Source organism: Mitsuaria chitosanitabida ATCC BAA-476 = NBRC 102408 (assembly GCF_001598255.1).
GTDB classification, from domain to species: Bacteria; Pseudomonadota; Gammaproteobacteria; order Burkholderiales; family Burkholderiaceae_C; genus Roseateles; species Roseateles chitosanitabidus.
Genome location: NZ_BCYP01000004.1, coordinates 1 through 56,824, shown reverse-complemented (window position 1 = coordinate 56,824; position 56,824 = coordinate 1). Strand labels below are relative to the sequence as shown.

Here is a 56,824-nt window from a genome sequence, read left to right as displayed (position 1 = left end):
GCGGCGGTCGCCGGGCCAGGGGCCGTACAGCGGCAGCGGCATGCGCACCGGCGTGACGTCGAGGTAGAGATTGACCACGGTGTAGTCCTCGGGACCGAGCTCGTCGGTGCTCCAGCCGATGCTGCCCGGCCCCTTGTAGAGACGGAACAGGAAGCCCAGGTCGGACAGCGTGTCGCCGGGCTTGGGCTCGGCCTCGAAGCTCAGGCCGCGGACCTCGGGCTGCACGCTGTCGATCAGGATGGACATCGCCGTCGAGATGGTCGAGTCGCCCAGCATGTCCGTGTAGAACTGCGGCAGCGTGTAGTAGGGCTTGTAGTCGGCCGCGCCAGGCTCCAGGCGTTGCCCGCGCAGCTTCAGCGCCGAGGGCGTCACCGCGCGCGTGGCCAGGTTCAGCTTGTCGCCGTGGTCGAGGTAGGTCAGCTTGGCGCCCTTGAGGTTGAACACGCCCAGCGAGCGGTCGCTGACGGCCTCGCCCAGGTCCACCAGCAGCGCGCCCTTGTGGCCCAGGATCTCGACCTCGTCGCCGCGGACCACGGCGGCGGAGTTCTCGTCCACGCCCAGGCCCAGCCGGTAACCCTTGGCCAGCATCAGCGGCACCATGCGGCCGAAGCGGCCTCGCTTGAGGAAGTGCTGGTCGACGAACAGCGACGGGCCGACGAAGCCCAGCCCCCGGTCGATCTGCTTGCCCTCCTCCCACTGGCCCTTGAGGATGCTGATGACGCTGGGCGCGTCGCGGAACATCACCGTGCTCATGATGGCCGCGCCGGCCGAGGTTCCCGCGACGACGCCGCCCTTGCGGTAGACCTCCCAGATCGCGTCCAGCATGGGCGTGCTGTGCCCGCCTGGATAGAGCACGTCGACGATGCGCTCCTGCGAGCCGCCGGTGAAGAACACGCCCTTGGCCGCGCGCACCTTGGCGATCAGCGCGGGATCGCGCACCACCTTGTTCAGGTCGACCCAGGAGAAGCGCGGCGCCACCGGCAGCGCCTCGGCCACCGCGCCGCGGCGCTGCAGCTGGTCGACGATCTGCCTGGCGCTGATCTCGGGGTCCTCGGCGGCGGTCCCGAAGACGACGAAGCGCGCGCCCTTGCCGCCCGCCAGCGCGACCAGGCGGTTCCAGACCTCGTCGTTGTCGGACTTGAGCGCGCCGCCGATGGCCATCGCGTGGCCTTTTATGGGGACATCGACCGGGGGGACAGGCGTTGCCTTCGGCGCAGGCGCGGGTGGGGACGCGGGCGGGGCCGCGACGGCCAGACCCGCGCAGCACAGCAGGACAGCGCCGATCAGGCGCGGAAGACAGCGGTCGATCATCGTGTGGGCTCCTGGCAGGCAGCGCTCGACGATAGCCTCCCCCTCCCGCCGGTGCTTGACCGTAAGTCACAGCCGGTTGCATCGTCGCCACCGCGCTCGGGGCGCACCCTGTAACGCGTGTGACGCCACTCTCCCTAGACTGGCCCGACAGAGCCATCGCCATCGGCCACAGGGAGTCCCGTCATGACCGTCCGCCATCGCGCCGCGCGCGCGTCCCGTGTCGTTCCCGGTCCCCGATCGAGGCCCGCCGCGACCGCGCCGCGGCCAGCCATCGCGCTCGCCTGCCTGATCGCCCTCGCCGGCCTGTCGATGCCGGCCCGCGCGCAGCAGGCGCCCCCGCCCGAGGGCGCGGCCTCCTCGCCCGACACCGCGCGACCGCAGCAGCTGCAGCGCGTGCAGGTGACCGGCTCGGCGATCAAGCGGCTGGCGGGCGAAGGCGCCCTGCCCGTGCAGACGCTGACCCGCAACGACATCGTCAAGGCCGGCGTGACCACGGCCGCCGAGCTGATGGCCACCGTCTCCGCGATGAGCAACGCGCTCACCGACGGCGTGAGCATCGGCACCGGCGGCTTCAAGGACCAGATGGGCTTCAACTCGGCCAACCTGCGCGGGCTGGGGACCTCGTCCACGCTGGTGCTGCTCAACGGCCGGCGCATGGCCAACTTCGCCTCTCCCGGCGACGACAACGGCGTCGACCTCAACAACATCCCCGCCGCCGCGATCGAGCGCGTCGAGGTGCTGCTGGATGGCGCCTCCGCGATCTACGGGACGGACGCGATCGGCGGCGTCGTCAACTTCATCACCCGCAAGGACTATCAGGGCCTGCAGCTCGACGTCTACGGCGGCGTCGCCGACGAGGGCGGCGCGAGCAAGCGCACCGCCTCCATCGCCGCCGGCCACGGCGACCTGGAGCGCGACGGCTTCAACCTGATGGGCGTGCTGGACTTCCAGCGCACCGGCTCGCTGCGCACCTCGCAGCGCAGATTCATCGACGACCTGCGCATTCCCGAGCGGCTGCCGCATCTGCTGTCCTCGGCCGGCTTCCCCGGCAACATCCGCTTGAGCAGCGACCAGTTCGACTATCTGTCCGACCCGGCCAACGGCTTCACGCTCAACGGGAAGACCATCAGCTCGCGCCAGATCAACCTCAGCGTCCCTCAGTGCCAGCCGCCGCACACGCTCTACCTGCCCGCGGGCATCGGCGGCGTGGACGGCTGCACCTACGACTACATGCGCGATCTGGAGCTCTATCCGAAGACGGACAAGGGCAGCTTCCTGGGCCGCGGCGTGTTCAAGCTCAACGACCAGCACCAGGCCTTCGTCGAGGCCTCGTACTCGCGCAGCAAGAGCTGGTACGTGGGCACCAGCAACCGCATCGACGCGGACCTGGACGTCTCGCTGATCCCGGCGCTGGCCGCGACGGGCCTGGGCGACGCGCTGCCCGACGATCGCCTCATCACCGTGCGCACCCGCATGCTCGAGGCCGGCCCGCGCGCCAGCGAGCTGATCAGCACCGGCAGCCGCGTGGTGGTCGGGATGAACGGCACGATCGGCGCCTGGGATTACGACTGGGGCTTCAATCACAGCCTGAACCGCGTGTCGGACCGGGACGTGCGCGGCTATCTGCCCTACGACGAGACACTGCGGGCCTATGCCGACGGGGTTCTCAATCCCTTCGGGCCGTCGAGCGCGGCGGGGCTGCAGTTCCTGCGGGACAACAACATCGACCAGGAGGTGCGGCACGCGCGAGGCACCATGGACAGCCTGGACCTGAAGGCCTCACGCCCGTTGATGAAGCTGGCGGGCGGCGACCTGGCCGTCGCCGTCGGCGCCGAGCTGCGGCGCGAGCAGGCCTCCTCCGGCGCGAGCGACCTGCTGATCTCGGACAACATCCTGGGCGATCGCAACCCGGGCGACGCGCAGTTCCGCGACCACTCGCGCAAGATCTGGGCGGCCTACGGGGAGCTGCTGGCGCCGCTCACCCAGGCGTGGGAGCTGCAGCTCGCGCTGCGCCATGACCACTATCAGAAGATCGGCTCGACGACGAATCCCAAGCTGGGCCTGCGCTACGCGCCGCTGCGGAACCTGACCTTCCGCGCGTCGGCGGGCACGGGCTTCCGGGCGCCCTCGCTGGACGACCTCTACCGCGCGATCAAGGTCGGCGAGACCGCCACCCTGCCCGATCCGGTCTGCATGAACGAGAACCACGACCTGGGCCTGTGCGCCAACAACTTCGAGACGCGGACCTACTCGAATCCGAACCTGAAGCCGGAGAGGTCGCGGCAGTTCTCGATCGGCGTGCTGTCGGATCCGACGCCGGAGCTCAGCGTCGGGCTCGACTACTGGTACATCGAGAAGCGCAACCTCATCAGCACGCTCGGCGACGACGTGATCCTGGGCAATCTCGACAAGTACGGCGCGCTGGTCCATCGCTACAACCAGGACCAGGGCCTGCCGGGCTGCGACTACGACCCGGAGGATTCGGACATCTGCTACATCGAGCTGCACAAGGAGAACCGGGGCAAGCAGAAGGCCTCGGGACTGGACCTCACCGTGCAGCTGCGCTCGCCGTCGTCGAGCTGGGGCCGATTCAGCGCCAAGCTGGTGGGCACGCTGACGCTGAGCTCGAAGAAGCAGACCGGGGACGGGGATCCCTACATCAGCAACCTCGGGCGCTTCGTCACCGACGGCGTGGTGCAGCGCTGGCGCCATCGCCTGAACCTGGACTGGGCACGCGGGGATTGGAGCGTCAACCTCGCCAACACCTTCTACAGCGGCTACGACGATCAGAACTCGGCCATCGACACGAACACCGGCTCGGTGGTGTCCAGGAACCGGGTGAAGGCCTACTCGCTGTGGGACCTGTCGGGGGGGTGGGACGCGACCTCGGCGCTCTCGCTCCGCGCCGGGTTGAAGAACCTGTTCAACACGGCCCCGCCGTTCTCGAACCAGGCCTACTTCTTCATCTCCGGCTATGACCCGAGCTACACGGATCCGCGGGGACGGTTCTTCTACCTGTCGGCGCAATACCGGTTCAAGTGAGCGCGCTCAAAGCAGAAGGCCCGCTTGCGCGGGCCTTCTGCCGTGGCGATGGTGATCAGTCCATCTTCCAGTGCATCACTTCGCCGCCGCGCAGCGGCTTGAGCTGGGCGGCCTCGCCGAAGGGGACGGACTCGGGCAGCGTCCAGTCGGTCTTGCGCAGGGTGATGCGCGTGGTGTTGCGCGGCAGTCCGTAGAAGTCCGCGCCATGGAAGCTGGCGAAGGCCTCGAGCTTGTCCAGCGCGCCGGCGGCCTCGAAGGCCTCGGCGTAGAGCTCGATCGCGGACAGCGCGGTGAAGCAGCCGGCGCCGCAGACCGAGTTCTCCTTCATCACCGAGGCGTGCGGCGCGCTGTCGGTGCCCAGGAAGAACTTGGGGCTGCCGGAGGTGGCGGCCTGGATCAGCGCCAGGCGGTGCTCCTCGCGCTTGAGCACCGGCAGGCAGTAGTAGTGCGGACGCAGCCCGCCCATGAAGATGGCGTTGCGGTTGTAGAGCAGATGCTGCGGCGTGACCGTCGCGCCGGTGAAGCGGTCGGCGTCGGTGACGTACTGGGCGGCTTCCCTGGTGGTGATGTGTTCGAAGACGACCTTCAGCTCGGGGAAGTCCTTGCGCAGCGGCGTCATCACGCGGTCGATGAAGAAGGCCTCGCGGTCGAAGACGTCGACGTCGCCATCGGTCACCTCGCCGTGCACCAGCAGCAGCAGGCCGGCCTTCTGCATGGCCTCCAGGGTCCGGTAGGTCTTGCGGATGTCGGTCACGCCGGCATCGCTGTTGGTCGTGGCGCCGGCCGGATACAGCTTCAGCGCGACGACGCCCGCGGCCTTCGCGGCGGCGATCTCGTCGGGCGTGGTGCGGTCGGTCAGGTAGAGCGTCATCAGCGGCTCGAAATCGACGCCGGCCGGGACGGCGGCGAGGATGCGCTGGCGATAGGCCTGGGCCTGCTCGGCCGTCGTGATCGGCGGCTTCAGGTTGGGCATCGCGATCGCACGGGCGAATTGGCGCGCGGTGTAGGGGACGACGCTCTGCAGCGCGGCGCCGTCGCGCAGGTGCACGTGCCAGTCGTCGGGACGGATCAGGTCAAGGATGTCGCTCATGGGGCGGGATTGTCGCACCGGGGCCGACGAGAGCAGGGGCGCTCGCCGGTGCCACTGGTGCCACTGGTGCCGAAGGTTTGGCCGGCGTCTCCGCCGACGCCCGCAGCGCGTTGAGCGCCCTCTGCGCATAGGACTGACCGATCTCCTCGACCGGAAGGAAGAGCTTCAACACCCCCGTCGTCAGCATGATCGCGACGACAAGCTTCAGGCCGTTGAGCTCTCCGCGCAGGCCGTCGATCTGTCCTTGCAGGCGACCGATGGCCGCGAGCATGTCCCCGCGAAGGACCTCCATGCGCCCGCCAAGGGTCGCCAGATCGGCTCGCAGCAGGTGCAGTAGCGCATCGTTCTTCGCATCGTGCTCAATGCGGGTCACGTGATCGGGTCGGGGCCTCGCCGCGACCTTCACGACGCGCGCCGCGCGACGCTTGTTGCGGCCATGCCAACGCTGGGTGTTGCTCATCTCCATCCACCTCCGGACCACTCGACCCTCGTGTCGCGAAGGTCAGCCGGCGGAATTCCGCACTTTCACCCTCGCCGATCGTGCGACTCGCCACACACTTCCCGTGCGGTTCCCATCGCGGGAACAGTCATTCTTCGCCGCCCGGTTCGCGACGTCACTGACTTGGAGAGGGCGTTCTGATCGTCGATTCGTGTGGTGAGGCAACACCTGTCCCCGCGGGGGATTGACGGCGAAAGCAAAAAGGCCCGCACCTTGCGGAGCGGGCCTTTCATCGCGACGCGCGCAGCGTCGGCGGATCGTCGATTCAGCGGATCAGTGCTGCAGGATCTTCGCCAGGAAGTCCTTGGCGCGCGGCGAGCGCTCTTCCGGCTTGCCGAAGAACTCGTCCTTGGTGCAGTCCTCGACGATCTTGCCGGCGTCCATGAAGATCACGCGGTTGCTGACCTTCTTGGCGAAGCCCATCTCGTGCGTCACGCACATCATGGTCATGCCTTCGTTGGCCAGCTGCACCATCACGTCCAGCACCTCGCCGACCATCTCGGGGTCCAGCGCGGAGGTCGGCTCGTCGAACAGCATCACGATGGGGTCCATCGACAGCGCGCGCGCGATCGCCACGCGCTGCTGCTGACCGCCCGACAGCTGGCCCGGGAACTTGTCCTTGTGGGCCATCAGACCGACGCGGTCCAGCATCTTCAGGCCGCGCGCCTTGGCGTCGTCCTGCTTGCGGCCCAGCACCTTGACCTGCGCCAGCGTCAGGTTCTCCGTCACCGACAGGTGGGGGAAGAGCTCGAAATGCTGGAACACCATGCCCACGCGCGAGCGCAGCTTGGGCAGGTTGGTCTTGGGGTCGGTCAGCGAGGTGCCGTCCACCACGATGTCGCCGGCCTGGATGGGTTCCAGCGCGTTGACCGTCTTGATCAGCGTGGACTTGCCCGAACCCGACGGGCCGCACACCACCACCACTTCGCCCTTCTTGATGGTCGTGGTGCAGTCGGTCAGGACCTGGAAGGGGCCGTACCACTTGGAAACGTTCTTGATGTCGATCATGGCTTGCAACCCCTCAGCGAATGATGGCGATCTTCTTCTGCAGCCGGCGGACCAGCATGGACAGCGAGAAGCAGATGACGAAGTAGACGGCGGCGGCGACCAGATAGGTCTCCATCGGCCGGTTGAAGTTCTTGCCCGCGACCTCGAAGCCCTTGAGCAGGTCATAGGCGCCGATCGCGTAGACCAGCGAGGTGTCCTGGAACAGCACGATGGTCTGCGTCAGCAGCACGGGCAGCATGTTGCGGAAGGCCTGCGGCAGCACCACCAGGCCCATGGTCTGGCGGTAGCTCATGCCCAGCGCGTAGCCCGCGAAGACCTGGCCCTTGGACACCGACTGGATGCCCGCGCGCATGATCTCCGAGTAGTACGTCGCCTCGAACAGCGTGAAGGTGATCAGCGCCGTCTTCTCCGCGCCCAGCGGGCCCGCGATGTACGGGATCAGCAGGAAGAACCACAGGATCACCATCACCAGCGGGATCGAGCGCAGCGTGTCGACGTAGATCGCCGCCGGCTTCTCCAGCCACCACTTGCCCGACAGGCGCATCAGCGCGAGCACCGTGCCCAGCAGGATGCCGCCGAGCATGGCCGAGAACGTCAGCTGGATCGAGAACCACAGGCCCTTGGCCACGAAGGCCGAGAGCACGTCCCAGGTCAGGAACGAGAAATCGAGCTGCATCATGTCACTTGGCCCCCAGGATGCCGGGCACGCGCACCCAGATCTCGATCAGCTTGGCCACGCGGTTGATCGCGTACGCCGAGATGAAGTACAGCAGCGTCACCGGCAGGAAGATCTGCACGAAGCTCGACTGCTCCGACGCCTGCTGCGCGAACTGCGCCAGGTCGGGAATGCTCACCGCGAAGGCCACCGCCGAGTTCTTGACGATGTTCATGCTCTCGCTGGTCAGCGGCGGAATGACGATGCGGAAGGCCATCGGCAGCAGCACGTGGCGATAGGTCTGCGGCAGCGTCAGGCCCAGCGCCTGGCCCGCGTAGCGCTGGCCCTTGGGCAGGGTCTGGATGCCGGCCTTGACCTGCTCGGCGATGCGCGCCGAGGTGAACAGGCCGATGGCGGTGATCACCAGCACCGCCGGGGGCACGCTGGCCAGCGCGGGGAACAGGCGCGGGATCACGTGGTACCAGATGAAGAGCTGGACGATCAGCGGGATGTTGCGGAAGAGCTCCGTCCACGCCTCGCCGAACATCGCGAGCTTCCTGTTCGGCACGGTCCGCAGCACGCCGATCAGCGAGCCGGCGACCAGCGCCACCAGCAGGCCCAGCACCGAGACGGTCATCGTCCAGCCCCAGGCGTGGACCATCGCGTCCAGGTAAGTCTCATAACCGGGGGCACCGAAACACTTCGGCGCGACCTCCTCGGTCACCATGTCTGTGCAGTACAGCTGCCAATCCCAACTTGCCATGGCGGGCTCCATCCATCAATGCAAAGGGCCGCCTCATGCGCCGCGGCCCCCGGTGCGCGAGGCCTCCACGAAGGGAGGCTTCGCGCGATCATGCGGCCTTTGCGACAAGGCGCCCCGCGGGGCGCCTTGCGCTCAGGTCATCGCGATCACTTCTTCGCGTATTCCTCGACCGGCTTGTCGTTCGGGTTCGCCCAAGCGTTCTTGGTCGCTTCCGTCGCCGGCAGGCCGACCTTGGTGTTGGTCGGGGGGATCGGCTGGATGAACCACTTGTCATACAGCTTGGCGATCTCGCCGGACTTCATCATCGCCTTGATGCTGTCGTCCACGGCCTTCTTGAAGGTCGGGTCGTCCTTGCGGATCATGATGGCGATCGGCTCGACCGACAGCACTTCGCCGACGATCTTGAAGTCCGCCGGGTTGCGCGACTTGGCGATGTTGCCGGCCAGGATCTGGCCGTCCATCACGAAGGCGTCGGCGCGGCCCGACTCGAGCAGCAGGAAGCTGTCGGCGTGGTCCTTGCCCAGGACTTCCTTGAAGTCGACGCCGTTGGCGCGCTCGTGCTTGCGCAGCAGCTGGACCGAGGTCGTGCCGGTGGTCGTCGCGACGGTCTTGCCGTTGAGCTGACCGATCGAGGTGATGCCGGAGTTGGCCTTCACCGCGATGCGCACTTCCTCGACGTAGGTCGTGACGGCGAAGGCCACGTCCTTGCCGCGGGTGGCGTTGTTGGTGGTGGAGCCGCACTCGATGTCCACGGTGCCGTTCTGCACCAGCGGCACGCGGTTCTGCGAGGTCACCGGCAGGTACTTGATGTCCAGCTTGGCCAGGCCCAGCTGCTTCTGCACATCGGCCAGCACGCGTTGGCAGATCTCGACGTGGTAACCCACGTACTTGCCATCGCCCAGCGTGTACGACAGCGCGCCCGAGGACTCGCGCACGCCCATGGTCACGCTGCCTGTGTCCTTGATCTTCTTGAGCGTGTCGGCTTGCGCCACGCCAACCAACGCCGCGCCAAGGGCCAGGACTAGCAATGCCTTCTTCATAGTTGCTCCTGCGTGTTCGGATTCAAAAGGGGATTCGAAGCGAATCCAAAGCGATTCGAGAGAGGTGCGAACGGGTAGCCGTTCAACCGGCGAAGCAGACCATGAGCGACTGCTTTGCTGGGTAGGGAGTATCACGCATCTCCGTCTGTTGCGCGGCTTACATATGCAGGTTTCATGCCCGATCGGAGTCAGCCTGAGTGAGGAAGCTCCAGAGCGCCTGCGCCACCGGTTTCACCCGTCGTGTCGCGCCCTGGCGCTCGCGGTACATGCGCAGCTCCATGTTGAGCTCGTACTGCCCGGGTTCGGCCGCGCGTACCAGGCGCCGCGCCTTGACTTCCTTCTTCACCGAGGAGGCGGGGAGGAAGGCCAGGCCATGACCCTCCATGGCCATGGCCTTGAGGCTCTCGGCCATGTCGGTCTCGAAGACCGATTCCAGGTTCAGCGGCTGGGCCGAGTCCTTGACGATGAGTTCCACCAATCGCCCGAGATAGGCCCCCGAGGCATAGCTCAAGAAGGGGATCTTGTGACCGGGGTGTCCGGAAATCCGGAACATCGGCGCGCCGGTTGTGTCAGCTTTCGCATAGGCGGCCAGCGTCTCGTGGCCGAGCGAGACCGATTCATAGCGCTCGGGGTCGAGCTGCAGTGGCTGGCTGGGGTGGTGGTAGACGACCAGCAGGTCGCAGTTGCCTTCGCTGAGTTGCAGCGTCGCGTCGTGCACGTTCAGCGCGTTGAGCCGGCACTTCACCTCGCCGAAGCGCTGGCGCAGCTCCATCAGCCAGTGCGGGAAGAAGCTGAACGAGAGCGAGTGCGGAACGGCGAACTCGATCATGTCCTGACCCGCCGACTGGTGGCTGCGCAGCATGTTGCGCGTGGCCTGCAGGTTGCCGAGCAGGTCCACGGCCTGGCCCAGCAGCGTCTCGCCGGCGGCGGTCAGCCGCGTCGGATAGGACGAGCGATCCACCAGGTCCACACCGGCCCAGGCCTCCAGCGCCTGGATGCGCCGCGAGAACGCCGGCTGCGTGACGTGCCGCAATTGAGCCGAGCGGGAGAAGCTGCGCGTCTCCGCCAGGCTCACGAAATCTTCAAGCCATTTGGTTTCCACGGGCCGGGAGTTTAGCCCTCGCGCCGCGGCCGGGGCACATCAGCCCTGCCCGCCGCGCGCGTCCGCGACCGCGACGTCGGGCTTGGCGTCGAGTGCGGAATCCCGCCCATCCTGCTGCAGCGCCCACATCTGCGCATAGCGCCCGCGGCGCGCGAGCAGCGCGCCATGCGTGCCGCGCTCGATGATCTGGCCCTGTTCCATCACCAGGATCTCGTGGGCGTCGACCACGGTGGAGAGCCGGTGCGCGATCACCAGCACCGTCTTGTCGCGCGCGGCGGCCTCGAGCTCGGCCTGGATGGCGCGCTCGTTGCGCGAGTCCAGCGCGGAAGTCGCCTCGTCGAAGATGAGCAGCGGCGGGTCCTTGAGCAGTGTGCGGGCGATCGCCACGCGCTGCTTCTCGCCGCCGGAGAGCTTGAGCCCGCGCTCGCCCACCATGGTCTGGTAGCCCTGCGGCAGGCTGAGGATGAAGTCGTGGATGTGGGCGGACTTCGCGGCGGCCTCGATCTCGTCGGTCGTCGCCTCGGGCCGGCCGTAGGCGATGTTGTAGGCGATGGTGTCGTTGAACAGCACCGTGTCCTGCGGGACGATGCCGATCGCCCGGCGCAGGCTGTGCTGCGTGACCTCGGACAGCGGCTGGCCGTCGATCTCGATGCGGCCGGTGCCCACGTCGTAGAAGCGGTACAGCAGGCGCGCCAGCGTGCTCTTGCCCGAGCCGCTCGGCCCCACGACCGCCACCTTCTTCCCCGCCGGGATCTCCAGGCTGACGCCCTTGAGGATGGGGCGCTGCGGCTCGTAGGCGAAATGCACGTCGTGGAAGCGCACCGCGGCACCGGCGACCCGCAGCTCGCGCGCGCCGGGCGCGTCGGCGACCTCGCGCTCGCGGGCGAGCAGCCCGAACATCTTGTCCAGGTCGGTCAGGCTCTGCTTGATCTCGCGGTAGATCACGCCCAGGAAGTTGAGCGGGATGTAGAGCTGGATCATGAAGGCGTTGATCATGACCAGGTCGCCCAGGCTCATGCGGCCGTCGACCACGCCCTGCGTGGCGCGCCACAGCATGGCCACCAGCGCGCTGGCGATGATCAGCTGCTGACCGCTGTTGAGCAGCGACAGCGTGCGCTGCGCCTTGAGCTGCGCGCGGCGCAGCTGCTCCAGGCTCTGGTCGTAGCGGGCGGCCTCGAAGTCCTCGTTGTTGAAGTACTTCACCGTCTCGTAGTTCAGCAGCGAGTCGATGGCCTTGCTGTGGGCCTTGGAGTCGAGCTCGTTGAGCTGGCGGCGGTACTTCGTGCGCCACTCGGTGACCATCACCGTGAAGCCGATGTAGAAGACCAGCGCCGCGCCGGTGATCCACGCGAACAGCGCGTCGAACTTCACCGCCAGCAGGCTCAGCACCAGCACCACCTCGACCAGCGTCGGGAAGATGCTGTAGAGCGAGTACGAGATCAGCGCCTGCACCGCGCGTGTGCCGCGCTCGATGTCACGGGTCATGCCGCCGGTCTGGCGCTCCAGGTGGAAGCGCAGGCTCAGGTCGTGCAGGTGGCGGAAGACCTCCAGCGAGATGCTGCGCGAGGCGCCCTCGGTGGCCTTGGCGAAGATCAGCTCGCGCAGCTCGGTGAAGAGCGAGGTGCACAGGCGCAGCGCGCCGTAGGCGATCAGCAGGCCCACCGGCACCACGAGCAGTGCCTGCGCGCTGCCGGCCGGGATGCCCAGGCTGTCGACCAGGCGCTTGAGCAGCAGCGGCACGCCGACGTTGGCCAGCTTGGCGCCGATCATGAAGGCGAGCGCGATGGCGACGCGCCAGCGATAGGTCCAGAAATAGGGGAGCAGGCGGGCGACGGTCTGCCAGTCGCCGCGTTTCTCGCCCGGCGCGGTGGAGGGATGGCCCGGCGAGGCGGACCCGGCAAGGGTGGAACGGCGCATGGATTCGAAGCGGGGTCGTGTGCTCTGGCGCGTGCTGGACGACAATGGCCGGCATTGTCACCGTTTGCCGATCATGAGCGACTCCACCGCCTCCAATCCCGCTTCGGCCGCCGCCGCCTCGGCCGCCACCACGCTGCCCACGACCACCTCCTCCACGCTCTCGCCCGAGACCATCGGTCCGCGCGAGCTGGTGATGCGCGTGATGCCGATGCCGGCCGATGCCAACGGCAACGGCGACATCTTCGGCGGCTGGATCATGGCGCAGGTCGACCTGGCCGGGTCGGTGCTGCCGCTGCGCATCTCGCGCGGCCGCGTCGCCACCGTGGCGGTGAACGAGTTCATCTTCAAGCAGCCGGTGTCCATCGGCGACCTGCTGAGCTTCTATGCCCAGGTCACCCGCATCGGCCGCACGTCGATCAGCGTGCATGTGGAGGTCTTCGCCGAGCGCAACCCGGCCAACCCGCATGTGGTGAAGGTGACCGAGGCCAACTTGACCTACGTGGCCATCGACCGCGAGGGCAAGCCGCGCGCGTTCGCGCAGCAGGCCTGACCGGTCCTGGCGGGCGCTGGCCGTGACGGTCCGGCGCCCCAGGAGCGTGCCGGACGGCGGTCCGTGGACAGGGTGTGCGACCAGGGTCAAGCCCACCAGGGTTTGTACGTAGATCCCGCAGACACCGCATTTTTGTGGGTGGGATACTGATTTGCTGCGCTCTCGTGCCAGCAGGCCGTGAGGGCAACCCGCATCGTCCCGGAGCTGTTACGCCATGCTGACCCCCTCTTCCTCCGCCACGCCGGTCGTGCCCGTGCCGTGGTACCGCCACCTTTACCTGCAGGTGATCGTGGCGATCGTGATCGGCATCCTGCTCGGCTACTTCGAGCCGAAGTTCGCCGTCACGCTGCAGCCGTTGGGCGACGCCTTCATCAAGCTCGTGAAGATGATCATCGCCCCGGTGATCTTCCTGACCATCGTGACCGGCATCGCGAGCATGACGCAGCTGAGCCGCGTGGGCCGGGTGTTCGGCAAGGCGATGGTGTACTTCCTGTTCTTCTCGACGCTGGCGCTGATCGTCGGCCTGATCGTGGCGAACGTGGTGCAGCCGGGCGCCGGCATGAACGTGAACGTCGCGGACCTGGACCAGAAGGAAGTCCACCGCTACGTCGAGAAGACGCATGACCTGACCCTGGTCGGCTTCCTGATGGACGTGATCCCGAAGTCGCTGATCGGCGCGCTGGCGGACGGCAACATCCTGCAGACGCTGTTCGTGGCGGTGCTGTTCGGCGTGTCGCTGGCGCTGGTGGGCGAGCGCGGCAAGCCGGTGCTGACCTTCTTCGAATCGCTGACCGCGCCCGTGTTCCGCATGGTGCACATCCTGATGAAGGCGGCCCCGATCGGCGCGCTCGGCGCGATGGCCTTCACCATCGGCAAGTACGGCGTGGCCGCGCTGCTCAACCTGGGCATGCTGGTGGGCAGCTTCTACCTGACCGCGCTGGCCTTCGTGCTGATCGTGCTGGGCGTGGTGGGCAAGCTGTGCGGCTTCTCGGTGATCAAGCTGATCCGCTACCTGAAGGCCGAGCTGCTGCTGGTGCTGGGCACTTCCTCGTCGGAGTCGGCGCTGCCGTCGCTGATGGAGAAGATGGAGAAGGCCGGCTGCGAGAAGACGGTGGTGGGCCTGGTCGTGCCGACGGGCTACTCGTTCAATCTGGACGGAACCAACATCTACATGACGCTGGCGGCGCTGTTCATCGCGCAGGCCACGAACACCGACCTGACGCTGGGTCACCAGATCACGCTGCTGCTGGTGGCGATGCTGAGCTCCAAGGGCGCGGCGGGCGTGACAGGCGCGGGCTTCATCACGCTGGCGGCGACGCTGTCGGTGGTGCCGGAGGTGCCGGTGGCCGGCATGGCGCTGATCCTGGGCGTGGACCGCTTCATGTCGGAGTGCCGCTCGCTGACCAACTTCATCGGCAACGCGGTCGCGACGATCGTGGTGTCGAAGTGGGAGAACGCGCTGGACCACGACGCACTGGACCGCGCGCTGTCGGGCCAGACCATCGATTCGGACGACCTGCCGGTGCGCAGCGCCAGTCCGGCCGAAACGGCCTGAGTCGCCGAGCGTCCACCAGCGCCCCGCGCGCTGATCGACTGAGACGGGCCCCGCGGGGCCCGTCGGCGTTTGCGCAGATCCCCATGCAAGAAGGGCGCCCCTCGGCGCCCTTCGTCTCCGCGATCTCGTCGCGCGCGCGGCCTGTCGGCCGCGCCCCTCAGAACTTCGAGAAGTCCGGCTGGCGCTTCTGGAAGAAGGCCTGGAAGGCTTCCATCGCTTCCGGGCTGCGCAGACGGGCGCTGAAGATCTCGGCCTCGGCCTGGATCTGTTCCAGCAGCTGGTCCTTGGTCGCGCGGCGCATCAGCTGCTTGCTCTCGCGCACGGCGCTCGGTGCCAGCTTGTTGAAGCGCTCGGCCGTGCGGCGCGCCTGCGCCACCACTTCGCCCGCCGGCAGCACCGCGTTGGCGATGCCGCATTCCACGGCCTGCTCGCCGGTGAAGGGGTCGCCCAGCAGGATCTTCTCGGCCGCACGGCGCGGGCCCATCAGGCGCGGCACCAGCAGGCTGGAGCCGAACTCGGGCACCAGGCCCAGGCTCACGAAGGGCATCGCCAGGCGCGCGTCGTCGGCCACGTAGACGAAGTCGCAGTGCAGCAGCAGCGTCGTGCCGATGCCGATCGCCGCGCCGTTCACCGCCGCCACGACGGGCTTGTCGCAATTGATCATCGCGCGCATGAACTGGAACACCGGCGCGTTCTCGTCCCGCGGCGGGCTGCCCATGAAGTCCTCGATGTCGTTGCCGGAGGTGAAGATCCCCGGCTGGCCCTGGATCAGCACCGCGCGCACCGCGTTGTCCGCGTTGGCGGCGACCAGCGCGTCGGCCATCTCCTGGTACATCGCGCGGGTCAGCGCGTTCTTCTTCTCGGGGCGTGCGATCTCGATGGTCTGCACGCCGTTCACGGTGGCGGTCTTGATGCTCATGGAGCGATCTCCTCGTTATGGATGACCGTGGGTCTCACGGTCGAATGGCCGCGATCATGCCAGCCACGCGCTCACCTGCGGCCACAGGCTGCGCTCGAAACGGTCGCGGAAGAATCCGAAATGGCCGATGCGGCGCTCGCCGACGTCCTTGGGCGCGATGCGGCGCAGCTCGGGCCGCGCGCCGGCGTAGAAGCCGTGCAGCGACTCGGTGTTGCGACGCGACATGAACTCGTCGTCGGTGAAGGCCAGGGACAGCATCGGCACCCGCAGCGCCGCGTACTGGCGCTTGAGGGCTTCGCCGCCCTCGCCCATCATGTACTCGCGATCGAGGCACCAGCGTCGCCATTGCGCCATCACGCCGCGCGGCAGGTCGCCGACCTTGCGCAGCTTGCGGCCCGGGAAGTAGCCGAAGAGCGGCAGCGCCAGGGGGACGATCACGTACCAGAGCCACCAGACGTAGCGGCGCAGGGCCAGCGAGTTCTCGCGCCAGTAGCCGCTGCCGCAGCCCACGGTCACGGCGCGGGAGACGCGGGACCGGTTGGGCAGCATGCCCAGGATCTGTCCGCCCAGGCTGTGGCCGAGCCAGTGGATCTCGCGGTCGTCGCCCAGCAGCTTGTCCAGGTGGGACAGGGCTGCGGCGGCGTCGTGCTCGGCCCAGGTGTGGATGTCGGCGTCGAGACCGCGCAGCGAGCGCTTCATGGCCTCGGGCCGGGAGGCGCCCATGCCGCGGTAGTCGAAGCTGAGCACCAGCCAGCCCTGTTGCGCCATCCAGCGCGCGAAGGCGGCGTAGTAGCGCTGCTCGACGCCCATCGCGGGAGCGATCAGCAGGCCCGCCTTGGCAGTGGCGGGGTCACCGTAGAGGTGACCCTGGAGCTCGAAGCCGTCATCCGTTTGGAAACTGATCATCGTGATCTCCAGAGCCCGAAGACCCTCACCCCTGCCCTCTCCCGCAAGCGGGAGAGGGAGCAAGAGCGCGCTTGGCCTTGTCGCGAGCATCCCGTCCTGCCACCTCTCCCGCTTGCGGGAGAACCCCGGTCCTGCCCCCTCTCCCGCTTGCGGGAGAGGGTTGGGGTGAGGGTCTTCGCGGTCGGTGTGCTTACAGCCGCTCGATGATGCCGGCGGCACCCTGGCCGGCGCCGACGCACATGGTGACCATGCCGTACTTCGCGCCCGTGCGACGCAGCCCATGAATCACCGACGCCGCGCGGATCGCGCCCGTCGCGCCCAGCGGGTGGCCCAAGGCGATCGCGCCGCCATTCGGGTTCACCTTCGAGCGGTCCAGCACGATGCCCTTGCTGTCCAGGTCGTTCAGCACGGCCAGCGACTGCGCCGCGAAGGCCTCGTTCAGCTCGATCCAGCCCAGGTCCTCGGCCTTGATGCCGGCCAGCTTCAGCGCGGCCGGAATCGCCTCGATCGGGCCGATGCCCATGATCTCCGGCGGCACGCCACGCACGGCGAAGGACACGAAACGCGCCAGCGGCGTCAGGCCGAAGCGCTTCACCGCGGCTTCCGACGCGACGATCAGCGCGCCCGCGCCGTCCGAGGTCTGCGAGCTGTTGCCCGCCGTGACGCTGCCCTTGGCGGCGAACACCGGCTTCAGCTTCGCCAGGCCTTCCATCGACGTGTCCTTGCGCGGACCTTCGTCGATGTCGACGATGCGCGACTTCACGATCACGCCGTCACCGTTCAGATCCGGCTGACGGTCCTTCAGCTCGAACGGGGTGATCTCGTCCTTGAAGAAGCCGCCTTCGATCGCGGCCAGCGCGCGGCGGTGCGATTCGAGCGCGAACTCGTCCTGCGCCTGACGCGAGACCTTCCACTTGTCGGCGACCTTCTCGGCCGTCAGACCCATGCCGTAGGCCAGGCCGATGTTCTCGTCGCGCTCGAAGATCGCGGGCGGGAACGAAGGCTTGTTGCCGCCCATCGGCACCATCGACATCGACTCCACGCCGCCGGCGATCATCACTTCGGATTCACCGACGCGGATGCGGTCCGCCGCCATCGCCAGGGCGGTGATGCCCGAGGCGCAGTAGCGGTTCACCGTCACGCCGCCGACCGTGTTCGGCAGGCCCGACAGGACCGCCGCCACGCGGGCGATGTTCATGCCCTGCTCCCCTTCCGGGAAGGAGCAGCCGATGATCGCGTCCTCGATGACCGACGGGTCCAGACCCGGGACCTGGGCCATCGCGGCCTGGATCACGCGGGACAGCATCTCGTCCGGACGGGTGTTCTTGAAGTAGCCCCGGCCCGACTTGCCGATCGGCAGACGGGTGGCGGCGCAGATGTAGGCGTCTTGAACTTGCTTGCTCATGATGTGTTCCTTGTGTGCCGCTCGGCTCAATTACGCACCGGCTTGCCGGTCTGCAGCATTCCCATGATTCGCTCTTGAGTCTTGGGGTGCTCCAGCAGCGAGCAGAAGTGCTTGCGCTCCAGCGACATCAGGTATTCCTCGGTCACCAGCGAGCCGGCTTCGACTTCACCGCCGCAGACCACGTCCGCGATCAGCGAGGCCAGATGGAAGTCGTGCGCGCTGATGAAGCCGCCGTCGCGCATGTTGGCCAGCGAGGACTTCACCGTGGCGATGCCCGAACGGCCCGCCACCGGGAACTTGGCGCGCAGCGGCGCGCGGTAGCCCGAGTCCGCCATCGCCTTGGCCTGCGCCGTGGCGACGAACAGCAGCTCGTCCTTGTTGGGGACGATGATGTCGCTGTCCAGCAGGTAGCCCAGCTTCTGCGCTTCCAGCGCGGAGGTCGCCACCTTGGCCATCGCGGCGTTGGTGAAGCCGTCCTTCAGGAAGGCGAAGATGTCCGCGTTGGCGTTGCCGGCCGCGGCCATTTCCGCCGCGCGACGCGCGATGTAGGTCAGACCGCCGCCGCCCGGGATCAGGCCCACGCCGACTTCGACGAGACCGACATAGGACTCCATGTGCGCGACACGGCGGGCGCAATGCACCGCCAGCTCGCAGCCGCCGCCCAGCGCCAGACCGCGCATCGCGGCCACGACCGGGACGTTGGCGTAGCGCACGCGCAGCATCATGTCCTGCAGCTTCTTCTCTTCCGGGGCGATGCCCTTGGCGCCCTTGGTCATGAAGACCGGCATCAGCGCTTCCAGGTTGGCGCCGGCGGAGAACACGTCGTCCGGCGACCAGATCACCAGGCCCTTGTACTTCGCTTCCGCGATCTCGACGGCCTTGAGGATGCCTTCGGTCACCGTCGGGCTGATCAGGTGCAGCTTGCAGTTGATCGAGGCGATCAGCACCTCGCCGTCGTTCGACCAGACGCGCACTTCCTCGTTCTTGAACTCCTCGGTGCCCGACTTCAGCGGCTCGACCGCGCCGTCGCCGACCAGCGACTCGGGGAAGGCCTGGCGCTCATAGACCGGCAGCTTGGCGCGCGGCTTGAACCTGCCTTCCTTGGCGCTCCAGGAACCGTCCTTCGAGTGCACGCCGCCGTTCTCGGCCACCGGACCTTCGAAGACCCAGGCGGGCAGCGGCGCCGACGACAGCGTCTTGCCTGCGTCGATGTCGGCCTTGACCCACTCGGCGACCTGCTTCCAGCCGGCGGCTTGCCACAGCTCGAACGGACCTTGCTGCGAGCCGAAGCCCCAGCGCATCGCGAAGTCGATCTCGCGCGCGGTGTCGGCGACGGTGTCCAGATGGACGGCGACGTAGTGGAAGGAGTCGCGCAGGATGGACCACAGGAACTGGGCCTGCGGGTTGGTCGATTCGCGCAGCAGCTTGATGCGGTCGGCGGGCTGCTTCTTCAGCATGCGCGCGACGATCTCCTCGGCCTTGCCGCCGCCGGCGACGTATTCACCGGTGGCGAAGTCCAGGCGCTGGATGTCCTTGCCGACCTTCTTGTAGAAGCCCGCGCCGGCCTTCTGGCCCAGCGCGCCCTTCTCGATCAGACCGGCCAGCACCTTGGGCGTGGCATAGGTCGAGTAGAAGGGGTCGTCCTTCAGGTTGTCCTGCATGGTCTTGACGACGTGGGCCATCGTGTCCAGGCCCACCACGTCCGCGGTGCGGAAGGTGCCCGACGAGGCGCGACCCAGCTTCTTGCCGGTCAGGTCGTCGACGACGTCCACGGACAGGCCGAACTTCTCGGCCTCGATCATCGTGGCCATCATGCCGGCGATGCCGACGCGGTTGGCGACGAAGTTGGGCGTGTCGTTGGCGCGCACGACGCCCTTGCCCACGGCCGTGGTCACGAAGCTCTCGAGCTGATCGATGACTTCAGGATTGGTGGTCGGGGTGTTGATCAGCTCGACCAGGTACATGTACCGGGGCGGGTTGAAGAAGTGGATGCCGCAGAAGCGCGGCTTGATCGACTCCGGCAGCACTTCCGACAGCTTGGTGATCGACAGGCCGGAGGTGTTGGACGCGACGATGGCGTGCGGCGCGACGAACGGAGCGATCTTGGTGTACAGATCCAGCTTCCAGTCCATGCGCTCTGCGATGGCCTCGATGATCAGGTCGCAGTCCTTGAGCAGCTCCAGGTGCTCCTCGTAGTTGGCCTGCTGGATCAGCGCGGCGTTCTCGGCCACGCCCAGCGGCGCCGGCTTGAGCTTCTTCAGACCGTCGACGGCCTTGGTGACGATGCCGTTCTTCGGGCCTTCCTTGGCGGGCAGGTCGAACAGCACGACCGGCACCTTCACGTTGACCAGATGGGCGGCGATCTGCGCGCCCATCACGCCGGCGCCGAGCACGGCGACCTTGCGAACTTGGAATCGACTCATGGTTTCTCCAATCAACATCACGCGGATGTAAGAACTCTTCGGTGGCCCGCCCGTCGCCGTGGCGGCGGGCCGGGGGGGGCGGCCTCGGGGGCCGCCGGATCGGTGATCACTCGACGCGGATCCAGGTCTGTGTACGACCCAGCAATGGCATGCCGATGAAACCGCGCACTTCCAGCTTCTTGCCGCCGTCGACGGGCTTCAGACGCACCCGGTAGACCTTGCCGTTGCTCGGGTCCAGGATGTCGCCACCGTCCCACAGCTCGGCGTCGCCGGTGTTCTTCTTGACGTTGCGGATGATGGTCATGCCGATGATGGGTTGACCCTTGCGATCGTCCTCGCAGTCGTCGCACTTGGCGGCCTGCTTGGTCGGATCGGTGATCTTCTCGATCTTGCCCATCAGCACGCCGCCGACCTCGCTGATGCGCACCGTCGAGCGCTCCTGCTTGGTGTCGTCGTCGATGGTCTTCCAGACGCCCACCGGCGAGGTGGCGGACTGGGCCAGTGCCAGGTTGGCGGACAGGCCGAGCCCCAGGGCGACGGCGGTGGCGAACAGCGGTTTCATCGTGTCTCTCTCCGATTTCTTGTGGACTGCTGCGGCGGCGCGGGACCGCGCGGGTGGGACGCGGACGCCTCGCTCGAGGAGGCGCCCGCGACGCTGTCTTTTTAGAACAGCGCCTCGTCCATTTCCATCAGCGGGCTCAGGCCGGTGCGCGCGGTGCGGATCAGGCTGGCCGTCTCGGGCAGCAGCTTGGCGAAGTAGAAGCGCGCGGTCGCCAGCTTGGCGGTGTAGAACGGATCGCCCGAATCCTTCTTCTCCAGCGCCAGCTTGGCCATGCGCGCCCACATGTAGGCGAAGCACAGGTGACCCACGACGCGCAGGTAGTCCACCGCGGCGGCGCCCACTTCATCGGGGTTCTGGAAGGCCTTCATGCCGATCTCGGTGGTCAGCTTGGTGACCTTGTCGCCGATGTCGGCCAGCGGATTGATGAACTCCTGCATCGCCTCGCTGGTGCCCTCTTCCTCGACGAACTCGGCGATCTTCTTGCCGAACTTCTTCAGCGTCGCGCCGTTGTTGCCCAGGATCTTGCGGCCCAGCAGGTCCAGCGACTGCACGGTGTTCGTGCCTTCGTAGGTCATGTTGATGCGTGAGTCGCGGACGAACTGCTCCATGCCCCACTCGTGGATGTAGCCGTGGCCGCCGTAGACCTGCATGCAGTGCGAGGTCGCGATCCAGGCGTTGTCCGAGATGAAGGCCTTGATGATGGGGGTCAGCAGGGCGACCTCGTCCTCGCAGGCCTTGGCCTCGTCGGCGTCGTCGCTGGCCAGCGCCTTGTCCAGCTGCAGCGCCACGTAGGCCGACAGCGCGCGGCCGCCCTCGGCGTAGGCGCGGGCGGTCAGCAGCATCTTGCGCACGTCCGGGTGGACGATGATCGGGTCGGCCGGCTTGTCCGGCGCCTTCGGGCCCGACAGCGCGCGCATCTGGATGCGGTCCTTGGCGTAGACGACGGCGTTCTGGTACGCCACTTCGGTCAGGCCCAGCGACTGGTTGCCGACGCCCAGGCGGGCGGCGTTCATCATCACGAACATGGCCTGCAGGCCCTTGTTGGGCTGGCCGACCAGCGTGCCGACGGCACCGTCGAGCACGATCTGCGCGGTGGCGTTCCCATGGATGCCCATCTTGTGTTCCAGGCCGCCGCAGTAGACCGGGTTGCGCTCGCCCAGCGAGCCGTCGGCCTTGACGTTGAACTTGGGCACGATGAACAGCGAGATGCCCTTGGAGCCGGCCGGGGCGTCCGGCAGGCGCGCCAGCACCAGGTGGACGATGTTCTCGGCCAGGTCGTGCTCGCCGGCGGAGATGAAGATCTTCTGGCCGGTGATCTTGTAGGTGCCGTCGCCTTGCGGCTCGGCCTTGGAGCGCAGCAGGCCCAGGTCGGTGCCGCAGTGCGGCTCGGTCAGGCACATGGTGCCGGTCCACACGCCGGAGGTCAGCTTGGGCAGGTAGGTGGCCTTCTGCTCGGGCGTGCCGTGGGCGTGCAGCGCCTCGTAGGCGCCGTGGCTCAGGCCGGGGTACATGGTCCAGGCCTGGTTGGCCGAGTTCATCATCTCGTACATGAACTGGTTGACCAGCACCGGCAGGCCCTGACCACCGTACTCCGGATCGCAGGACAGCGCGGGCCAGCCGCCCTCGACGTACTGGGCGTAGGCCTCCTTGAAGCCCTTGGGCGCCTTGACCTCGTGCGTGGTCTTGTCCAGCGTGCAACCCTCGAGGTCGCCCGACAGGTTGATCGGGGCCAGCACCTCGGAGGCGAACTTGCCGCCCTCTTCCAGGACCGCGTTGATGGTGTCCTCATCGACCTCGGCGTGCGCCGGCAGCAGCTTCAGCTCGTCGACCGCGTGCAGCAGCTCGTGGAGCACGAACTTCATGTCGCGCAGGGGCGGGTTGTACTGAGGCATGAGGAACTCCTGATGGTGGTTCTATGGGTGAAGGGGAAAGACCTGACCCCGCTCAGGCGCGCTTGCGTCCGGCGGGGGTCGCCGCGGCGGCGGCGGAGGTTTTGGGTTGCCGCGTCTCGGCGTCGGCCTTGCGGCCGGCCGGCGTGGCGAAACTGTCGAGGATGCGCTCCAGGCCCGTGCGGGCCCGGGCCAGCGCGCCGGGACTGCGCAGGAAGCGCGCGTCGTGATGCAGCGACAGGATCAGCCCGTGCATCTCGAACAGGACCTGGTCCGGATCGGCTTCCGGCACGAGGTGGCCGACTTCCTGCGCCAGCAGGATGGCCTTGCGGATCGCGGCATGCCAGTCGCGCACCATGGCGACCAGCGCGTCGCGCACCGGGCCGGGCCGGTCGTCGAATTCGACCGCGCCGCTGATGTAGATGCAGCCCGAGTCCACTTCGACCGAGGTGCGGTGCACCCAGCGCTCGAACAGCGCGCGCAGGCGCGGCAGGCCGCGCGGCTGGCGGATCGCGCTGAAGAAGACTTCCTCTTCGAACTTGGCGTGATACTCGCGCACCACGGCGATCTGCAGTTCCTCGCGCGAGCCGAAATGCGCGAACACTCCGGACTTGCTCATCTTGGTCACGTCGGCGAGCGCGCCGATGGACAGGCCTTCCAGCCCCATGTGCGAGGCCAGGCCCAGCGCGGCGTCGAGGATGGCGGCGCGGGTCTGCTGGCCCTTCTGCAACGAACGCGTGCCCCGACGGGCGGACGCGGACGCGGGGGCTGGCTTGTTGGCGGTGATGGCGGTGCTGGACACGATGCCCGGAATAATAAAACGAACGGTCGTTCTATTTTGCAGAAGTCCGGACCGGAAACGCAATCCTTGACCACCCTTTTTTAGTGGTGAAGACCTAAATCCGGTGGACCCGCGCCGGTTGTCCGGCGCGGCATCCGACCGGGAACACGGCGGCCTGCGCGGATTTCAAGGGTTAACCCGAACATGCGGATCGCCCCTTCTCGGCGACCCTGGCAGGCCGTGTGCCCCGTTCGCGTCGAGCCGGTCCAGTGACCTTCGGCGCCAGGGGGCCGGAGGGCGCCGGCATAGACTGGTGCAAACAGGGAGCCAGAAGAATGCACAAGCCATCGAATGGCGTCGTTCGGGTTCTGGTGTGCCGGGTGCAGTCCCGGCTGTGCGGCCTGCCGCTGGACGCCGTGGAGGAGACGCTGCGTCCGCAACCGCTGCGTCCGTTGAAGGCGGCGGTGGTCCACGTCCAGGGCCTGGCGCGCATCCGCGGCGACTGGGTGCCGGTGGTCGACCTGGCCGGGTTGCTCGGCATGACCGCCGCGCCGGTGCGCCGCTATGTCGTCGTGCGCGCCGGTGGCCGCCGCGTCGCGCTGGCCGTCGCCGAGGTAATGGGCCTGCACACGCTGACCGACGACATCGTCTCCACCCTGCCCCCGCTGCTCCAGGACCGCGCGCACGCGGCCGTCGCGGCGCTGGCCGAACGCGACGACGAGCTGGTCGCGGTGCTCGACCACGCCCGCCTGCTCCCCGACGACTGGCTCGCCGCGCTGCCCGCCGACGCGACCGCGACGACCGGGGCGACCGACACCCCCGAACCTTCCGCCACCGCCGGAGCCGCCTCGTGAGCCGCGCGGCGCCGGCCGATCCCGCGCTGCTGCCGCGCCTGCGCGCCGTGCTGGCGTCGCGGCTGGGACTGCAGTTCGACGACCGCCAGGACGATTGGCTGACGGCCGCGCTGACCCGCGTGGCGGGCACGACCGGGCCGGAGCGCTTCCTCGCCCAGATGGAAGTCGCCCCCACGCGCGAGCGCCTCGACGCCCTGGCGGCGGAGCTGACCGTCGGCGAGACCTTCTTCTTCCGTCACCCCGAGCAGCTGGACGCGCTGCGCTTCGACCTGCTGCCGCGCATGACGCGGCGCGCGCTGTCAGACGCCGCGCTGACCGGTGCGGCGCCGCAGCGCCTGCGGGTGCTCTCGGCAGGCTGCGCGTCGGGCGAGGAGGCCTACACGCTGGCGATCACGCTTCAGCGCGCGGGCCTGCAGGTGCAGGGGCTGGACTGGGAGGTGCTGGCCATCGACCTGAACCCGGCCGCGCTCGCGCGGGGCCTCGCCGCCCGCTACGGCGAATGGAGCCTGCGCGCGACGCCGGCCGAGTTGCGCGACCTGTGGTTCCGCCGCGTCGACAAGGCCGATGTGAACGAGGCGGACGGGGACAGCCGGGGCGGCCGCGGCTGGACGCCGATCCCGGGCATCCGCGAGCGGGTGCGCTTCGAGCAACGCCACCTTGGGCTGCCCGACGCCGGGTTCTGGACGCCGGCGCGCTTCGACGTCATCTTCTGCCGCAACGTGCTGATGTACCTGGAGCCCGCCGCGCTGCGACAGGCGATCCGCAACCTGACCGGTGCCCTGGCTCCCGGCGGGGTGCTGTTCGTCGGCCACGCCGAGACCCTGCGCGGGCACACCGACGCGCTGAGCCTGCGCCAGGCGCAAGGCTGCTTCTTCTACGAGCGCGAAGCCGCCGGCGTGGCGCGGCGCACCGAGCGGCCGGACGGCCAGCAGCGCCCGATCGTCGGCGCCCCGGGCGCCTCGCCCGAGGCCGGCGAGGAGACCGCGCTCGGCCTGGACCGCTGCCTGCCGCCGTCCTGGCCCTTTCCCTGGACCAGTGCCTCGGCCGCGCCCGGCGTGGCCCGCTCCGCGAGCGAGACCCGCGGCGCGCCGGCCGCCCCCGACTTGCAACGCGCGGACGCCTCCGGCCGCGATGGCGATCAGGCCCTGCTGGACGAAGCGCTGCGCCTGGTCGAGGCCGGCCTGATTGACGACGGCCTGCGCGCCTGCGCGCGGCTGAGCTCGCCCGAGCTCCCGTCCGCCCTGCAGGCCGAGGTGCTCTACCTCCAGGCCTTGGCGATGGAGGAGCGCGGCCAGCTGCCGTCGGCGGAATGGCACCACCAGCGCGCCGCGGCCAAGGACGCGGGCTTCGCGATGCCGCATCTGCGCCTGGGGCTGATGGCGCGCCGCCGCGGCGAGATCGTCGCCGCGCACCGCGAGTTGCGCCGGGCGCTGGCCTTGCTCGACGACGAGAGCGCCGCCCGGCTGCGCCGCTTCGGCGGCGGCTTCGAGCGGGATGACCTGCGGCGCCTGTGCCGCGACGAGATCGGAGAGGCCCACGCATGACGGAAGAGATCCGCCGCCAACTGCGCGATTGGCGCGAGACCTTCGATCGCGGCTTCGCCGAGCCGCGGCGTCATCGCGCCGACGACGCCACCTTCGACGTGCTGGGCATACGGATTGCCGGGGCCGCGTTCGCCCTGGACTTGGCCGATCTGGCCGGACTGCTGCCCGCGATGCCTCCCGTGCCCTACCCCGCCACCGCGCCCGGCCTGCTCGGACTGATCGGCCATCAGGGTCAGGTGTTGCCGCTGTATGACCTGCAGACCCTGATCGGCCACGGCGCCGCCCCCGCCGTCCACTGGTGGGCCGTCGCCCGCGCGGCGCCGCTGGCGCTGGCCTTCGAGGGCTTCGAGGGCCAGTGGCGCATCGCCGCCAGCGAGCGCCTGCAGCAGAGCGACGCCGCCGGCACCGGCTGGGCGGTGCGCTGCGGCGGCGCGCTGCGCCCGCTGATCGCGCTGGACGACGTGATCGCCACGGTCACCGGCCGGCTGGCGACAACGTCCGGCCTCGACGAGACAACGACCGCCGATCCGATCGGCTCATGACAGGGAGAACGCACATGTGGACCTTCGGCAGAAAGTTGACGGTGGGCTTCGCCCTGTCCTTCGCCTTGCTGTTGGTGATCGGGACGCTGTCCTACCGCGGGGTGGACGTGCTCACGCAGACCAGCTACCAGGTGGCGCACACCCATGCGGCGTTGAACCACGTCACCGCGCTGCTCAGCGCGATGAAGGACGCCGAGACCGCCCAGCGCGGCTACCTGTTGACGGGGGACGAGACCTACCTGGAGCCTTACCGACAGGCCACCACGGACCTGCCCAAGCTGCTGACGGAGCTCAAGAGCCTGATCCGGGACAACCCCGCGCAACAGTCGCGGCTCAACCAGGCGTCGCAGATGATCGACGGCCTGCTGACGTTGCACAAGGACCGGATCGACATGCGGCGCGGCAGCGGCGAGGACGCCGCGATGCGCCTAGTGCGCATGGGCGAGGGCAAGCGCCGCATGGACGAGCTGCGCGTGGTCGTCGGCCAGATGGAGGATGAGGAGGAGGACCTGCTCAAGCAGCGGGCCACCGAGGTCGAGCATGCGGCGGCCAACGTGCGCCAGGCCATCGTCTGGGGCACGTTGGCCGGCGCGGTGCTGGTGCTGATCGCGGCGATCACGCTGAGCCGCGCGCTGAGCGGCCAGGTCGGCTCCGCCGTGCGGCATGTCCAGCGCTCCTCCGCCGAGCTGCAGGCCGCCGCCAACCAGCAGGCCGCCGGCGCGCGCGAGACGGCGACCTCGATGACCGAGATCTCGACCACCATCTCCGAGCTGCTGGCCACCTCGCGCCAGATCGCCGAGAGCGCGCAGCGCGTGGTCGGCATCGCCGAGCAGACCGCGAGCTTCGCGCGCGGCGGCGACGGCACGCTGCAGGCCGCGCGCGAGACCATCGCCGCGATGCGGCGGCAGATCGACCTCGTGGTGGACCACATGCTGGACCTGGGCCGCAAGTCGCAGCAGATCGGCGTCGTGCTGGACCTGGTGGGCGAGCTCGCCGAGCAGACCAACATCCTGGCCATCAACGCCACCATCGAGGCCACGGTCGCGGGCGACGCGGGTCGGCGCTTCAGCGTGGTGGCGGACGAGATCCGCAAGCTCGCCGACCGCATGACCGCCTCGACCAAGGAGATCCGCGTGCAGATCGACGACGTGCGGGGCGCGGTCAACACCACGGTGATGGCGACGGAGACCGGCTCCAAGGCGGTCGACGCGGGCGCGCGCCAGTTCGACGACGTGGCCTCGACCTTCGGCCGCATCGCCTCGCTGGTCGTGACCACGACCGAGGCGGCGCGCGAGATCGAGCTGTCGACCAAGCAGCAGGCCACCGCGGTGGAGCAGCTCAACGTGGCGCTGTCCAACACGGCGCAGGCCTCGCGCGAGACCGAGGCCAGCTCCGGCCAGACCTCGCAGACGGCCACCGAGCTGGCCGAGATGTCGCGCGACCTGCTGCGCCTGGTCCAGGCCCAGCCGGCCTGAGCCGCGATCCGTCGATCCCCCGTACAGGACAACCGGCATCGTGGCCAAGGATCCCTACCGCTTCTTCCGCGTCGAGGCGCGCGATCTGCTCCGGCAGATGAGCGAGGCCGTGCTGGCCGCCGAGCAGGGCCCGGTGCCGGACCTGCCCGTCAAGCTGCTGCGGCTGGCCCATACGCTCAAGGGCGCGGCCAGCGTGGTGCGCCTGCCCGAGATCGCCGGCCACGCGCATGGCATCGAGGACCTGCTCACGCCCCTGCGCGACAGCGGCGCGGCGCCGGACCGGGCCGCGCTGGACGGACTGCTGATGCTGATCGACGCGGCCGGCGACGCGATCACCGCGCTCGACCCGGGCGAGGCGGGTGCCCGGGGTGCCACGGGCGCGCCGGGCCAGCCGGGCCTGGCCGGGGCCATCGGCGCGCCGGGCGTCGCCGGGCCACCGGGACCTCCGGGGGCCGCGGGCTCGCCGGGACCGGCGGAGCTCCCCGCGGATCCGTCGGCGACCGGGGCCGCGCTCGCGGCGCCTCCGCCCCGCCCCGACAAGTCCGCCGTCGACGACGCCCCCATTCCTGCCCTGCCGGACATCGCCCGGCAGTCGCCCGAGGAGCTGGATGCCGTCATCGCCCACATCGCGCAGACGCAGGGCCAGCTGGCGCCGATCGAGCGCGCCGCCGCGCTGGTGCGCGAGCTGCGCCTGGCGCTGGAGGGCCCGCAGGAGGTGCTGGCGGGTCCGCTGGCCCGCATCGAGGATCAGCTCGAGCGCGGCACGCGGCAGCTCGGGCGCGAGCTGGTCGCGCTGCGCGACAGCGCCGAGCAGTTGCGCCTGGTGCCGACCTCCAGCCTCTTCGCGCCGCTGCAGCGCGCCACGCGCGACGCGGCGCGCTCGCAGGACAAGCAGGCCCGCTTCGAGGGCCACGGCGGCGACGTCAAGCTCGACGGCGAGGTGCTCAACGCGCTGCTGGGCGCGCTGGTCCAGATGGTGCGCAATGCCCTCGCCCACGGCATCGAACTGCCGGCAGAGCGCATCGCCGCCGGCAAGCCGGCCCAGGGCCGCATCACGTTGACCGTCGAGCGGCGCGGCCGCGATGTGCTCTTCCGCTGCGAGGACGACGGCGCCGGCCTGGACCTGGATGCCGTGCGCCGCACCGCCGCCGCCAAGGGCCAGGCCGACGCCGCGCTGCTGGACGACGAGGCGCTGATCGAGCGCCTGCTGCGCGGCGGCCTGAGCACCGCGCGCCGCGTGGACGCGCTCGCGGGACGCGGCGTCGGCATGGACCTGGTGCGCGACACCGCCGATCGCCTCGGTGGCCGCCTCACGCTGCGCAGCACGCGCGGCCTGGGCACGACCCTGGAGCTGCTGGTGCCGGTGCAGATCGCCGCGCTGCGCGCGATCCAGGTCATCTCGGACGGGCTCTCGGCCTGGATTCCCCTGGACGCGGTGGAGTGCGTGCTGCAGCGCCCAACGCTGAACGGCCAGCACATCGCGCTCGAGGACGAGCTGCTGCCGCTCCTCCCGCTGACCGAGGTGCTGCGCCCCGGCGGCGCGGCGCCGGAGGCGGTCGCGCCGCGCTCGGCGCTGGTGCTGCGCGGTGGCGGCCAGCGCGCCGCGCTGGGCGTCGAGGCGCTGGACGGCATCGCCATCGTCGTGCTGCGGCCACCGCCCGCGTTGCTGCCGGCCTCCCCGCTGATCGCGGGTCTGGCGCTGGACGCGGCCCAGCAGCCGGTGCCGGTGCTCGCGCCCGAAGGCCTCACCGCCGCCGCGCGGCGCGCCCGCCCGCGCGCCGCCGCGCCGGCCCCGCGCACCGGGACCATCCTGGTCATCGACGACTCGCTCACCACCCGCATGCTCGAGCAGAGCATCCTGGAGGCGGCCGGCTACCGCGTCCACATGGCCGCCTCCGCCGAGGACGGCCTGGAGGCCGCGCGCCGCGAGCGCTATGCGCTGATCCTGGTCGACGTCGAGATGCCCGGCATGGACGGCTTCGAGTTCGTGAGCCGCATCCGCCAGGACGCCGCGCTGCGCGACGTGCCGGCGGTGCTGGTGACCTCGCGCAACGCGCCCGAGGACCTGGCGCGCGGCAAGGCCGTCGGCGCCGACGGCTACATCGTCAAGGGCGAGTTCGCGCAGAACGACTTCCTCGCGCAGGTCGCGCGCCTGGTGACCCGGTCGGCCGCGATCGCGTCGGCCTCCACGGTCGCGACGGCGTCGACCGCCCCCGCCACGGCCGACGACGACGGGGCCGCCCCATGAGCGGGTCCAAGCTGCGCGTGCTGGTGGTCGAGGACTCGATCACCGTGCTGGCCCACATCCGCGAGGTGCTCTCGGCGCAGAGCGACATCGAGATCGTCGGCGAGGCGCACGACGGCATGCAGGCCGTGGCCCTGTGCCAGCAGCTGCGGCCCGACGTCATCTCCATGGACATGATGCTGCCCGGCATGGACGGCCAGGCCGCGACCGAGGCCATCATGGCCCACTGCCCGACACCGATCCTGATCGTGTCCTCGTCGACCAACCGCGGCGAGCTGCTGCGCACCTACGAGGCGCTGGCCGCCGGCGCCGTCGAGGTGCTGGAGAAGCCCAGCGGCACGCAACCCGAGGGCGAGTGGGAGCGGCGCTACGTGACGCTGCTGCGCCTGGTGTCGCGCATCCGCGTGATCACGCATGTCCGCGCCCGCATCGCGGGTCGGCCCGCGCCGTCCGTCGCCGCCGCCGGCATGCCGCCGCCCGGACGGCGCGCGCTGCTGGCGCTGGGGGCGTCCACCGGCGGGCCCGGCGCGCTGATGAAGGTGCTGCAGTCGCTGCCCGCGCCGGCGCCCCTGCCGGTGCTCATCGTGATGCACATCAACGCCGTCTTCAGCCGCGGCTTCGCCGAGTGGCTGGACGCGCAGACCCCGCACCGCGTGCGCTACGCCCAGGGCGGCGAGCTGCTGCGCGAGCTCGCGGGTCAGGTCTTGCTCGCCCCGCCCGACAGCCACCTGATCGCGCGCGGCGGACAGCTGCATCTGAGCCACGCGCCGCCGCGGCATTCCTGCCGCCCGTCGGTGGACGTGCTCTTCGAATCACTGGCCGCCGAGATCGGCGCGGGCGTCGCCGCCGCGCTGCTGACCGGCATGGGCCGGGACGGCGCGGCCGGGCTGCTGGCGATCCGCCGCGCCGGCGGCGCGACGCTGGCCCAGGACGAGGCCAGTTCCATGGTGTACGGCATGCCGCGCGAGGCCGCCCAGCTGGGCGCCGCCGAGCGCATCCTGCCGCTGAACGAGATCGGTCCCGCCTTGTTGGGCTTGAGCGGTATGGCCTGGGGAGGAGCCCACTCATGAATGAAAAGACCTTGATCGTCGAGGACAGCCTCACGGTCCGGATGGATCTGCGCGAGGCCCTGGAGGACGCCGGCTTCGACTGCGTCGAATGCCCGACGCTGGCGACGGCGCGCGCCGCGCTGGCGCAGGGCACGCCCGCGCTGGTGCTGCTGGACAAGCAGCTGCCCGACGGCGACGGCGCGGCCTGGTTGAGCGAGCTGCGCGCCGCGCCCGGCGGCCAGGACTGCGTGGTGCTGATCCTGTCCAGCGCCTCGCAGGCCGGCGACCGGCTGCGCGGCCTGGCCCACGGCGCGGACGAGTACGTCGGCAAGCCCTACGACCGGCTCTACGTCGTCGATCGCGCGCGCGAGCTGGTGCGCCAGCGCCATGCGCTGCGCAGTGCCGGCGACGCGCTGAACCAGCCGCCCAGCGTGCTGCTGATCGACGACAGCGAGACCTTCCGCGAGGCGCTGCGCGAGGCCCTGGAACCCGCCGGCTATCGCATCCTGCTGGCGCCCAGCGGTGACGAAGGCCTGCGCCAGGCCGCCGCGCTGCGGCCCAACGCGGTGATCGTCGACCAGCACATGCCCGGCATGGACGGCGCGACCGTGATCCGCTCGCTGCGCCTGGACCCGGCGCTGCGCCACACGCCCTGCCTGCTGCTCACCGCCGACGAGGGCTACGAGGCCGAGCTGCGCGCGCTGGAAGCCGGCGCCGACGCCTTCGCCCGCAAGCAGGACGACGTCGACCTGATCCTGGCGCGCGTGGCCGCCATGCTGCGCAGCGCCAAGGCCAGCCTGCCCGAGCACGGCGCCAGCCTGCTCGGCCCCAAGCGGCTGCTGCTGGTGGACGACAGCGCCAACGTGCTGGCCGAACTCGGCGCCACGCTGCGCGACGACGGCTTCGACGTGATCGCGGCCGCCAGCGGCGAGCAGGCGCTGGAGCTGCTGTCGGTGCAGAGCGTGGACGCCATCCTGCTGGACGTGCAGATGCCGGGCATCGGCGGCCTGGAGACCTGCCGCCGCATCAAGGCCGCGCCGGCGCTGCGCGACATCCCGGTGCTGCTGCTCACCGCCTTCGACGGCCGGGAGACCATGCTGGCCGGGCTGGAGATCGGCGCGGACGACTACGTCGTCAAGGCGGGCGGCGAGGTGGAGCTGCTCAAGGCGCGGCTGCGCGCCCAGCTGCGCCGCAAGCAGTTCGAGGACGAAGCCCGCCGCACCCATGCCGAGCTGCACAACAGCGCGATGGAAGCCGCCGAGGCCCGCGCCGCGCGCGAGCTGGCCGACAGCCGCGCCGAACTGCTGGCCGTGCTGCAGCAGCGCAACGACGCGCTGGAGCAGCTCAACGCCGAGCTCAGCCGCGCCAGCAGCGCCAAGACCGCCTTCCTGTCGACCATGTCGCATGAGCTGCGCACGCCGCTGAACGCGGTGATCGGCTTCGCGCAGCTGATGCGCGACGGCGCCGCGGGCCCGGTCAGCGAGCGCCAGTCCGAGTTCTGCAACCACATCCACAACGCCGGCCAGCACCTGCTGTCCCTGGTCAACGACCTGCTGGACATGGCCAAGATCGAGGCCGGCCGCGTGGACCTGGACATCGAGCCGGTGGACCTGGACGAGCTGCTGGGCGACGCGCTGGCCATCGTCCAGGAGCGCGCGCGGCTAGGCAACATCCAGATGAACTTCTTCGGCGTGGGCGGCCATCAGCGCCTGTGCGTCGACCGCCGCCGGCTGCGGCAGATCATCTACAACCTGCTCTCCAACGCCGCCAAGTTCACGCCCAAGGGCGGGCAGATCCGGCTCGAGGCGCGCCGCGTGTCGCGGGCCCGCGCCCGCGAGGCGTTGCCCGGCTTCCCGCAGGGCCGGCGATCCGACCTGCCGCCGAGCGAGTACGCCGAGTTCGTCCAGATCAGCGTGACCGACAGCGGCATCGGCATTCCGGCCGACGGGCTGGACCGCCTGTTCCAGCCCTTCAACCAGATCCGCAACGCGCTGACGCACAAGGTCGAGGGCACGGGGCTGGGTCTGGCGACGGTGGCCCGGCTGGTGCAGCTGCACGACGGCGCGGTGGCCGTCAGCAGCGAGCCCGAGAAGGGGAGCTGCTTCACCTGCTGGCTGCCCTGGCGCGAGCCGGTGGTGCCCGACGTGATCCTGCCCGACGAGCCGAACGGCCGTCCGCTGGCGCTGGTCATCGAGCACAACGAGCAGGCGGCGACGCTGATCCAGACCCAGCTCAAGGGCGCGGGCTTCCGCGTACGCCACGTGCGCTCGGCCGAGGAGGCGCTGGAGCTCGCGCATCAGCTGCGCCCCGACCTGATCACGCTGGAGGTCAACCTGCCGGGTCTCGATGGCTGGGAGCTGCTGTCGCGGCTCAAGAACCTGCCGGGCTGGGCGCACATCCCGGTGGTTGTGGTGTCGGTGGACGCGGGCCAGGAGGTCGCGCTGTCGCTGGGCGCCTCGGCGGTGCTGCACAAGCCGGTCAGCCGCAAGGCGCTGACGCAGGAACTGCAGATGCTGGGCTTCAAGCCCACGGCCACGCGCAAGTTCCTGGTGCTGGCGATCAGCGACGCGCCGGGCGACCTGCAGTCGCTCAGCGCGCATCTGTCGCAGCCGGGCTTCTCGGTGCTGCGCGCCACCGGCGGCAAGGAGGGCATCGAGCTCGCGCGCCGCCACGTGCCCGACCTCATCGTGCTGGACCTGCTGATGGCGGAGGTCGACGGCATCGGCGTCGTCGAGGCGCTGCAGCGCGATCCGCTGACCGCCGCGATCCCGGTGATCGTGGTGGCCGCCTCGCAGCTGAGCGCGCGCGATCGCGAGCTGCTCAATCGCCATGTGCAGCGCGCCACGGCGCGGCAGCCGGCGGTCGACGCGGCCGCGGCGCCGGCCGGTGCCGCGCCCCCGCCGGTGCTACCCTCCGGCGCGCGGTCCTCGCCAGGGCCGCAAGGTCACTTCATGGACGAGGTCAAGCGCGCCATCAGCCGTACCAGCTGGGGCGACCTCGATCCGCTGGACGATTGACACGCCGACGCCTTGACGCGCGGAACGACACGGGAGCCCGATGCAGCCGAACGAGACGCCCTCCTCCTCCACCGCGCCGGCCACGACGCCGGACGCGGGCCTGCTGACCGTGGTCCTCGTCGAGGACTCGCTGACCATCCGCCGCCAGCTGCTGCAGCGGCTGGACGCGGTGCCCGGCCTGCGCGTGATCGGCGAGGCCGCCGACGAGACCACCGCCATCGCGCTGGTCACGGCGCTGCAGCCGAGGGCGGTGCTGCTGGACCTGTCGCTGGCGCAGGGCGGCTCCGGCCTGGCGGTGCTCAAGACGCTGCGCAAGCAGGGCTATGCCGGCCAGGTGCACGTGCTCTCCCATCAGACCGAGGCCTACCGCGCCGGCGTGCTCGCGGCGGGGGCCAACGGCTTCTTCGACAAGGCCGAGGAGCTCGACGTGATGCTGCGCCAGCTCACCGGTCACGCGGACCTGCCGATGCCCGCGCCGCTCGATGCCGACGCGCTGCACGGGCGTCTCGATCAGACGGTGCGGCTCGCGCTGCGCGATGGCTCGGAGGTCGTGGTGCACGTGATCGCGGGCCACGCGGCGGAACTGCCGCCCCTGGCCGCGCAGCTGATGGCGGGTCTGGAGGGCGGCGATCTCATCGGCTGGGCGGGTCGCGCGGACGCGCCGCTGCTGTGCGTCGTCCAGATCGACGCCGACGACGCGCCGCCGCTGCGGGAACGGCTGGACGTCCTCGCCCCCGATGTGCGGCTGGGCCGCGCGCGCCTGCCGGAGGACGCGCTGTCCGCCGGCGGCCTGATCGGCCTCGCGACGCTACGCGCGCTGGGCCAGCTGCCCGGCTGAGGGGGGCCGGGCGGGCCGACCGGGGACGGCCGGCCGCCACAAGACCGCCGCAAGACAGGTCGGATGGCTCGTTCGCGCCGGCCTCGATCGGCCAATGCCGCGCCATTCATCGCCGAACCGGCACCGAACTTCGCCGAAAAGCGCGAAACGCGTGTCGATGGCGCCACCGGATGCGACCTGGCACTTGAGTTGCCCCCCACTACTGGATTACCCTTTGTCGCTGGAGGTCATCGACCGTGGACGTTCTGCAACTGGACATCTCGGGCCGACCGCAGGCCTGGATCTCGACGAAGGAAGCAGCGGTGCTCTATGCCAGCGACGCCATCGCGTGGACGCTGGGGGACCCGTGCCACATCCTGCGCGGCGGCTACCAGCGCATCACGGGCCTGCAGTCGCGCATCGAGCTTCACCCCATCGTGGCCGTGCGCGGCGCGATTCCCAGCCGCGCCTGGCGCCAGTCGCCGGCGCTGTCCAACTTCAAGCTGTTCGCGCGCGACCGCCATGTCTGCGCGTACTGCGGCCACAGCTTCCATCCGGACCACCTGACGCGTGAGCACATCCAGCCGGTGTCGCGCGCCGGCAAGGACACCTGGATGAACTGCATCACCGCCTGCCGTGGCTGCAACGGCCGCAAGGGCAACCGCACCCCGGAGGAGGCGCACATGTCGCTGCTCTATCTCCCCTACGTGCCCAGCTTGCACGAGGACATGATCCTGCGCGGCCGCCGCATCCTGGCGGACCAGATGGAGTTCCTGCTCGCCAGCGTGCCGCGCTCGTCCCGGCTGTACGTGTCGTAGCGCGCGCCCTCCCCCATCCGACGGGGGCTTCCCTCATACCAAGACGTTATGGCGAGCTCACCCGCCCGGCCCTAGTCTGACGGGGTCGCACAGAGGGAGCTCCCCATGATGAACACGTCTTTCCATCGCATCCAGGTGCGGGTCGCGCATGCCGATCCGCTCGTGGCCGTGGGGCTCGCCACGGTGCTGGCCCGTCACGCGGACATCGAGCTCGTCGAGCATGAACAGGCCGAGCCGCGCGTCGTGATCACCGATTACGAGGGCGCGCTGAGCCTGGTCCATGAGCGTCGCTCGCCCCGCGCGCCGCGACCGCCCTTCCTGCAGGCGCCCGCGCGTCCCGAGGGCGCCAAGGTGCTGCTGCTCACCGCCAACGATCGCGAGCACGACGTGCGCTCGGCGCTGGAGGCCGGCGTCGAGGGCTATGCGGACCTGGGCTGCCACATCGAGGAGCTGGTCAACGGCGTGCGCCTGGTCGCGCGCGGCTCGCGCTACCTGAGCCAGCGCGCCGCGCAGCGCGTGGCCGCGAGCATGACCCGCAGCGCGCTCACCGAGCGCGAACGCGAGGTGCTGGGCGAGGTGGCGCTGGGCAAGAGCAACAAGGCGGTCGGGCAGACGCTGCGGATCTCCGCCGGCACGGTGAAGACGCACATGAAGGCGATCCTGGAAAAGCTCGGCGCCGCCACGCGCACCGAGGCCGCGGGCATCGCCCGCGAGCTGGGCCTGATCCCCTCGCCGCCGGTGCGTGCCGGGCGACTTGTGTAGAGTGATTGCCTGGGCCACGCGCCGCGGCGCGCGCCTTGCCCGTGAGCAGCAGGTAAAGACTTGTTGCCTGGTCAACGGTGGCGCGCGCGTGTTCGTTGGCCGGAAATCGACTGGAGTACGACATGAAGAAGCTCTTGATTGCGACGATGGTGGCGGCCCTGGCCGCGTGTTCCACGACGAGTCCCGATGTGATCCAGCGCGGTGACGCGCAGCGCCTGTCGCAGGTGCAGGATGCGACCGTGCTGTCGTGGCGTCCGGTGACGGTGGACGGGAGCCAGAGCGGTGCCGGCGCGGTGACCGGCGCGGTGGTGGGTGGCGTGGCCGGCGGCAGCGTCGGCGGCCATCGCGAGGGCCTGGTGGTCGGCGTGCTCGGCGCGGTGGCCGGCGCGGCGCTGGGCAATGCGGTGGAGCGCGGCGTGACCAAGGAACAGGCGGTGGAGATCATCGTCCAGCTGCGCAACGGCGAACGCCGGGCGATCGTCCAGGCGCAAGGCAACGAGAACTGGCAGTCGGGCGAGCCCGTCATGATCATCACCACCGGCGGCAAGGCCCGCGTGGTGCGCGGTCCGGCGCCGACGCGAACCAACTGAGTCCCGACGCCGGCCGCGGAGCCGGCCATGACTCGCCAAACGACAAGGGACCCTCGCGGGTCCCTTGGTCCATCGGTCTCGCGAGGCGCCCTCACTTCACCCGCTGCTTCTCCAGCTTGCGTGCCAGCGTGCGGCGATGCATGCCCAGGCGGCGGGCGGTTTCCGAGATGTTGAAGTCGGTCGCCGCCAGCGTCTCGTGGATGTGCTCCCACTCCAGCGTCTTGATCGAGGTCGTCGCGCGCGCGGTCACCTCGACGTCCGCGTCGCCGTCCGCGCGCGAGAACGCGGCCTCGATGTCATCGGTGTTCGCGGGCTTGGCCAGGTAGTGACGAGCGCCCAGCTTGATCGCCTCGACCGCGGTCGCGATGCTCGCGTAGCCGGTCAGCACGACGATGACCATCTCGTCATCCCGCTCGTGCAGCGCCTGCACGCAGGCCAGGCCCGAACCCCCGCCCGCCAGCTTCAGATCGACCACCGCGTACTCCGGACGCTCGTCCGGCGCGCGCTCGTCGAGCAGCTTCTGCACCTGCTCCAGGCTGGTCGCGCGCAGCACCTGATAGCCGCGACGCTCGAACGATCTCGCCAGCGTGCGCGCGAACGCGTCGTCGTCCTCGACGATCAGCAGCAGCCGGTCGGCATCGGCGGAAAGGTCATCCTGCATCATGGCCGCCATTGTCGGACAGTCCTTGCGGCGCGAGCGCGGAAAGCGGCATGCGGATCTCGACTTCCGCGCCGCCGCCCTCCTCCGCGTCGCGGTTGCGGGCCTGCAGGCGCCCGCCCAGCGAGCGCACCACGTTCAGCGCCAGGAACAGACCCAGCCCCCCACCCGCGCGGCCCTTGCTCGATTGATAGGGCTTGCCGAAGCGCTCCAGCATCTCCGGCAGGAAACCCGGCCCGCGATCGCGCACGCGCAGCACCAGCTGGCCATCCTCGATCAGCGCGCGCAGCATCACCGGATGGCCCGGCGCCGCCTCGAGGGCGTTGTCCAGGATGTTGTCGATCATCTGCTTGAGCCCGACGTCCGACACGATGCGCAGCGTCGGCAGGTCCGGATCGGGGCGGTACTCCAGGCCCTCGCGCGAGCGCGTCGCGCGCCAGTGCTCCACCAGCTCGCCCAGGAAGGCCTGCAGCGTGGTCACCACCGGCGACTCGCCGCGCAACTCGCCCGCCGACATCAGGATCCCGCTCACGATCGCCTTGCAGCGCTTGAGCTGGACCTGCATCTCCTCGATCTCCTCGCGCAGCTCCGGGTCGCCGGCGAAGGGCGCCATGCGCGACCAGTCGCCCAGGATCACCGACAAGGTCGCCAGCGGCGTGCCCAGCTCGTGCGCGGCGCCCGAGGCGAGCAGGCCCATGCGGACGATGTGCTCCTCTTCCGCCGCGCGCTGGCGCAGGTCGGCCAGGCGCGCGTCGCGCGTGCGCAGGTTGCGCCCGATGCGCTGGATGAAGATCACCAGCAGCCCCGCGTTGATCGCGAAGCAGATCAGCAATCCGCCGATGTAGTGCGTGGGCAGCGCCAGGCCGGCCATGTCCGGCACCAGCAGCGGCTGATGCCACTGCGTCAGCGCGATGAAGCAGCCGCCCGTCAGTCCCACCATGAACCAGATGTAGCGCGAGGGCAGCAGCACCGCGCCCACCGCGATCTGCAGCAGGAACAGGAAGATGAAGGGATTGGTGACGCCGCCGCTGTAGTACAGCTGGCCGCTCAGCACCGCGACGTCCACCAGCAGGCCCGCGAAGAGCTCGGCATTGCGGACGCTGGGCATCCAGCGCGCGCGCAGCCAGCAGGCCAGGTTGAACAGCACCAGCACCGCCAGCAGGGTCAGCATCTCCGGCATCGGCAGCCGGATGTGCAGCGCGTAGTGCACCGACAGCACCGTCGCGAACTGGCCCGCCGCCGCCAGCCAGCGCAGCTGCACCAGCTGCAGCAGGTTGTTGCGGCCGGCCTCGAGCGCGCGGACCTCGTTGATGGCGTTCAGCGCCGCGCCGTCCTCGCCGTCCAGATAGCGGCTGTCGTCGGGATGGTCGTCGTCGGGATCGGGAGGAGCGAGCGGCATCGCGGGCGTCGGAGGAGTCGTCGTCGGAGTCGGCGAGCAGGGACCCGCGGGGTCAGGCCGTGCCGGACGCGGCAGCGCGCCGGCGCGGCTCGATGCGCCACAGGTAGAAGGCGATGCCCGCCACCATCGCGGCCATCGCGAACCAGGTCAGCGCGTACTGCAGGTGGTGGTTGTTGAAGCGCACCACCGTCAGGCCGCCACGCGGCCAGCGCGTCTGGTCGTCGGCCGCGGCGGCGTCGACGAAGTAAGGCGCCACCGGCCCTTCGACGCTGCGCGCCTTGGCGATGGCCTCGACGTCACGCGAGTACCAGCGGTCCTGCTCCGGCGCGTTCTTGCGCAGCAGGTCGCCGCCCGGCTCGGGCAGGCGCAGCAGGCCGACGACACGATCCTCGCCCTGCGTCTCGGACGCGGTGCGCGAGGCGCGGGTCTTGAACTCCGGCGTCACGAAGCCGCGGTTCACCAGCACCCAGTCGCCCTGCGTCGTGCGCAGCGGCGTGAGCACCCAGTAGCCGGTGCCGAGCTCGGTGCTCGCGCCCACCAGGGTCTCGCGCGAGTGATCGAAGGTCCCGATCAGCAGGACCTTGCGGTACTCGTCATCGGCCTTGTTGATCGAGGTCCAGTGCGCCGCGTCGGGCGCCCTCACCGGCGCGGCGGCCAGGCGCTGGTCTACGCGCGCGATCAGGTCTTCCTTCCAGCCCAGACGCTGCACCTGCCAGAGGCCCAGCGCGAGGAAGGCCACAAACGAAAGGGCCGCGCCCAGCAGCAGCGCCCAGAAGGCGCCGCCGCGGCGCGGCCGCTGCGGTTCCCGGATGGTCTCGGCCATCAGGGCATGTTGCGCATGTCGTGGATGGGCATCATGTTGCTGTTCAGGTGGAACATGACCCAGATCGAGCCCGCCAGCATGATCACCACCACCGCGATCGTGAAGATCAGCGACAGCATGGACCAGCCGCCTTCGACCTTCGAGTTCATGTGCAGGAAGTACACCATGTGCACCACGATCTGCACCGCCGCGAAGACCAGCAGGACGATGCCCGTGGTGCTCGCCGACGGAATGATCTTGGCCATCACCAGCCAGAACGGGATCGCCGTCAGGACCACCGACAGGATGAAGCCGATCAGGTAGCCCTTGACCGTGGCGTGATAGCCGACGTCGTCGTGGTCGTCATGGCCGTGGCCATGATCGTGGTTGTGGTCGTTGTGGTTGCCGCTCATCACAGCGCTCCCATCAGGTAGACGAAGGTGAAGACACCGATCCAGATCACGTCCAGGAAGTGCCAGAACATCGACAGGCAGATCAGGCGGCGCTTGTTCTCCTTGGTCAGGCCGAACTTGGCCACCTGGAACATCAGCGTCACCAGCCAGATCGAGCCGAAGGTCACGTGCAGGCCGTGGGTGCCCACCAGCGTGAAGAACGACGACAGGAAGGCGCTGCGCTGCGGGCCCGCGCCCTCGTGGATCAGGTGCGCGAACTCGTAGAGCTCCACGCCCAGGAAGCACAGGCCCAGGATGCCGGTGATCGCCAGCCAGCCCAGGACGCCGGACTTCTTGTTGCCCAGCATCTTGATCATGGCGAAGCCATAGGTGATCGACGAGAGCAGCAGGAAGCCGGTGTTGAGCGCCACCAGCGGCAGGTCGAAGAGGTCCGCCCCCGACGGGCCGGCCGCGTAGCTGCGGCCCAGGACCGCATACGCCGCGAACAGCACCGCGAAGATCAGGCAGTCGCTCATCAGGTAGATCCAGAACCCGAGGAGCGTGCCGTGCTGCGGATGATGGTCGCCGTTGTCGTAGAACACCGGCGTGCCGGTGTTGTTCGTCATGGTCGTTGCTTGCATATTGGATATCGCTCGCTGCGGATTCAGGCCTGGGCGGCCAGCACCTTCGTGCGGGCGTCCTCCGTGCGCGTCACTTCATCGGCCTTGATGTAGTAGTCGCGCTTGTAGTTGAAGGTGTGGACGATCGCCGCGATCACCGTCACCGCGAACGCCACGCCGGCCACCAGCCACATGTGCCAGATCAGCGCGAAGCCCACCAGGGTCGACAGGCCCGCCAGGATCACGCCGGCGGCGGTGTTCTTGGGCATGTGGATGTCCTGGAAGTTGGCGGTCGGACGCTGATGGCCGCGGGTCTTCATGTCGTGCCACGCGTCGTGGTCATGCACCACCGGCGTGAACGCGAAGTTGTACTGCGGCGGGGGCGACGAGGTCGACCACTCCAGCGTGCGGCCGTTCCAGGGGTCGCCCGTCACGTCGCGCAGCTCGTCGCGCTTGATGTAGGAGACCACCAGCTGGATCAGGAAGCTGCCGATGCCCGCGGCGATCAGCAGCGCGCCGAAGGCGGCGATCTGGAACCAGATCTGCAGCGACGGATCGTCGAAGTGGCTCATGCGGCGGGTCACGCCCATCAGGCCCAGCACGTACAGCGGCGTGAAGGCGACGAAGAAGCCGATCTGCCAGAACCAGAACGAGCACTTGCCCCAGAACGGATCCAGCTTGTAGCCGAAGGCCTTCGGGAACCAGAACGAGATGCCCGCCAGCAGGCCGAACAGCACGCCGCCGATGATCACGTTGTGGAAGTGGGCGATCAGGAACAGCGAGTTGTGCAGCACGAAGTCCGCGGGCGGAACCGCCAGCAGCACGCCGGTCATGCCGCCGATCACGAAGGTGACCATGAAGCCGACGGTCCAGTACATCGGGACCTCGAACTTGATGCGGCCACGGTACATCGTGAACAGCCAGTTGAAGATCTTCGCGCCCGTCGGGATCGAGATGATCATCGTCGTGATGCCGAAGAACGAGTTGACGCTGGCACCCGAGCCCATCGTGAAGAAGTGGTGCAGCCACACCAGGTACGACAGGATGGTGATCACGACGGTCGCGTAGACCATCGAGGCGTAGCCGAACAGCTTCTTCTGGCTGAAGGTCGAGACGACCTCAGAGAAGATGCCGAAGGCCGGCAGCACCAGGATGTAGACCTCGGGGTGGCCCCAGATCCAGATCAGGTTGACGTACATCATGGCGTTGCCGCCGAGGTCCGTCGTGAAGAAGTTGGTGCCGACGTAACGGTCCAGCGACAGCAGCGCCAGGGCCGCGGTCAGGATCGGGAACGAGGCCACGATCAGGATGTTCGAGCACAGCGAGGTCCAGGTGAAGACCGGCATCTTCATCATGGTCATGCCCGGCGCGCGCATCTTGATGATGGTCGCGATCAGGTTGATGCCGGACAGCGTCGTGCCGACACCGGCGACCTGCAGGCCCCAGATGTAGTAGTCGACCCCCACCCCCGGACTCGCCAGGATGCCCGACAGCGGCGGGTAGGCCAGCCAGCCGGTGCGCGCGAACTCGCCGATGAACAGCGACAGCATGACCAGCACGGCGCCGCCGGTGGTCATCCAGAAGCTGAAGTTGTTCAGGAAGGGGAAGGCCACGTCGCGGGCGCCGATCTGCAGCGGCACCACGAAGTTCATGAAGCCCGTGATCAGCGGCATCGCCACGAAGAAGATCATGATCACGCCGTGGGCGGTGAAGACCTGGTCGTAGTGGTGCGGCGGCAGGAAGCCGAGCTGGTCGCCGAAGGCGATGGCCTGCTGGGCGCGCATCATGACCGCGTCGGCGAAGCCGCGCAGCAGCATGACCAGACCCAGCACGATGTACATGATGCCGATCTTCTTGTGGTCGATGCTGGTCGCCCAGTCACGCCAGAAGGGGCCCCAGAGCCGGAACTTGGTCATCAGCGCGAGGACGAACAGTCCGCCCAGCGCCACGGCCGCGAAAGTGCCGATCAGGATCGGCTCGTGATAAGGAATCGCCTCGAGACTGAGGCGTCCGAAGATGAGCTTTTGAGCGTCAATCATCTTGGATCTCGGTAGTGCGCGAGCCCGGCGCCGCTGCGATCAGCGAAGCCGGGCCGACGGGTCAGTTACGGGTGGCCGAGGCCTGCCACTGGGAGGCGTACTGCCCCGCGTTGTCGGGGGTGCACAGCGAAGCGACGAAAACGCGCTTCTGCTCATTGCTCCAGGGCTTGCTGGCCAGGCCGTCGATGGCGCCCTTGCCGCCGCCGCCGGCGGCGTCGATCGCCATCATCTGGCCCATGCACATCTTCGAGCCGTCGACGCAGCGGTTCACGACCGCGTCGAACAGGCCCGGAGCGACGCTGGCGAAACGACGCACCGGCTGACGCTCGGACGGCTTCTCCAGGTCGAGGTACATCTCCTTGGTCAGCGCCACGCCGTCGGCCTTGTTGCGCTCGACCCAGGCGGCGAACTCGTCGTTCGACAGGCCGTGGAACTTGAAGCGCATGTGCGAGAAGCCGTCGCCGCTGAAGTTGGACGAGAAGCCGTCGTACACGCCGGGCTTGTTGATGACCGCGTGCAGCTGGCTCTGCATGCCGGGCATCGCGTAGATCATGCCGGCCATGGCGGGCACGTAGAACGCGTTCATCACGGTCGACGAGCTGATCTTGAAGTGGATCGGACGATCCACCGGCGCGGCCAGTTCGTTGACGGTGGCGATGCCCTGTTCCGGATAGATGAACAGCCACTTCCAGTCCAGCGCCACGACCTCGACGGTCAGCGGCTCCACGCCGGTCGGGATCGCGCGCTGCGCGTCCAGACGCTCCAGCGGGCGGAACGGATCGAGCTTGTGCGTCGAGATCCAGGTCATCGCGCCCAGCGCGATGATGATCAGCAGGGGCGCGCCCCAGATGATCAGTTCCAGCCGCGTCGAGTGGTCCCACTCCGGCGAGTAGGTCGCGTCCTTGTTGGAAGCGCGGTATCGGAACGCGAAGACCAGCGTCAGGATGATCACCGGGACGATGATCAGCAGCATCAGCAAGGTCGAGGCGACGATGAGTTGCGCTTGCTGGTTCGCGATGTCGCCCGAAGGCTTCATCACGACCATGTTGCAGGCGGAGAGGGGGAGCGCCAGCGCGAGCAGCCCGAATCGGGCCAGTCTGCGGGCAAGGCTTGTGTTTAGTGATGCTTTGAGGTACATGGGACTTCAGCAAACCAGCAGGCGTAGTTCACGCGGGACCCCCTCCAGGCTTCCCGGGACCGCGTCGAAACCTGGGGGTTTGTCCTGCGGAGGGAAAGCGATAAAGGGGAAAACGACACTTGTCGACCGTTGCACGCCGGGCGCAGATTTTGCCCGATTGACTCAAACCAACTATTGGACATTTTGTCCCAGGTAGGAGACGTATGAACAGCAGCACCCTTTCGACAGCCGGGCAACACCTGTCCACCGTCGGGCAACCGCTGCCCCGGGGGAACGGCGTCGCGACGCAGGAGGAGCAGGACGCGGTCGCCCCGGGCGACATCGCGGTCGGCGTGGTCATCGGACGGGCGTCGGAGTACTTCGACTTCTTCGTCTACGGGATCGCCTCGGTCCTGGTCTTCCCGACCATCTTCTTCCCCCACCTGGAGCGGCTGGAGGGCACCCTGTGGGCCTTCGCGCTGCTGGCGCTGGCCTTCGTGGTCCGGCCCATCGGGACCATGGTCGGCATGGAGATCCAGCGCCGCTTCGGCCGCAGCGTGAAGCTGACGGTGGCCCTGTTCCTGCTGGGCATCTCCACCTGCACGATCGCCGTGCTGCCCGGCTTCAACGCCTGGGGCGGTGCGGCCATCGCCCTGCTGGCCGCCTGCCGCATCGGGCAAGGCCTGGCGCTGGGCGGCTCCTGGGACGGCCTCCCGTCCCTGCTGGCCCTGAACGCGCCCCCGGGGCGCCGCGGCTGGTACGCCATGCTGGGCCAGCTGGGCGCCCCCATCGGCTTCCTGATCGCGGCCGCGATCTACGCCTACCTGTGGAGCAGCCTGGCGACGGTGGACTTCCTGAGCTGGGGCTGGCGCTATCCCTTCTTCGCCGCCTTCGCGATCAACGTGGTGGCGCTGTTCGCCCGCCTGCGCCTGGTCGTGACCCACGAGTACGAGAAGAACCTCGAGGAGCACGAGCTCGACCCCGCCGACACCGGCGAGCTGTTCTCTCAGCAGGGCTACAACGTCTTCATCGGCGCCTTCGCGGCCCTGGCGAGCTACGCCCTCTTCCACATCGTCACGGTGTTCCCGCTGTCCTGGGTGATGCTCTACGGGGACCAGAACGTCACGCAGTTCCTGATCGTCCAGGTCATCGGCGCCCTGCTGGCGGCGGCGGCGATGCCGATCTCGGGCATGGTGGCCGACCGCATCGGGCGGCGCAGCACCCTGGGCACCCTGGCCACGACCATCGGCATCTTCAGCCTGTTCACGCCCATCCTGCTGGACAGCGGCAGCATGGGTCAGAACATCTTCATCCTGGTGGGCTTCGTCCTGCTGGGGCTGTCCTACGGCCAGGCGGCGGGCGCGGTGACGTCCAACTTCCTGCCCCGCTTCCGCTACACCGGCGCGGCGCTGACCTCGGATCTGGCCTGGCTGATCGGCGCGGCCTTCGCGCCGCTGGTGGCCCTGGGGCTGTCGGCGCACTACGGGCTGTGGGCGGTGACCGCCTACCTGCTGTCCGGCGCGATCTGCACGCTGGTGGCCCTGCGGACCAACCGCATGCTCCAGATGAAGGACAAGGACTGACGGGGCGCCTGACGCCCAAAGTCGTGACATGTGCTTGACAGCCAGCGACGCCTAAAAGCAACGCAGGCAGCAGCAAATGCCCGACGGCCGATCGACAGATCGGCCGTTTTTCATTGCGCTGTCGATCTATCGCCCTCCGCAATAACCCTATGAAATTAGTTAGCAAGCTATCTATCTAGAATTCGGGGCATGACCTCCTCGACCGACAAGCCCGAGCGCACGCTGACCCGCACCGCCCGCGAGACGGCCCTCATGAAGGTGGGCGTGACGCTGCCGGTACTGGAGCGGGCGTATCGCGCCCGCGCCAATCTGGCGATCGCCCATGTCGGTCTGTCACAGGCACTGGCCTGGCCGCTGGTGATGATCGGCCGTCAGGGCGACGGCTTGCGCCAGGGCGAGCTGGCCACGCTGCTGGGCATCGAGGGCCCCTCGCTGACGCGCTCGCTGGACCAGCTGATCGCGGGCGGCTTCATCGAGCGCCACGAGGATCCCGACGACCGTCGCGCCAAGACCTTGCACCTGACCGCGCTGGGCGCCGACGCCTGCGAGCAGATCGAGGTCACGCTGCGCGACCTGCGCAACGAGCTCTACCAAGGCATCCCCGACGCGGACATCGAAGCCGCGCTGCGGGTCTTCTCCACCCTGGCCGAACGCGTCGGCGCCCCGCAACCGACGGTGCCGCCGCGGCGCAAGTGAAGCCGCCCCGAGAGGTCCCGCGCTCATGAAGTTCCCCACCCTCCCCGCCTTCCGCATGCCGCGCCTGCCGGCCCTGCCCAGGCTGCCGGCCGTCTTCACGCCCGGCTTCACCCGCGCGGAATGGATCTTCTCGTTCAAGGCCTTCGCGGCGGCGATGCTGGCGGTGTTCCTCGCCAGCTGGGCCGGCCAGCCGCGGCCGTTCTGGGCGCTGATGACGGCCTACGTCGTCGCGCACCCGATGGCCGGCGCGGTGCGCTCCAAGGGCCTGTTCCGTTTCCTGGGCACGCTGGTGGGCAGCACCGCGGCGGTGCTGATGGTGCCGCGCTTCGTGAACGCGCCGGAGCTGCTCAGCCTGGCGCTGGCGCTGTGGGTCGCGGGCTGCCTGACCCTCTCGCTGCGCGACCGCACGCCGCGCGCCTACGCCTTCATGCTGGCCGGCTACACGGCCGCGCTGATCGGCTTCCCGGCCGTCGACACGCCGCTGACCATCTTCGACACCGCCGTGGCGCGGGTCGAGGAGATCGGCCTGGGCATCCTGTCCGCCTCGCTGATCCACAGTCTGGTGCTGCCCAACAGCCTGGCGTCCTCGGTGCTGGGGCTGCTGGACCGCACGCTGGGCGACACCCGCGCCTGGCTGGGCGACATCGCCTCCCGCCAGGACGGCGGCGCCGACCGCCGCCGCGTCGCGGGCGACATCACCCAGCTGCGGCTGCTGTCCATCCACATTCCCTTCGACACCAGCCACCTGCGCTGGACCGCCGACGCCGTCCATGCGATGCAGGACCACGTCGCCGCGCTGACGCCGCTGCTGGCGGGCGTGGAGGATCGGCTCGAGGCGCTGGAGGCGCACGGCGGCATCCCCGACGACGTGCGGGCGCTGCTGGACCGGCTCGGCCCCTGGCTGGCGCTCCCGGCCGCGCGTGCCGAGGCCGAGCTGCCGGCGCTGCGCCAGCGCGTCGCGGCGCTCACCGACGAGACCCGCCGCACGCAGCTCGCCGACGACCCGTGGGCGCGCCTGCTGCGCGTGGCGCTGGCGGAGCGGCTGGATCGGCTGCTCGACGGCTGGCTGCACTGCGTGCAGCTGCGCTCGGACATCGACCTGGGGTTGAGCGGCGCGCCCATGCCCTCGCGCGCCGTGTCGGCGCCCAGCGGCCACACGCTGCACCGCGACATGGGCATGGCCCTGTGGTCCGGCGCGGCCGCGCTGATCGCGATCCTGGTCTGCTGCGCGTTCTGGATCCTGACCGGCTGGTCCATGGGGTCGGCGGCCGCGATGATGGCCGCGATCTTCTGCTGCTTCTTCGCGGCGATGGACGACCCCGTCCCCGCGATCAACGGCTTCCTGCACTGGACCGTGCTGTCCATGCCCGTCGGCGCGCTCTACGTGCTGGTGCTGCTGCCGCTGGTGCAGGACATGTGGACGCTGATGGCCGTCTGCGCGCCGATCTTCCTGATCATCGGCTGCTACGTCGGCCGCCCGACCACGGTGGGCGCCGCCCTGCCCTTCCTGTTCGGCGTGATCGGCACGCTGGTGATGCACGACACCTCGCAGGTGGACCTGACCAGCTTCCTGAACTCGATGCTGGGCCAGTTGGCCGGCGTCTTCGTGGCGGCCCGGGTGACGCGGCTGATGCGCTCGGTCGGCGCCGACTGGAGCGCCCGCCGTATCCAGCGCACCACCTGGCGCGAACTGGACGACCTGGTCCGCCTGCCGCGCTCGGCCGCGCGCGGCCAGGCCTATCTGCTGCGCATGCTGGACCGCATCTCGCTGCTGGCGCCGCGCGTGGCGCAGTCGGGCGGCTCGGTGCCCGGCGTGCCGACCGACGACGCCCTGCGCGACCTGCGCATCGGCGCCAACCTGGTCGCGCTGCAGAGCGTGCGCGAGCGCCTGCCCGCCGTGCCGCTGCGTCCGCTGATGGACGCGCTGTCCGCCTGGCTGCGGAACCGCATCGGCGGCGATCTGGGCGCCGCGCCGGACACGCTGCGCGAGCGCCTGGACGACACGCTCGCCCGCATCGTGCGCGCCTACCCGCCGCTGGCCCCGCTGCCTGACGAGGTCCGCCCCGCCGCCTCCGCGCTGCTGGGCCTGCGCCGCAACCTGTTCCCCGAGGCGCCGCCGGCGCCGCTGTTCATCGCGGAGCCCGTCGACGAACGGGGGCCTGAGCCCGCCTTCGACGCCGCCGACGAGGTCGACGAGATGGATGACGTCGACGCCTCCGCGCCCGACGCGGACACCTTCCCCACGACCGACGCCGCGCAAGCGCCGGCCGCTACCCCCACCCACGAGGAGAACCGGGCATGACCGGCGCCGTCGATTTCTTCGGGCTCTACCTGCCCTGGCTGATGCCGCTGGCGGCCGTCGCGCTGCTGGCGCTCGCGCTCGTGCGGCGCGTGCTCGCCTGGACCGGCGCCTATCGCTGGATCTGGCATCCGGCGCTCTTCGACATGGCCCTGTACGTCGTGCTGCTCTGGGGCCTGAGCGCCGCCTCGCTGCGCGTGCTGCACCCCGGCTGACGACGCGTCCCACTCCACCAGCCAGCGCCCTCGCGCTGCCCGAACACCTGATTGATGCCGGTCCGCCGGCCCCGACGACATGACTTCCTCCGCATCCTCCTTCACCTGGCGCCGCGCGGTCTCCATCCTGGTGACCCTGCTCGTGGTGGCCGCCGCGCTGTGGGCCGCCTCGCGCCTGTGGGACCGCTACGAGCTCCAGCCCTGGACCCGCGACGGCCGCGTGCGCGCCAACGTCGTGCAGATCGCGCCGGACGTGTCGGGCCTGGTCACCGCCGTGCCGGTGCAGGACAACCAGGAAGTCGCGGCCGGCGCGCTGCTGTTCGAGGTCGACCGCGCCCGCTACGAGCTCGCGCTGCGCCAGGCGCAGGCGCAGCTCTCGGCGCAGAAGGTCGCGCTGGCACAGGCCCTGCGCGAGGCCGACCGCAACAGCGGCCTGGGCAGCCTGGTCTCGCAGGAAGCGCGCGAGCAGACCCGAAGCCGCGCCGAGCAGTCGCGCGCCGCGGTCGCGCAGGCCGAGGTCGCCGTCGACAGCGCCAAGCTCAACCTGGCGCGCGCCGAGATCCGCGCGCCGTCGGCCGGCACCATCACCAACTTCGACCTGCGCCAGGGCGCCTACGCCAGCGCCGGCCATCCGGTGCTGGCCCTGGTGGACGCGCAGTCGCTCTACGTCGAGGGCTACTTCGAGGAGACCAAGCTGGCGCGCATCCATGTCGGCGATGCCGTCGAGATCCTGCCGATGGGCGCGAGCCACCCGCTCAAGGGCCATGTGGAGAGCTTCTCGGCCGGCATCGCGGACCGTGATCGCAGCACCAGCGCCAACCTGCTGCCCAGCGTGAACCCGAGCTTCAACTGGGTCCGCCTGCCACAGCGCGTGCCGGTGCGGGTGAAGCTGGATCCGCTGCCGGCCGGCGAGCGCCTGGTTGCCGGCCAGACCGTCACCGTGCAGGTGCTGTCCGGCACCGCGTCCGCGCCGCCCGCCGCGCCCGCCAAGGCACAGGCCGTGGCGCCGACCGCGTCGCAGCCGCGGACCACCCAGCGAGGTTGAGACCATGAGCACCCCACACCTGCCCGGGCCGAGGCACGCCGCCGCCCCGCGGCCCGCCCGACGCTTCGCGCCCCTCCTGGCGCTGATCGCGGCCGCCGCGCTGGCGGCCTGCTCCACCGCGCCGAAGGGCCCCGACTACCAGGTGCCGGCCGACGCCGCCCTGCTCAAGCCGCGCGCCTCCGGATCCTTCGCCGAGCAGCAACGCGCCGCCGCCGAGGCGACGACGGCCGCGGCGCCCGCGCCCTTCGATGCGCAGCCGCTGCCCGCGCACTGGTGGCGCCTGTTCCAGGACGCGCGCCTGGACGCGCTGGTGGAGAAGGCCTTCGCCCACAACACCGACCTGCGCCAGGCCGCCGCCAACCTCGAGCGCGTGCAGGCCATGGAGACCGAGGTCGCCGGCGGCGAGAAGCCGACGATCAGCGTCAACGGCGGTCCCAGCTACGGCCATCCGTCCGGGCTGTCGATGCTGAAGAAGGACTACGTGCCGCCCGACACCTACCGCTACAGCGCGGGCGTCGGCCTGTCCTACCAGCTGGACCTGTTCGGCCAGATCCGTCGCGCGATCGAGTCCTCCCACGCCAGCACCGAGGCCGCGCAGGCCGCGCTGGATCTGGTGAAGGTCAACGTCGCCGCCAGCACCGCGCGCGCCTATGCCGAGGCTTGCGCCACGGGTCAGCGGCTGGACGCCGCGACGCAGTCGGTCGAGCTCCAGCGTCAGGCGCTCGAGCTCACGGAGAAGCTGCAGCACGCCGGCCGCGTCGGCGAGATCGACGCGGCCCGCGCCCGCAGCCAGCTGCAGCAGCTCAAGGCCGCGCTGCCGCCCTTGCTGGCGCAACGCCAGTCGGCGCTGTACCGGCTCGCGACGCTGACCGGCGATCTGCCCGAGGATTTCCCGCGCGACCTGGCCGAGTGCCACATCGCCCCGCAGGTCGCCGGCACCCTCCCGGTGGGCGACGGCGCCGCGCTGCTGCGCCGCCGGCCCGACATCCGCCAGGCCGAACGCGAACTGCATGCCGCCACGGCGCGCATCGGCGTGGCCATCGCGGACCGCTATCCGAAGATCTCGCTGGGCCTGTCGGCCGCGTCGGCCGGCACGCTGGCAGGCTTCGGCAAGAGCGACGCGCTGAGCTGGAGCCTGGGCCCGCTGATCTCCTGGACGCTGCCCAACACCGGCGTCGCCGATGCCCGCATCGCGCAGGCCGAGGCCGGCACCCGGCAGGCCGCCGCGCGCTTCGACGGCACGGTGCTGAACGCGCTGCGCGAGACCGAGACCGCGCTCAACCAGTACGCCCGCGAGCTCGACCGCAAGGCCGCGCTGCAGGCCTCGCGCGAAGAGGCCGCCCTCGTGGCGGGCCAGGCGCGCCGGCTCTACCAAGGCGGCAAGGTCGGCTACCTGGACGCGCTCGATGCCGAGCGCGCGCTGGCCGCCAGCGACGCGGCCCTGGCCGCGTCCGAGGCCACGCTGATCGACGAGCAGGTCCAGCTCTTCATGGCGCTGGGCGGCGGCTGGGAAGCCGACACCCAGACGGCCGGCCGGAAATGAGACACGCCGCATGACGCGGCGTGTTCGTGGATCAGTGAGACGGGGAGTCGCGCCAGCGCGGCACCCCGCTCGCTTTACGGGTAGCTGATCGTCAGCGTGTAGCTGGCGGTCGTGCTGTAGCCCGCGTACGGGATCACCTTGATGTAGACCGTCTGCGCGGTCGCGCCATTCTGGTAGGTCAGCGACTCGTTGCTGCCCACGCCTTCCGAGCGCGCCAGACCGGAGCCGTTGGCCTTCACCACGTACAGGTCGTAGTCGATGCTCGACGAGGACGGGCCGACCATGTCCACGCGCAGGCGCTGGTTGGCGGCCAGGTTGACCTTGTAGAAGTCCTTGTCGTTGTCGCTGCTGATGAAGCCGGTGATCGACGTGCGGTTGCCCACGTCGTTGGCGGCGGCGACGGTGTCGTTGGGCTCCACCTCGTCGGCGGCGTTGACCGGATTGCTCACCGTGAAGGCCGCCGGCTGCGAGGTCGCGGTGTTGCCCGCGGCGTCATAGGCCTTGGCCACCAGGCTGTGGCTGCCGTTGGTCAGCTGCGTCGACGGGACGGCCAGGGTGTACGGGGCGCTGGTGACGATGTCGCGCAGCACGCCGTCCAGCCAGAACTCCACCTTGGTCACGCCGACGTTGTCGCTGGCGTTGGCCGAGAAGGTGATCGTGCCGCTGGTCCCCGAGACCGAGGCGGTGACCGTCGGCGCCACGGTGTCGCCGCCCGACACGCCCTGGTTGACCCAGATCGGCGCGGACCACAGCACCTTGCCGTCGTCCTGCGTGACCTTGGCGTAGTAGAAGTGCTTGCCGTTGGCCGGGGTGATGGTGGCCGTCGGGCTGCTGCTCAGCAGCGTGACCGTGCCGTTGCGGCCGGGCACGCCCTCCCAGATCTCCGTCGCGACCACGGTGCGGCCGTTCGGGTTGTAGAAGCCCACGTTCATGGACAGCGAGCCGCTGTTGTCGAAGCGCTCGCCCATGATCTTGCCGTTGGCGCTGAAGATCAGCTGCGAGTTCTTGTCCAGCGTCGCGAAGACGCGGCGCGCCTTCAGCGCGTCGATCAGCGCGTTCTTGCTCAGCGGCGTGCCGGTCGGGATCAGCACCGCGGTGCGGTTGGTGTAGGACGCGCCCCAGTTGGCGCAGTGGTTGTCCTGGTTGGTCGCGGGCGCGACGTGGAAGCCGCGCTCCAGCAGCTTCTTCCACGAGCCCTCGTAGGAGCTGCGCGAGGTCTCGCTCTCCGTCGTGTTGGAGGAGAACGCCGAGGTGTTCATCACCTCGGACATCACCATCACCTCGTCGCCATCGGCGCTGTAGGCCATGTCGGTGCCGTTGATGATGAACTGGCCGGTCGCGTCCGGATGGTTGAACTGGCCGATCAGGCCCTGCGCGCGCATCACCGAGTACAGCGTCGCGTAGTCGCTCTTGGCGATGTAGCGATCACCGAAGAGCTCGTTCTGCGCGTTGTACTCCCACGAGAACAGCTCGTTGCTGTTGAAGATGTTCAGGTGGCCGCCGTTGCTGATGACGCCCCACTCCATGCCGTACACGGCCAGGAAGCCGGGGTTGGCCGCGGTGTAGTCGGCCGCGATCTGCAGGCCGCGCTGGTAGCGCGCCCTGGCCGCGGTGGCCGAGCCGCTGGTGTTGGTGCTCGACGAGCCGTCGAAGTAGTGGTTGTGGTCGGTGTTGGCGAAGATGTCCAGGCCCACGTTCTTCGCGTACGGGAAGGCCGCGTCGGGACCGTAGGCGCCGCTTTGCGCCGGCTGCGAGGAGTTGCAGCTGCCGATGGCGCCGCCGCCGTCGGAGTCGTTGGTCTGGCCGTGGAAGCTGCCGTAGTAGATGGTGTAGGGCCACGAGCCCGCGCCCACCGCCGCCGACTGCGCGCGCACGCGCTGGTCGGCTTCGCCCGACGCGCCCATGGCCAGCGGACGCAGCGCGCCCATCGAGATCTTGGCCAGCTTGCCGACGCCGAAGTTCCAGCTCTGCTCGATCTGGTGGCCCGTGCCCTCGGCCTGCTGCAGCGCCAGCAGCTCGTCGAACTGCGCGTCGGCGCCGGAGCTCTTGAGCTCGGTGCCCGCCTTGGCGGTGACAGCCGTCAGCGTGGCGGTGTAGAGACCGTCCGGCTGACCGGCCTGACGGCCGGCCCAGGCCAGCGGCACGGTCTTGACGTCACCGGCGTACTGCTCGACGCCGCTCCAGCGTTGCACCAGCGCGCCGGTGGGGCTGCGCAGCTCGACGCGGTAGGCCAGCAACGTGCCCTTGGGCGCACCGGTGTAGTCCAGGTGCACGGCGAAGTTGCGCGCGCCGGTGGACTCGGCGCCGGTGAACGGCACGTCCAGCGCGGCGTCGAACTCGTGGTGGTCGGGGTACTTGGCGGCCGGGTCGGCGGACAGCGCGGTGGCGCGGTCGTCGGTGGACGCCGCGGCCGATTGCGACTTGCTGTCGCCGGACAGGCCGCCGCCGCAGGCGGACAGGACCACGACCATGGCGCTCAGCGTGGTGACGCGCAGCGCGGCGCCGCCGGAGACCGGGAACAGGGAGCGGAACGGATTCATGTTGGGCTCGCTTGGCGCGCGGGGCGCGCCGGTGGGGTTCGAGGCGGAGCGCGCCGGGCGCTCCAGGGGCGGCCCGCCGCGTCGGCGGGCGCGTGTCGGGCGATCAGGCCTGCTGGCGACGGCGCAGCACGACGCCCATGGCGCCCAGGCCGGCCAGCATCAGCGCGAGGGACTCGGGCTCGGGCACGGCGGCCGCGATGATCTCGGTGCCGGTGAAGCGGACCATGTCGTAGCGGATCGTGCCGCCCGTGCCGTAGTTGCCGCTGCCGGTGGCCGCGTAGGCGCTGGTGCCAGGGGCGAACATGCTGACCAGCTGCACCGCGAAGGAGTCGTTGTCGGCGACGCCCAGCACCTTGGAGAAGTCGTAGCTCAGGCCCTTCACGAAGGTGCTGTCCTTGAGCATGTGATAGGTCGCGGCCTGGATCCAGCTCTCGCCGCCGTCGATCGTGTACAGCAGCGCGGTCCAGGACGAGGCCGTGGCGCTGTTGCGCTGATCGAAGCTGAAGACGATGTTCTCGTAGCCCGTCGTGTCCATCGCGAACTGCAGGCCGGTCGTCAGGTTGCCGGTGCCTTGCGCGGCGTAGCCGGCCGTGTTCAGCGCCTGGCTGCTGCCGTTGGTGTCGGAGGAACCGGACTGGCTGACGAAGGTCGTGCTGACGCCGAGGGTGGTCATCTTGGCGCCGCCATGGTCGGTGTAGGTCGGCTTGGTGCTGGAGTCGAAGCCCCAGGTGGCCAGGTTGACCGCGTCGGCATGGGCGGCGGAGCTCAGCGCCAGGAAGGCGCCGGCGGCGAGCAGGGCGGGTTGGAATTTCATGGGGAGGCTCTCGCTGTCGATGAAGGGAATCGGACGACCGAATGTTTGCGCAAACGTTTACGGCAAAAATTTGTCAGAAATTGCGTGAACTTGTGCGCTTGACTTCGCGCGGATCAAGGACGGCGAAGCGTAGGTTCGCTTCATGACAAACAGGTTGCGGGGAAGCCCGGGGGCGGGATCACCTGCCCCCGCGTTCGCGGGGGAGCGCCACAGTCCTGACGCACGCGAGCGGTGCGCGACCGGGGTCGGCGCATCGCGCCGGGGCTGCGCGCACCACGTCGGACGTGCCGTAGGACAAGCCCGTCGGCGGAACCCGCCGCCGTCCGACGCGGCATGCCGCGACGGCCGCGAATACTGGCCCCACCGCCAACCCTGAAGGCCGCCATGACCGAGATCCGCAAGGGCCAGCAGCCCGCGGAGCTGACCCGCGAACAGTTCCACGAACGCTTCATGCGCCGCTTCTTCGACCCCGCCTTCCGCGACGAGGACGAGGCCATCGCCCGGCTGGAGGACATTGCCTGGCAGGCGATGAAGGACGGCCGCAAGGCGCCGCGCACCCGCTTGGCCGGGCCCGGCTTCAAGGATGCGTCCTACGCGCTCTCCGTCGAATGGCTGGAGGCCCGGCAGCGTCTCGAGACCGCGCAGCAGCGCTGGGCCGATCCGGCGACGCGCTCGCGCGTGCTGCTGGTTTGCGCGAGCGACCGCAACGACGGCAGCTGCGCGGGCGAGATGTCCAAGACCTGGCGTCTGACCCAGCTCGCGCGCGAGCAGCTCAGCCGCCGCGACCTGATCGTCGACGTGCTGGATCTGAGCCTCATGACCTCCGAGTACGGCCGCGAGATCCATCCCTGCAAGGGCTGCGTGTCGACGGCGATGCCGCTGTGCCACTGGCCCTGCAGTTGCTATCCGAATCACGCGCTGGGCCAGTCCTCGGACTGGATGAACGAGATCTACGAGCGCTGGGTCTCCGCGCACGGCGTCATCCTGTTCACGCCGACCTACTGGTACCAGTCGCCCAGCGCGCTCAAGCTGATGATCGACCGGCTGGTCTGCGCCGACGGCGGCAATCCCGATCCGACCACCACGCACGGCAAGACCGTCGCCGAGGCCAAGGCCATGGAGGCCAGCGGCTGGTCCTATCCCAAACATCTGGCCGGGCGCGTCTACGGACTGGTCGTGCATGGCGACGTCGCCGGCGTCGAGGGCCAGCGGCGCGACCTCGCCGACTGGCTGGACTGGATGGGGCTGATCGACGCGGGCCCCTCGTCGGCGCTGGATCGCTACCTCGGCTACTACCAGCCCTACTTCGACAGCCACGAGGCGCTCGACCGCGACACGGCGCTGCAGCAGGAAGTGCGGCGGGTGGCGGAGGCTGTGGGGGACGCCGTCCGACTGCTGCGCGAGGGCAGGCTGCCGACACCCGAGCGCCGGCCAGTGCGGCCGAAGTAGCCGCCCGAGCGGCAGCACGACCGTGCCGATCCGCGGGACCGCCGACGCATCCGCCCCCAGGTCCGCGCATCGCGCCCGCAAAGAGAACTTGCAGGGAACGGCGCTTGCTCGCCGAAGGTCCCTCGGGCGCGTCCCGCGCGGACGCGCTGCCCTCCGACCTTCCCCCCGCCAGGAGATTCACCGATGGCCGCTCACACCACCCCGTCCCGTGCCCGCAAGAGCCCGAAGCCGCAGATCTCGCATCTGATGCCGGAGTTCCCGCCCGGCACGCCGCCGGTCCCCGCCTCCGACACCGGGGTCGATGCCGAGGACCTGGACAGCGTCTACGGCCAGCTGGTCAAGGGCGTGGGCCACGAGTTCGTCACCGACGCCAACGTCGACGCGCTGGCCCGGCGCGCCGAGCAGGACGGCCACCCCATCCTCGCCACCGAACTGCGCGAGTGGAAGGCGCCCTGCTGAGCGCGCCCCGCCGCTGAGGCGGGG

General features: G+C 69.6%; 47 protein-coding genes (1 of these 47 cut by a window edge). 22 read left to right on the top strand and 25 right to left on the bottom strand.

From position 1 onward, the window contains the following. On the bottom strand, window positions 1-1,161 hold the 5' portion of the coding sequence (locus MCHT01_RS01685) for a cyanophycinase (protein ID WP_067061521.1). Its footprint begins 60 nt before the window's first position; only the first 1,161 of its 1,221 coding nucleotides appear in the window; the start codon lies at window positions 1,159-1,161; its stop codon lies beyond the left edge, outside the window. A gap of 333 nt (window positions 1,162-1,494) precedes the next feature. On the opposite strand from MCHT01_RS01685, the gene MCHT01_RS01680 reads away from it, so the two are divergent. Continuing rightward, window positions 1,495-4,353 (top strand): TonB-dependent receptor, encoded by a 2,859-nt coding sequence (locus tag MCHT01_RS01680; protein WP_084451588.1) that lies wholly within the window; start codon window positions 1,495-1,497, stop codon window positions 4,351-4,353. A gap of 55 nt (window positions 4,354-4,408) precedes the next feature. Here MCHT01_RS01680 and pyrC read toward each other — a convergent pair whose 3' ends face one another. The 8 genes from pyrC to MCHT01_RS01640 all read right to left on the bottom strand — a co-directional run bounded on the left by pyrC (window position 4,409) and on the right by MCHT01_RS01640 (window position 12,427). Further along, window positions 4,409-5,443, bottom strand: coding sequence for a dihydroorotase (gene pyrC / locus MCHT01_RS01675; protein ID WP_067061518.1), 1,035 nt, complete (start codon window positions 5,441-5,443; stop codon window positions 4,409-4,411). Continuing rightward, window positions 5,427-5,903, bottom strand: coding sequence for a hypothetical protein (locus MCHT01_RS01670; RefSeq protein WP_148661338.1), 477 nt, complete (start codon window positions 5,901-5,903; stop codon window positions 5,427-5,429). Before MCHT01_RS01670 ends, pyrC begins: the two co-directional genes overlap by 17 nt. A 312-nt stretch (window positions 5,904-6,215) precedes the next feature. Next, a complete protein-coding gene (locus tag MCHT01_RS01665) occupies window positions 6,216-6,950 on the bottom strand; it encodes an amino acid ABC transporter ATP-binding protein (protein ID WP_067061512.1) in 735 nt (244 codons plus the stop codon). A 13-nt stretch (window positions 6,951-6,963) separates the two neighbouring features. Next, complete coding sequence (locus MCHT01_RS01660) at window positions 6,964-7,626, bottom strand: amino acid ABC transporter permease (RefSeq protein WP_067061884.1); 663 nt, start codon at window positions 7,624-7,626, stop codon at window positions 6,964-6,966. A gap of 4 nt (window positions 7,627-7,630) precedes the next feature. Next, window positions 7,631-8,368, bottom strand: a complete 738-nt coding sequence (locus MCHT01_RS01655; protein ID WP_067061508.1) for an amino acid ABC transporter permease — start codon at window positions 8,366-8,368, stop codon at window positions 7,631-7,633. A gap of 146 nt (window positions 8,369-8,514) precedes the next feature. Next, complete coding sequence (locus MCHT01_RS01650) at window positions 8,515-9,408, bottom strand: amino acid ABC transporter substrate-binding protein (RefSeq protein ID WP_067061506.1); 894 nt, start codon at window positions 9,406-9,408, stop codon at window positions 8,515-8,517. 172 nt (window positions 9,409-9,580) lie between these two features. Next, window positions 9,581-10,510, bottom strand: a complete 930-nt coding sequence (locus tag MCHT01_RS01645; RefSeq protein ID WP_067061503.1) for a LysR substrate-binding domain-containing protein — start codon at window positions 10,508-10,510, stop codon at window positions 9,581-9,583. Window positions 10,511-10,549: 39 nt separating this feature from the next. Further along, window positions 10,550-12,427, bottom strand: coding sequence for an ABCB family ABC transporter ATP-binding protein/permease (locus MCHT01_RS01640; RefSeq protein ID WP_067061501.1), 1,878 nt, complete (start codon window positions 12,425-12,427; stop codon window positions 10,550-10,552). 73 nt (window positions 12,428-12,500) lie between these two features. Here MCHT01_RS01640 and MCHT01_RS01635 point away from each other — a divergent pair, with 73 nt between their 5' ends. Both MCHT01_RS01635 and MCHT01_RS01630 read left to right on the top strand, forming a co-directional pair. Continuing rightward, window positions 12,501-12,977: an acyl-CoA thioesterase gene (locus tag MCHT01_RS01635; protein ID WP_067061881.1), complete on the top strand. Its 477-nt coding sequence runs from the start codon at window positions 12,501-12,503 to the stop codon at window positions 12,975-12,977. Window positions 12,978-13,191: 214 nt separating this feature from the next. Then, window positions 13,192-14,532, top strand: a complete 1,341-nt coding sequence (locus MCHT01_RS01630; protein ID WP_067061498.1) for a dicarboxylate/amino acid:cation symporter — start codon at window positions 13,192-13,194, stop codon at window positions 14,530-14,532. A gap of 157 nt (window positions 14,533-14,689) precedes the next feature. Here the strand turns inward: MCHT01_RS01630 and MCHT01_RS01625 are convergent, their stop codons facing one another. From MCHT01_RS01625 to MCHT01_RS01595, 7 genes are all read right to left on the bottom strand, one after another. Beyond that, window positions 14,690-15,451, bottom strand: coding sequence for an enoyl-CoA hydratase (locus tag MCHT01_RS01625; RefSeq protein ID WP_067061495.1), 762 nt, complete (start codon window positions 15,449-15,451; stop codon window positions 14,690-14,692). 54 nt (window positions 15,452-15,505) lie between these two features. Continuing rightward, window positions 15,506-16,357 carry an alpha/beta hydrolase family protein gene (locus MCHT01_RS01620; RefSeq protein WP_067061492.1) on the bottom strand — a complete coding sequence of 284 codons (852 nt, stop codon included), beginning with the start codon at window positions 16,355-16,357 and terminating at the stop codon, window positions 15,506-15,508. 190 nt (window positions 16,358-16,547) lie between these two features. After that, window positions 16,548-17,762: an acetyl-CoA C-acyltransferase gene (locus tag MCHT01_RS01615; RefSeq protein ID WP_067061489.1), complete on the bottom strand. Its 1,215-nt coding sequence runs from the start codon at window positions 17,760-17,762 to the stop codon at window positions 16,548-16,550. 26 nt (window positions 17,763-17,788) lie between these two features. Next, on the bottom strand, window positions 17,789-20,185 hold the full coding sequence (locus tag MCHT01_RS01610) for a 3-hydroxyacyl-CoA dehydrogenase/enoyl-CoA hydratase family protein (RefSeq protein WP_067061486.1): 2,397 nt from the start codon (window positions 20,183-20,185) through the stop codon (window positions 17,789-17,791). Window positions 20,186-20,291: 106 nt separating this feature from the next. Then, complete coding sequence (locus MCHT01_RS01605; protein WP_067061483.1) at window positions 20,292-20,747, bottom strand: DUF2147 domain-containing protein; 456 nt, start codon at window positions 20,745-20,747, stop codon at window positions 20,292-20,294. A 101-nt stretch (window positions 20,748-20,848) separates the two neighbouring features. Next, window positions 20,849-22,639 (bottom strand): acyl-CoA dehydrogenase C-terminal domain-containing protein, encoded by a 1,791-nt coding sequence (locus MCHT01_RS01600; RefSeq protein ID WP_067061480.1) that lies wholly within the window; start codon window positions 22,637-22,639, stop codon window positions 20,849-20,851. 52 nt (window positions 22,640-22,691) lie between these two features. Next, window positions 22,692-23,438, bottom strand: coding sequence for a TetR/AcrR family transcriptional regulator (locus MCHT01_RS01595; protein ID WP_084451586.1), 747 nt, complete (start codon window positions 23,436-23,438; stop codon window positions 22,692-22,694). 314 nt (window positions 23,439-23,752) lie between these two features. Here MCHT01_RS01595 and MCHT01_RS01590 point away from each other — a divergent pair, with 314 nt between their 5' ends. From MCHT01_RS01590 to MCHT01_RS01540, 11 genes are all read left to right on the top strand, one after another. Then, complete coding sequence (locus MCHT01_RS01590) at window positions 23,753-24,271, top strand: chemotaxis protein CheW (RefSeq protein ID WP_084451584.1); 519 nt, start codon at window positions 23,753-23,755, stop codon at window positions 24,269-24,271. Further along, the gene (locus MCHT01_RS01585; RefSeq protein ID WP_067061475.1) at window positions 24,268-25,815 is read left to right on the top strand and encodes a CheR family methyltransferase; all 1,548 of its coding nucleotides are present in this window, start codon (window positions 24,268-24,270) and stop codon (window positions 25,813-25,815) included. The genes MCHT01_RS01590 and MCHT01_RS01585 overlap by 4 nt, the downstream gene beginning before the upstream one ends. Beyond that, entirely contained in the window at window positions 25,812-26,357 is a 546-nt protein-coding gene (locus tag MCHT01_RS01580; RefSeq protein WP_067061473.1) for a chemotaxis protein CheW, read from the top strand. Before MCHT01_RS01585 ends, MCHT01_RS01580 begins: the two co-directional genes overlap by 4 nt. A gap of 14 nt (window positions 26,358-26,371) precedes the next feature. Next, window positions 26,372-27,832 carry a CHASE3 domain-containing protein gene (locus tag MCHT01_RS01575; RefSeq protein ID WP_218017849.1) on the top strand — a complete coding sequence of 487 codons (1,461 nt, stop codon included), beginning with the start codon at window positions 26,372-26,374 and terminating at the stop codon, window positions 27,830-27,832. Window positions 27,833-27,872: 40 nt separating this feature from the next. Next, complete coding sequence (locus MCHT01_RS01570) at window positions 27,873-30,080, top strand: hybrid sensor histidine kinase/response regulator (RefSeq protein ID WP_067061469.1); 2,208 nt, start codon at window positions 27,873-27,875, stop codon at window positions 30,078-30,080. After that, entirely contained in the window at window positions 30,077-31,147 is a 1,071-nt protein-coding gene (gene cheB / locus MCHT01_RS01565) for a chemotaxis-specific protein-glutamate methyltransferase CheB (RefSeq protein WP_067061466.1), read from the top strand. Before MCHT01_RS01570 ends, cheB begins: the two co-directional genes overlap by 4 nt. Next, a complete protein-coding gene (locus tag MCHT01_RS01560) occupies window positions 31,144-34,143 on the top strand; it encodes a response regulator (protein WP_067061464.1) in 3,000 nt (999 codons plus the stop codon). The genes cheB and MCHT01_RS01560 overlap by 4 nt, the downstream gene beginning before the upstream one ends. Window positions 34,144-34,183: 40 nt before the next feature. Next, a complete protein-coding gene (locus tag MCHT01_RS01555) occupies window positions 34,184-34,981 on the top strand; it encodes a response regulator (protein WP_067061462.1) in 798 nt (265 codons plus the stop codon). Between the two features lie 236 nt (window positions 34,982-35,217). Beyond that, window positions 35,218-35,778: an HNH endonuclease gene (locus MCHT01_RS01550; RefSeq protein WP_067061459.1), complete on the top strand. Its 561-nt coding sequence runs from the start codon at window positions 35,218-35,220 to the stop codon at window positions 35,776-35,778. Window positions 35,779-35,883: 105 nt separating this feature from the next. Then, window positions 35,884-36,540: a response regulator transcription factor gene (locus MCHT01_RS01545; protein ID WP_067061456.1), complete on the top strand. Its 657-nt coding sequence runs from the start codon at window positions 35,884-35,886 to the stop codon at window positions 36,538-36,540. A gap of 122 nt (window positions 36,541-36,662) precedes the next feature. After that, window positions 36,663-37,130: an outer membrane lipoprotein gene (locus MCHT01_RS01540; protein WP_067061453.1), complete on the top strand. Its 468-nt coding sequence runs from the start codon at window positions 36,663-36,665 to the stop codon at window positions 37,128-37,130. A gap of 91 nt (window positions 37,131-37,221) precedes the next feature. Here the strand turns inward: MCHT01_RS01540 and MCHT01_RS01535 are convergent, their stop codons facing one another. From MCHT01_RS01535 to cyoA, 7 genes are all read right to left on the bottom strand, one after another. Beyond that, window positions 37,222-37,794, bottom strand: a complete 573-nt coding sequence (locus tag MCHT01_RS01535) for a response regulator transcription factor (RefSeq protein ID WP_245643129.1) — start codon at window positions 37,792-37,794, stop codon at window positions 37,222-37,224. Then, window positions 37,781-39,187, bottom strand: coding sequence for an ATP-binding protein (locus MCHT01_RS01530; protein ID WP_084451582.1), 1,407 nt, complete (start codon window positions 39,185-39,187; stop codon window positions 37,781-37,783). The genes MCHT01_RS01535 and MCHT01_RS01530 overlap by 14 nt, the downstream gene beginning before the upstream one ends. A 52-nt stretch (window positions 39,188-39,239) precedes the next feature. Further along, entirely contained in the window at window positions 39,240-40,010 is a 771-nt protein-coding gene (locus MCHT01_RS01525; protein ID WP_067061450.1) for an SURF1 family protein, read from the bottom strand. Continuing rightward, window positions 40,010-40,402 (bottom strand): cytochrome o ubiquinol oxidase subunit IV, encoded by a 393-nt coding sequence (cyoD, locus tag MCHT01_RS01520; protein ID WP_067061448.1) that lies wholly within the window; start codon window positions 40,400-40,402, stop codon window positions 40,010-40,012. Before cyoD ends, MCHT01_RS01525 begins: the two co-directional genes overlap by 1 nt. Beyond that, window positions 40,402-41,007 (bottom strand): cytochrome o ubiquinol oxidase subunit III, encoded by a 606-nt coding sequence (gene cyoC / locus MCHT01_RS01515; RefSeq protein ID WP_245643128.1) that lies wholly within the window; start codon window positions 41,005-41,007, stop codon window positions 40,402-40,404. Before cyoC ends, cyoD begins: the two co-directional genes overlap by 1 nt. A gap of 38 nt (window positions 41,008-41,045) precedes the next feature. Beyond that, window positions 41,046-43,040 (bottom strand): cytochrome o ubiquinol oxidase subunit I, encoded by a 1,995-nt coding sequence (gene cyoB, locus MCHT01_RS01510; RefSeq protein ID WP_067061442.1) that lies wholly within the window; start codon window positions 43,038-43,040, stop codon window positions 41,046-41,048. A gap of 61 nt (window positions 43,041-43,101) precedes the next feature. Beyond that, window positions 43,102-44,076 (bottom strand): ubiquinol oxidase subunit II, encoded by a 975-nt coding sequence (cyoA, locus tag MCHT01_RS01505; RefSeq protein ID WP_245643127.1) that lies wholly within the window; start codon window positions 44,074-44,076, stop codon window positions 43,102-43,104. Window positions 44,077-44,381: 305 nt separating this feature from the next. Here cyoA and MCHT01_RS01500 point away from each other — a divergent pair, with 305 nt between their 5' ends. The 6 genes from MCHT01_RS01500 to MCHT01_RS01475 all read left to right on the top strand — a co-directional run bounded on the left by MCHT01_RS01500 (window position 44,382) and on the right by MCHT01_RS01475 (window position 51,538). Then, window positions 44,382-45,740: an MFS transporter gene (locus tag MCHT01_RS01500; RefSeq protein ID WP_067061437.1), complete on the top strand. Its 1,359-nt coding sequence runs from the start codon at window positions 44,382-44,384 to the stop codon at window positions 45,738-45,740. Between the two features lie 189 nt (window positions 45,741-45,929). Beyond that, on the top strand, window positions 45,930-46,436 hold the full coding sequence (locus tag MCHT01_RS01495; RefSeq protein WP_067061434.1) for a MarR family winged helix-turn-helix transcriptional regulator: 507 nt from the start codon (window positions 45,930-45,932) through the stop codon (window positions 46,434-46,436). Window positions 46,437-46,461: 25 nt separating this feature from the next. After that, window positions 46,462-48,738 carry an FUSC family protein gene (locus MCHT01_RS01490; RefSeq protein ID WP_369688589.1) on the top strand — a complete coding sequence of 759 codons (2,277 nt, stop codon included), beginning with the start codon at window positions 46,462-46,464 and terminating at the stop codon, window positions 48,736-48,738. Beyond that, a complete protein-coding gene (locus MCHT01_RS01485) occupies window positions 48,735-48,950 on the top strand; it encodes a DUF1656 domain-containing protein (RefSeq protein ID WP_067061431.1) in 216 nt (71 codons plus the stop codon). Before MCHT01_RS01490 ends, MCHT01_RS01485 begins: the two co-directional genes overlap by 4 nt. A 79-nt stretch (window positions 48,951-49,029) precedes the next feature. Beyond that, window positions 49,030-49,995 carry an efflux RND transporter periplasmic adaptor subunit gene (locus tag MCHT01_RS01480; protein WP_067061429.1) on the top strand — a complete coding sequence of 322 codons (966 nt, stop codon included), beginning with the start codon at window positions 49,030-49,032 and terminating at the stop codon, window positions 49,993-49,995. Between the two features lie 4 nt (window positions 49,996-49,999). Beyond that, window positions 50,000-51,538 carry an efflux transporter outer membrane subunit gene (locus tag MCHT01_RS01475; protein WP_067061426.1) on the top strand — a complete coding sequence of 513 codons (1,539 nt, stop codon included), beginning with the start codon at window positions 50,000-50,002 and terminating at the stop codon, window positions 51,536-51,538. A gap of 74 nt (window positions 51,539-51,612) precedes the next feature. Here MCHT01_RS01475 and MCHT01_RS26625 read toward each other — a convergent pair whose 3' ends face one another. Together MCHT01_RS26625 and MCHT01_RS01465 are read right to left on the bottom strand one after the other, a co-directional pair. Further along, window positions 51,613-54,078, bottom strand: a complete 2,466-nt coding sequence (locus MCHT01_RS26625) for a CehA/McbA family metallohydrolase (RefSeq protein ID WP_067061423.1) — start codon at window positions 54,076-54,078, stop codon at window positions 51,613-51,615. A 103-nt stretch (window positions 54,079-54,181) separates the two neighbouring features. After that, the gene (locus tag MCHT01_RS01465; protein WP_067061420.1) at window positions 54,182-54,892 is read right to left on the bottom strand and encodes a PEP-CTERM sorting domain-containing protein; all 711 of its coding nucleotides are present in this window, start codon (window positions 54,890-54,892) and stop codon (window positions 54,182-54,184) included. 384 nt (window positions 54,893-55,276) lie between these two features. Between MCHT01_RS01465 and MCHT01_RS01460 the strand changes: the two genes are divergently transcribed. Together MCHT01_RS01460 and MCHT01_RS01455 are read left to right on the top strand one after the other, a co-directional pair. Continuing rightward, window positions 55,277-56,341 (top strand): flavodoxin family protein, encoded by a 1,065-nt coding sequence (locus MCHT01_RS01460; protein ID WP_084451580.1) that lies wholly within the window; start codon window positions 55,277-55,279, stop codon window positions 56,339-56,341. Window positions 56,342-56,524: 183 nt separating this feature from the next. Continuing rightward, window positions 56,525-56,800: a hypothetical protein gene (locus MCHT01_RS01455; protein ID WP_067061414.1), complete on the top strand. Its 276-nt coding sequence runs from the start codon at window positions 56,525-56,527 to the stop codon at window positions 56,798-56,800. The last annotated feature ends 24 nt before the right edge of the window (window positions 56,801-56,824 follow it).

What these genes read in the sequence shown, in the direction of transcription:
- MCHT01_RS01680 (WP_084451588.1), top strand. Translation starts at nt 1,495, where the DNA reads ATGACCGTCCGCCATCGCGCCGCGCGCGCGTCCCGTGTCGTTCCCGGT.
- pyrC (WP_067061518.1), bottom strand. Translation starts at nt 5,443, where the DNA reads ATGAGCGACATCCTTGACCTGATCCGTCCCGACGACTGGCACGTGCAC.
- MCHT01_RS01670 (WP_148661338.1), bottom strand. Translation starts at nt 5,903, where the DNA reads ATGAGCAACACCCAGCGTTGGCATGGCCGCAACAAGCGTCGCGCGGCG.
- MCHT01_RS01665 (WP_067061512.1), bottom strand. Translation starts at nt 6,950, where the DNA reads ATGATCGACATCAAGAACGTTTCCAAGTGGTACGGCCCCTTCCAGGTC.
- MCHT01_RS01660 (WP_067061884.1), bottom strand. Translation starts at nt 7,626, where the DNA reads ATGCAGCTCGATTTCTCGTTCCTGACCTGGGACGTGCTCTCGGCCTTC.
- MCHT01_RS01655 (WP_067061508.1), bottom strand. Translation starts at nt 8,368, where the DNA reads ATGGCAAGTTGGGATTGGCAGCTGTACTGCACAGACATGGTGACCGAG.
- MCHT01_RS01650 (WP_067061506.1), bottom strand. Translation starts at nt 9,408, where the DNA reads ATGAAGAAGGCATTGCTAGTCCTGGCCCTTGGCGCGGCGTTGGTTGGC.
- MCHT01_RS01640 (WP_067061501.1), bottom strand. Translation starts at nt 12,427, where the DNA reads ATGCGCCGTTCCACCCTTGCCGGGTCCGCCTCGCCGGGCCATCCCTCC.
- MCHT01_RS01635 (WP_067061881.1), top strand. Translation starts at nt 12,501, where the DNA reads ATGAGCGACTCCACCGCCTCCAATCCCGCTTCGGCCGCCGCCGCCTCG.
- MCHT01_RS01630 (WP_067061498.1), top strand. Translation starts at nt 13,192, where the DNA reads ATGCTGACCCCCTCTTCCTCCGCCACGCCGGTCGTGCCCGTGCCGTGG.
- MCHT01_RS01625 (WP_067061495.1), bottom strand. Translation starts at nt 15,451, where the DNA reads ATGAGCATCAAGACCGCCACCGTGAACGGCGTGCAGACCATCGAGATC.
- MCHT01_RS01620 (WP_067061492.1), bottom strand. Translation starts at nt 16,357, where the DNA reads ATGATCAGTTTCCAAACGGATGACGGCTTCGAGCTCCAGGGTCACCTC.
- MCHT01_RS01615 (WP_067061489.1), bottom strand. Translation starts at nt 17,762, where the DNA reads ATGAGCAAGCAAGTTCAAGACGCCTACATCTGCGCCGCCACCCGTCTG.
- MCHT01_RS01610 (WP_067061486.1), bottom strand. Translation starts at nt 20,185, where the DNA reads ATGAGTCGATTCCAAGTTCGCAAGGTCGCCGTGCTCGGCGCCGGCGTG.
- MCHT01_RS01605 (WP_067061483.1), bottom strand. Translation starts at nt 20,747, where the DNA reads ATGAAACCGCTGTTCGCCACCGCCGTCGCCCTGGGGCTCGGCCTGTCC.
- MCHT01_RS01600 (WP_067061480.1), bottom strand. Translation starts at nt 22,639, where the DNA reads ATGCCTCAGTACAACCCGCCCCTGCGCGACATGAAGTTCGTGCTCCAC.
- MCHT01_RS01590 (WP_084451584.1), top strand. Translation starts at nt 23,753, where the DNA reads ATGCACAAGCCATCGAATGGCGTCGTTCGGGTTCTGGTGTGCCGGGTG.
- MCHT01_RS01580 (WP_067061473.1), top strand. Translation starts at nt 25,812, where the DNA reads ATGACGGAAGAGATCCGCCGCCAACTGCGCGATTGGCGCGAGACCTTC.
- MCHT01_RS01575 (WP_218017849.1), top strand. Translation starts at nt 26,372, where the DNA reads ATGTGGACCTTCGGCAGAAAGTTGACGGTGGGCTTCGCCCTGTCCTTC.
- cheB (WP_067061466.1), top strand. Translation starts at nt 30,077, where the DNA reads ATGAGCGGGTCCAAGCTGCGCGTGCTGGTGGTCGAGGACTCGATCACC.
- MCHT01_RS01560 (WP_067061464.1), top strand. Translation starts at nt 31,144, where the DNA reads ATGAATGAAAAGACCTTGATCGTCGAGGACAGCCTCACGGTCCGGATG.
- MCHT01_RS01555 (WP_067061462.1), top strand. Translation starts at nt 34,184, where the DNA reads ATGCAGCCGAACGAGACGCCCTCCTCCTCCACCGCGCCGGCCACGACG.
- MCHT01_RS01545 (WP_067061456.1), top strand. Translation starts at nt 35,884, where the DNA reads ATGATGAACACGTCTTTCCATCGCATCCAGGTGCGGGTCGCGCATGCC.
- MCHT01_RS01540 (WP_067061453.1), top strand. Translation starts at nt 36,663, where the DNA reads ATGAAGAAGCTCTTGATTGCGACGATGGTGGCGGCCCTGGCCGCGTGT.
- MCHT01_RS01535 (WP_245643129.1), bottom strand. Translation starts at nt 37,794, where the DNA reads ATGATGCAGGATGACCTTTCCGCCGATGCCGACCGGCTGCTGCTGATC.
- MCHT01_RS01530 (WP_084451582.1), bottom strand. Translation starts at nt 39,187, where the DNA reads ATGCCGCTCGCTCCTCCCGATCCCGACGACGACCATCCCGACGACAGC.
- MCHT01_RS01525 (WP_067061450.1), bottom strand. Translation starts at nt 40,010, where the DNA reads ATGGCCGAGACCATCCGGGAACCGCAGCGGCCGCGCCGCGGCGGCGCC.
- cyoD (WP_067061448.1), bottom strand. Translation starts at nt 40,402, where the DNA reads ATGAGCGGCAACCACAACGACCACAACCACGATCATGGCCACGGCCAT.
- cyoC (WP_245643128.1), bottom strand. Translation starts at nt 41,007, where the DNA reads ATGACGAACAACACCGGCACGCCGGTGTTCTACGACAACGGCGACCAT.
- cyoB (WP_067061442.1), bottom strand. Translation starts at nt 43,040, where the DNA reads ATGATTGACGCTCAAAAGCTCATCTTCGGACGCCTCAGTCTCGAGGCG.
- cyoA (WP_245643127.1), bottom strand. Translation starts at nt 44,076, where the DNA reads ATGAAGCCTTCGGGCGACATCGCGAACCAGCAAGCGCAACTCATCGTC.
- MCHT01_RS01500 (WP_067061437.1), top strand. Translation starts at nt 44,382, where the DNA reads ATGAACAGCAGCACCCTTTCGACAGCCGGGCAACACCTGTCCACCGTC.
- MCHT01_RS01495 (WP_067061434.1), top strand. Translation starts at nt 45,930, where the DNA reads ATGACCTCCTCGACCGACAAGCCCGAGCGCACGCTGACCCGCACCGCC.
- MCHT01_RS01490 (WP_369688589.1), top strand. Translation starts at nt 46,462, where the DNA reads ATGAAGTTCCCCACCCTCCCCGCCTTCCGCATGCCGCGCCTGCCGGCC.
- MCHT01_RS01485 (WP_067061431.1), top strand. Translation starts at nt 48,735, where the DNA reads ATGACCGGCGCCGTCGATTTCTTCGGGCTCTACCTGCCCTGGCTGATG.
- MCHT01_RS01480 (WP_067061429.1), top strand. Translation starts at nt 49,030, where the DNA reads ATGACTTCCTCCGCATCCTCCTTCACCTGGCGCCGCGCGGTCTCCATC.
- MCHT01_RS01475 (WP_067061426.1), top strand. Translation starts at nt 50,000, where the DNA reads ATGAGCACCCCACACCTGCCCGGGCCGAGGCACGCCGCCGCCCCGCGG.
- MCHT01_RS26625 (WP_067061423.1), bottom strand. Translation starts at nt 54,078, where the DNA reads ATGAATCCGTTCCGCTCCCTGTTCCCGGTCTCCGGCGGCGCCGCGCTG.
- MCHT01_RS01465 (WP_067061420.1), bottom strand. Translation starts at nt 54,892, where the DNA reads ATGAAATTCCAACCCGCCCTGCTCGCCGCCGGCGCCTTCCTGGCGCTG.
- MCHT01_RS01460 (WP_084451580.1), top strand. Translation starts at nt 55,277, where the DNA reads ATGACCGAGATCCGCAAGGGCCAGCAGCCCGCGGAGCTGACCCGCGAA.
- MCHT01_RS01455 (WP_067061414.1), top strand. Translation starts at nt 56,525, where the DNA reads ATGGCCGCTCACACCACCCCGTCCCGTGCCCGCAAGAGCCCGAAGCCG.